This window comes from Secundilactobacillus silagincola (assembly GCF_002583405.1).
Taxonomy (GTDB): domain Bacteria; phylum Bacillota; class Bacilli; order Lactobacillales; family Lactobacillaceae; genus Secundilactobacillus; species Secundilactobacillus silagincola.
In genome coordinates, this window is sequence record NZ_BCMJ01000013.1 from 1 (window position 1) to 51,938 (window position 51,938).

Below are 51,938 nucleotides of genomic sequence, written 5' to 3' on the forward strand. Positions count from 1 at the left end.
ACTCGCCTCAAGATGAGATTTCCCATTCCTATATGGAAGTAAGACCCCTGAGAGATGATCAGGTAGATAGGCTAGAAGTGGAAGTGCAGCGATGTACGGAGCGGACTAGTACTAATCGGTCGAGGACTTAACCACGAGTAGTGGTGTTCATCGGTAAAAGAAAATGATATTGTCTAGTTTTGAGAGCATCAGTTCTCAATAGTGTGGTGGCGATAGCCTGAAGGATACACCTGTTCCCATGCCGAACACAGAAGTTAAGCTTCAGCACGCCGAGAGTAGTTGGGGGATCGCCCCCTGCAAGGGTAGGACGTTGCCACGCGATATATCCGGCAAACTTTGTTGTTGGGATAACTCTTGAATTATAAGTTTGTTCACGACAAGTTTGCCGGGAATTAATTGGAGAGTTGTCCGAGTTGGCCGAAGGAGCACCACTGGAAATGGTGTAAACGAGTAAAAGCTTGTTTCGAGGGTTCGAATCCCTCACTCTCCGTCAACAACTTTTTGTATGACCCGTTGGTCAAGTGGTTAAGACACCGCCCTTTCACGGCGGTAACATGGGTTCGAATCCCGTACGGGTCATTGATCAATTTTAAGTTGATTAAGTAAGTTTAAAAAGAACATCTTGGAGGATTAGCTCAGTTGGGAGAGCGTCTGCCTTACAAGCAGAGGGTCACAGGTTCGAGCCCTGTATCCTCCATAAAAGATGGTCCGTTGGTCTAGCTGGTTAGGACGCCTGCCTGTCACGCAGGAGATCACGAGTTCGAGTCTCGTACGGACCGTTGTTAATATTGATTAACAAGTGAATATGTATTACATGGCTCGGTAGCTCAGTTGGTAGAGCAACGGATTGAAGCTCCGTGTGTCGGCGGTTCGATTCCGTCCCGCGCCATATATGGATGGGTAGCGAAGTCTGGCTAAACGCGGCGGACTGTAAATCCGCTCCTTCGGGTTCGGTGGTTCGAATCCACTCCCATCCACCATAGGGATATAGTATAACGGTAGTACATCGGTCTCCAAAACCGCTAGTGCGGGTTCGATTCCTGCTATCCCTGTTTTTGGTATAATGGCGGTATTGGTGAAGTTTGGTTAACACACCGGATTGTGGTTCCGGCACGCGTGGGTTCGAGTCCCACATACCGCCCTTGATGATTGGGTTATAGCCAAGTGGTAAGGCAACGGACTTTGACTTCGTCATGCGCTGGTTCGAATCCAGCTAACCCAGTTGGGGAGCCCATTGAATCATGATTATGGCGGTATAGCCAAGTGGTAAGGCAAAGGTCTGCAAAACCTCCATCGTCGGTTCGAATCCGATTACCGCCTTTCCCAAGTCAATGGGATGGCTAAGCAATTTTCTATTAGCATTAACTTAATATGCCGGAGTGGCGGAACTGGCAGACGCGCTGGACTCAAAATCCAGTGTCCGTTGAGGACGTGTGGGTTCGAACCCCACCTCCGGTATCATTCTTTGAATCAAGCATTTATTGCTTGGTTCTTTTTTTCATCATATTTTAATTGTCTATACCAATAAAATATGATATACTCCGCGTGCAATCAAATTGTACACTTGATAAAAACAAAAACTTACAGACAGATATCCTTAGGAGGCTACCCGTAATGCTCTTCGGTGAAACAACACTGAAAGAACTGATAAGCTCATACCTTAACTTGTTACACAACAGTCGGCAGTTTTTAAAAGCTAATTGTCAGATGGAAATTATTTTGCACTTGGAAGATAACACAAATGATCATGAATTTAATGTTCGTAACGAACAGCTCAAAAAAGCCGAGCAGTTACTTATTTGTGAGGGAATTGCAGCGATTGAAGTCATTTATCGTGGTACTCAATTAAAGGCTTATCATGCTTTTGAAATCTCAAATCGACGATACCGACCAAAGTATTTCATCGGTTGGATGGGAAATCATAAAGTTGATAAGGATTATTTTATCAGTCACATTGAACCAGAAATAAGGCAAATTGCCAAGCCTTATGTTAACAGCGTTATTTTCCCCGGACTTTTCGTATAATTAAATCATAAAAGGTTAGGTACAAAACAGAAGATGTTTTGACCTAACCTTTTATGATTGTTGCAATTTTAAGTTCATTTTCAGCCGTTCTAAAATTGACTGGTAGCTACTGCTTGGATCGCCATGGAGCAAGTCCAAATGCTTAATTGGTAGAAAATTAACCTTACTTAACATGTCTTCAGAAAGTGCGTTCGCAATGCCTGAATCGATTAAGTAAAGGGTATCGTTACCAGTTGCGTTTGGTAAGCTAAAATCATGTTCAATTTTAACGTTTACCTGTATATTTTGCTGTGAAAACCAGGACATTAATTTAGTACAAAATTGCGTCAGCAGTGCAGTATCAACAATCCGGTTACCTGTTAATGCAGGCTGATATTTACCGCTCCAAATATCCCCTACAAGTTTAATTTGAATCAATCAAAAGCCCCCAAACATAATGGTTATTGCATAATCATCATATGACAAATTACAGATAACTATAATGGTTGAGGGGAAGCTTTAGAAAGTTTTAATTATCGACTGCAAATAAAAATAATTGCCTGTAAGACCGCTGCAATGAGTAAACCTCGGGAAGGGGACGGCCGCCACATAGTTTGGATGAGAAACCAAACCAGCAATACGACTAACGAAAAGACGATGATGATCACACTCAAATGGAGAAAAAGTAGCCACACAAGCGTTAAGAATCCGAGTCCTACTGGCAAGAGAATAAAATTAAAGGTTTTTTGTGGCAGGAAAAAATAGTTATATAGTAGTAACGGAAGAAAAATTGTCGTTAAATAACTCGTTGATAAATAATCGTGCGATAACAGAAAATTACCAGCCGCCAAACTGGCAAGCATAAGTGCCAGAAGCACGATGCCCAATTCATTATCAAACCATCGAGGTAAGTAGCGAATCAACAGCAACACAGTGATTGCTAAGCCGTTAATGATGTTAACCAACAGTGGGAGTTTGGTTATGCTGAAAACGATAAAAGCAATGGTTATCAGCAAAACAATCGGTGCAGTTTTACTACGTGCAGAGGTTGTTCTAATCACGTACAGACACGTAAAAATAAGGATGGTCGTCAGTGACAGTAATAATAGCGGTAGCTGTTGTGGTTGGGTATACGATTGGAATGAATTTGCGTTGGCATATAATAACAAACCGCTCATTTCAATAACGCCAAAGAATAAGCCTTGAAGCAAGCGGCGATGATGAACGATAAACGTTTCAATATTTTCTAACATATTCAATAATTCCTTTTGTTTGATATAAATAGCTTACCATTTTCAAAGTACGGGTCAACTCTCAATAATTTTCAGTCAGTTGCAAGCCAACTTTCTATGCTGAAAAAATTGTGTTAAAATAATAAAGTTATGAGTCTTCATTCCCGATAGGATTCACTAGCTTGACTTAGTGAAGATGCCTTGTAACCGAAAAATGATATAGGGGGAATTTTTACAATGCAAGAAAGACATTTATTTACTTCAGAATCAGTTTCTGAAGGTCACCCAGATAAGATTGCTGATCAAATTAGTGACGCTATTCTGGATGCAATGCTAGCACAAGATCCAGACGCTCGTGTGGCCTGTGAAACATCAGTTACTACCGGATTAGTATTAGTCTTTGGTGAAATTTCTACAAGTGCTTATGTCGATATTCAGCATATCGTTCGTGAAACCATCAAAGGAATCGGTTATACCGGTGGTAAGTATGGTTTTGATGGTGATAATTGCGCGGTCTTAGTTGCAATCGATGAACAGTCGCCTGATATTGCCCAAGGTGTTGACGATGCTTTGGAAAAGCGTGACGGTGAGACTGATCCGTTGGACCAAATTGGTGCCGGCGATCAAGGCTTGATGTTTGGGTATGCCATTGACGAAACACCCGAACTCATGCCATTGGCAATTTCATTAGCACATCAATTGATGCAGCGAATTGCTAAAGTTCGCAAAGAAAACATTTTGGACTATCTTGGTCCAGATGCCAAGTCAGAAGTGACGGTTGAGTACGACGATGATGGTAAGCCTTTCCGAGTCGATACGGTTGTCTTAAGTACACAGCATGCCGAATCAGCAACGCTTGACCAAATTCGCAAGGATGTTATCGAAAAAGTCATCAAGCCAGTGATTCCAGCTGAGCTATTGGATGATAACACCCGTTACCTGATCAACCCAACTGGTCGATTCGTTATCGGCGGTCCTCAAGGGGATGCTGGCTTAACGGGTCGGAAAGTTATCGTTGATACCTATGGTGGTTATGCTCATCATGGTGGCGGTGCTTTCTCTGGTAAGGACGCAACTAAGGTTGACCGTTCAGCTAGTTATGCAGCTCGCTACATCGCAAAGAACATTGTGGCTGCCGGTTTAGCACATCAGGTAGAAGTTCAATTAGCTTATGCGATTGGTGTAGCACAACCCGTTTCGGTTTCCTTGAACACGTTTGGTACTGGCACCGTTTCTGAAGTTGAACTGACTAAGGCGGTTCGTCAAATCTTTGATTTACGTCCAGCTGGTATTATCCAAATGCTCGACTTGAAGCGGCCAATTTACAAGCAAACGGCTGCTTATGGTCACTTTGGTCGAACTGACATTGATTTACCTTGGGAACACACTGATAAGGTTGACGAATTAAAACAAGTACTAAAGCAGATTGAATCAGTAAGCAAATAAATTCAATTGAGTTTTATAAATAACGACTAACTCTCGGGCTGGTCGTTATTTTTATGGCGGGAGTTTTAGACTCTCAAACTGCGTTGGGGGTGCGGGCCAGCGCTAAGTGAGGAAAAATTATGAGTTCAAGTAAAACCAATGTCCCGTTAGTGACGGGCGCTATCTTCATTGCGACGTTTATGAGTGCGATTGAGGGAACCATTGTGTCTACTGCCATGCCAACAATTGTTGGTGATCTAAGTGGTGTTGCACTGATGAACTGGGTTTTTTCAATCTTTTTACTGACAAATGCCATGGCGACACCCATTTACGGGAAGTTGTCAGATATGTTTGGTCGCAAGCGGTTATTTTTATTTGGGTTGGCTATTTTTATCGTTGGGTCCACACTATCTGGCATGTCGAACAGTATGACTGAGCTGATTATCTGGCGGGCAGTTCAAGGAATTGGTGCCGGTTCAATAATGCCGATTTCGTTCACTATCATTGCTGACATTTACCCCTTTGAAAAACGGGCAAAGGTGATGGGTTTTAATGGGTCAGCTTGGGGGATTGCATCCATCGTGGCGCCACTTTTAGGCGGTTTCATCGTTGATCAGATGTCTTGGCACTGGATATTCTTCATTAATATCCCGGTAGGTTTGCTAGCAATGGCAGGCATTTGGATTTTCTTAAAGGAAAAGCCCCGAAAGAGTACCCAAACATTAGATGTTCTCGGGAGTGTTTGGCTCTCAGTGGCACTTTTAGCTCTCATGTTTGGTTTTCAAGTGCTGGGCGATACTCATATTAATTGGGGAATTTTATTGCTCAGCTTACTGGTTTCGGTACTCAGTTTCTTAGGTTTCATTCGTCAAGAAGGACGAGTCGCTAACCCAATTATTCCGCTCAAATTATTTAAAATTCGAACGTTTGTGACCCAAAATTTGGTAGCAGCGCTGATTAGTGGTTTTTTGATGGGCTTTGAAGTTTATCTACCGACTTGGACCCAAGGATTACTGGGATTACCGGCATCACTGGCAGGTTTTGCAATCACTCCTAGTTCGTTAATGTGGATTGTTGGATCGTTTATTGCTGGTAAACTGCTGTTGAACCGCTCACCCAAACAAATTATCAACTTCAGCCTGACCTTCATTCTAGTAGGGGGATTAGCGATGGCTCTAGCACCACAGGCAACACCGTTTTGGAGTTTCTTCGTGATTGCGGCCATCTGCGGAACTGGTTTTGGGATCACGATTACCACGACTACGGTAACGGTACAAAATCAGGTACCAAAGGAGGATGTCGGTGTAGCAACGTCGCTGAATACGCTGTCCCGAACGTTAGGTCAAACACTGATGATCTCCGTTTTTGGAATTATTATGAACGTTAAAATGGCAAGTGGTGTCGCGGCACATCAGGGCACCAACCTTGCGATGATGAATCGGCTGATTAATCCGCAAACGGCTAGGACGTTAAGTAGCACACTACTTAAACCTTTACGTCAGATACTTTATAGCGGGTTACACTGGATTTTCATCGTGGCACTTGGCCTTGTGGTTTTAAGCTATCTGATCAATCAGTTGGACCATCTCAACAAGCCTGAAGCCTGATATTTTTAGCTAAATGAAGTATACTTGATGCTAGATATAAACAGAAAGTGAGACGATCTCCGTGTTTGAAAACAATCGTCCTAGATACGCTAGTTTTGGAATTGTGAATTCCTTACCTGGCGAAATTATTGATCAAGTTTGGTACATCATTGATAATAATTTACAAGGCATGTTTCAGTTGAGTGAAATTATCAGCTTCAACTTAACGAATCACAATAACCACCTTACCTTTGACTTTTTACAGCAAGAGGCTGTGGTTGCCAGCTTTGATACGCCATTTCCGTATGCGGAAAGCTTTCCGGATTCATTGTGGGTGTACGATGACGGTGGTAGCCAAATTGTGATGTTGCCTAAGGAAGAAGTGTAAACTAAAAGGGCTTTGAAGATGTAATGATCTTCGAAGCTCTTTGTGTTTTTTTACCGTTTTTGAATGGCGAGCAGAAAGGGTGGTTGGTGAATCTGGTTGATAAACCCGTACTGCAGGACAGAATATTCTTGCTGACTCAGTTTTTTGACGTGATTGAGCACCATTTCTTTTTCTATCTCACCACCAGGATGGCCATAATAAACCACTAGTGCAACGATTCCGCCACGTCGCAAGTGATTTAAACAAGTAGTCAATGCCTTTAGAGTGGTAGCACCATGAGTAATGATACTTTTATTACTGCCAGGCAAATAGCCTAGATTGAAGATGGCAGCACTGATTTGCTGTTCTGGTTCTAAATATTGATTCAGGTGCTCGTGACCATCGTGAATCAGCTGAACCTGGTGTGTCATTCCTGTTAGTGTTAACTGGGTGGCTGTTTTGTCTAGTGCTTGTTGCTGAACATCAAAGCCTAATACAAGGCCGCTTTTGCCGACTAGACTGGCTAGAAAAATCGTATCGTTGCCGTTGCCCACGGTGGCATCAACAACGGTATCACCTTTAATGATAATTGGTTTTAAAAGGGTATGGCTGTAATTAACAGCGGGTTCAAGATTCATATTAGATATTCCTTTCAAAGTTTGGATAATTCTATTATAATCGTTTAATCTAAATGATTCATGTATGCACGGATGACTGATTTTGACTAACCGATAAATGCGCAGTTTTCAGTCTTCTTCCCGAATGCACTTGCTTCTCCTGGTTAAATTTGGTACTATGAAATCACTGAACAAAAATTAAAGACTGATGAGGACTATTAGGTGTGTGACGCTGTTCAGAAAGCGGATGGTTGTTGCGAATTCGTCGGCTGCACACCGAACTCGTCTCTGAGTTTTTCAACTGAACTGAAGTAAGTTGAGACGTGATTTTCGCGTTACGAAATAATGAGAGCCCGTGTTTGCGGGAATGTTAGGTGGTACCGCGGAAATTCCGTCCTACAAGAAACGTTGTTTTCTTGTAGGCTTTTTTAGTTTTCAGCTTGTCCGACATGAGAAAGGGAGCGTATTTGTTTGGCTTACAATCACAGTATTATTGAACGAAAATGGCAGCATTATTGGAAAGAACATAAAACTTTTAAAACTTATGATGAACAATCAAAGCCGAAGTTTTACGCGCTTGATATGTTTCCGTATCCATCAGGTCAGGGACTCCATGTGGGTCACCCTGAAGGTTACACAGCAACTGATATTATTTCCCGAATGAAACGGATGCAGGGTTACAATGTTTTGCATCCAATGGGTTGGGATGCTTTCGGTTTACCTGCAGAACAATATGCTTTGAAGACGGGTCACAATCCCAAAGACTTCACTGCGCAAAACATCAAGACCTTTAAGCGTCAGATTCGGTCATTAGGCTTTTCATATGACTGGGATCGCGAGATTAATACGACTGATCCTGCTTACTACAAGTGGACACAGTGGATTTTTGAACAATTGTACAAGCACGGACTGGCTTATGAAGATAAGATCATGGTTAACTGGGCACCTGATTTCATGGGTGGTACCGTGGTTGCCAACGAAGAAGTGATCGATGGTAAGACTGAACGTGGTGGTTACCCGGTTTATCGGGTACCAATGACTCAGTGGGTATTGCGGATTACCAAGTACGCTGATCGTTTACTAGAAGATCTCAATGACATCGATTGGCCAGAAAGTATTAAGGAACAACAACGTAACTGGATCGGTCGTTCTGAAGGTGCCAGCATCTTCTTTAAAGTTGCCGGTCATGAAGACAAGTCGGTTGAAGTTTACACGACTCGTCCCGATACGTTATTCGGTGCCTCATACATGGTCTTAGCACCAGAACACGAGATTGTTGATCAAATTACGACACCTGAACAAGCTGCGGATGTAGCAGCCTATAAAAAAGAAATTGAAAGTCGTTCTGATTTGGAACGGACTGACTTAAACAAGAATAAGACCGGTGTCTTTACCGGTGCTTACGGCATCAACCCAATCAACGGTGAAAAATTGCCAATCTGGATTGGTGATTATGTATTGGCTTCATACGGAACTGGTGCAATTATGGCCGTTCCTGCACATGATGACCGTGACTACGAATTTGCTCATAAATTCCATTTGCCAATCAAACCCGTTATTGAAGGCGGCAACGTTGATGAAGCTGCTTATACCGGTGACGGTAAGCATATCAATTCAGGCTTTTTGAATGGCATGGATAAGAAGACGGCTATCAAGGCCGCTATTGACTGGTTGGAAGAACATGATGCCGGCAAGAAGAAGGTCAATTACCGTTTGCGTGACTGGATCTTCTCTCGGCAACGTTACTGGGGCGAACCCATTCCCGTTATTCACTGGGAAGATGGCGAAACGACTTTGGTTCCAGAAGACGAACTACCATTGCGTCTACCTGCAACTAAGCAGCTAGAACCTTCTGGAACTGGTGAAAGTCCATTGGCAAACCTGGATGACTGGGTTAACGTAGTGGACAAGAATGGCCGTAAGGGGAAGCGTGAAACGAATACCATGCCGCAATGGGCTGGGAGTTCGTGGTACTTCTTGCGTTATATCGATCCGCATAACGATAAGATGATTGCTGATCCTGAAAAGCTGAAGTATTGGTTGCCTGTAGACCTCTACATTGGCGGTGCGGAACATGCTGTTTTGCATTTGCTGTATGCCCGGTTCTGGCACAAGTTCCTGTATGATATCGGTGTTGTTCCAACCAAGGAACCCTTCTTGAAGTTGGTTAACCAAGGGATGATCCTTGGGACAAACCACGAAAAGATGTCTAAGTCGAAGGGGAACGTTATCAACCCTGACGAAATCGTGGACAAGTACGGTGCTGATACGCTGCGGGTCTACGAAATGTTCATGGGGCCGCTGGAAGGTTCTAAGCCTTGGAGTACTGAGGGTATTGCCGGTGCTTATCGTTGGCTTGACCGTGTATGGCGGTTGATTATTGACGACAATAATCATTTGCGTGATCGGGTCACTACTATCAACGACGGTAAACTTGATCTGATTTACAACCAGACTGTTAAGACAGTTACAGAAGATATGTCTGAACTTCGGTTTAACGTGGCCATTTCTCAAATGATGGTTTTCGTTAATGAAGCATATAAAGCTGATAGTTTGCCACTAGTTTACATGGAGGGCTTAGTGAAGATGCTGGCGCCAATCGCACCACATATTACTGAAGAACTCTGGTCATTGATGGGTCACGATAAGACCATCGCCTATGCAAAATGGCCAACTTATGACGAATCTAAGCTAGTTGTTGACAGCGTTGAATTAGCTGTTCAAGTAAACGGCAAAGTTCGGGGCCACGTCACTGTTGCAACTGATGCTGATAATGACACGGTTAAGAATGCTGCTTTAGCTGAGGATTCTGTTAAGAGTTTTACAGATGGTCATGATATTAAAAAAGTGATCGTTGTACCAAAGAAAATCGTTAATATCGTGGTTGGAAAGTAATCACGATTTGATTTGTTAAAATTGAATGACTAAGGGACCTGATTAATTGTCAGTAATTGGCGGTTAATCGGGTCCTTTTTTTGTTACAGTTTTTTACCAAAAATTAAGCAAATAAAAGTTCATAAAACGGTTTAAAAACGAACATTAAATATACAAGTGATGTTATAGTTCGATTTTTGTGTTGACAGTTATCCAAACTGTTGTTACTCTATGAGTATCAAAGGCAAAGGAGATTTTGATAATGCAAGTTGCACTTGTAATGGGATCTATTTCCGATTGGCCACAAGTTAAGACTACGGCTGATCTGCTCAGCGAGTTACACATTAGTTTTGACAGTCACGTGATATCTGCACACCGGATGCCTCGTGAGCTGCAACATTTTGGAGAAACAGCAAAAGACGAACATTACCAAGTAATCATTGCTGCCGCTGGCGGTGCAGCGCATTTACCCGGTATGCTGGCAGCTAATACCACGTTACCGGTAATTGGGATTCCGATTCAATCTAAAGCACTGAACGGTATGGATTCCTTACTTTCAATCGTTCAGATGCCTTCTGGCGTACCGGTTGCGACAGTTGCGATTGGCAGCGCTGGTGCTAAAAATGCAGCCTTGTTAGCAGCTGAGATCATTGCCTTGCAAGATTCAGACGTTGAGGCTCAATTACAAGCCTTTCGAACTCGTCAAACAAAGGAGGCTACTGAAAGTAATGACCAATTACAGTAGTCCAATTTTACCGCCGTCGACAATTGGCATTATTGGCGGTGGACAGTTAGGCCAGATGATGGCGTTGTCAGCTAAGGCAATGGGGTATAAAGTTGGCGTCCTCGACCCAACTGATCATGCTCCCGCAGGTCAGGTAGCTGACTTCCAAATTGTTGCTGAATATGATGATTTAAAGGCGTTAACGCAACTTGCACAGCAAAGTGATGTCCTAACCTATGAATTCGAAAACGTGGACCAGACCGCGTTAAAACAAGTTGAAAACCTAACCCGAATTCCTCAAGGGGTTGAGTTATTAACCATCACGAGTCACCGTTTACGAGAAAAAACGTTTTGCCGGCAGCATGGATTACCGGTAACACCCTTTGCTTCAGTGAAATCGATGGCAGATTTGCAAGCCGCGATTCAAAAAATTGGTCAGCCTGGGCTATTGAAAACGGTTGAAGGCGGCTACGATGGTCACGGCCAGTTTGATATTAACGAACAGACCGATTGGCACCTGATTGAAAGTGAAATTGAACAAACCGAATGGATCTATGAATTGAAACAAGACTTTGTCCGTGAATTATCAGTCATGGTAACTAGGGATGGGCAAGATCAAGTGATTACTTTTCCGGTAAGTGAAAACCGGCATCAGCACCATATTTTGCACACCAGTATCATTCCAGCTCAAACGACTGATGCAGTGAAGAGCAAAGCGCAGCATATTGCTATTCAAACAGCGGAAGCGCTAAACCTACGAGGCGTACTAGGTATCGAATTGTTTGAATTATCTTCGGGCGAGTTAATGATCAACGAATTGGCACCGCGACCACATAACTCCGGTCATTATTCGATTGAAGCCTGCAATATTTCTCAATTTGATGCTCATATCAGAAGTATTTGCGGGTTGGCGATTCCACCAATTCGGCAGTTTGAACCCGCGGTCATGGTTAACTTGTTAGGTAAAAATTTACTGACAGCCCGTACTGACTGGCCCACACATCCTGAATGGCATCTTCATGACTATGGCAAAGCCGAAGTCCGGGACCGCCGTAAGATGGGACATATCACGGTGACGGGACCGTCAATTGAGTCATTGTTAGCATCTGTGAGTCAGTTTAGATAATCAGAAAGGATCTGGAAAGATTGGCAACATTGATTAATGAAGGTAAAGCAAAACAGTTATTTACGACGGATGACCCTAATGTGATCCAAGTCCACTACATGAACCAAGCAACGGCTTTAAACGGCAAACGAAAAGAGCATATCGATGATAAGGGTGAAGTTAACAACCAAATCGATAGCTTGATTTTTGAATATTTGAATCATCTTGGCATTGCTACGCATTTCATCAAGCGGCTATCTGCTAGTGATCAACTGGTTAAAAAAATGAAAATGATTCCACTAGAAGTCGTTGTCAGAAATTACGCTTCTGGTAGTTTTCAAAGAAAATTTGATACTGAGTACCTGCAGGCATTTGAACAACCAGTTCAGGAGTTTTATTACAAGAGCGACCGCTTAGACGATCCTTTCATCAACGATTCACAAATTCACGCATTAAAGATTGCTACGCCAGAACAGTTAAGCATCATGCGTGACCAAGTCTTTAAAATCAATCAGGCCTTAATTAAGTTGTTTGCCGCATCAGGTATCACCTTAGTTGACTTTAAAGTTGAATTTGGTTTTGACGCTGATAACAACTTGATCCTGGGAGACGAAATTTCACCAGATTCATGCCGATTGGTTGATGCAACTACCCATGAATCATTGGATAAAGACGTCTTTAGAAAACATACCGGTGATGTAATGGATGGCTACCGTACCGTTCTTTCACGCCTGGAAGCTACAGCTAAATAGGAGGCTCTTACAACATGTTCTTAGCCCAAGTTCACGTGACCTACAAACCCTCAATCTTAGATCCTCAAGCCGTTGCAATTAAAGATGCCATGCACCGTTTAGCATTTGACCAGGTAACGGCGGTTCGGCAAGGTAAGTACTTTGAAATTACTTTGGATGTTTCCACAGCGGATGAAGCCGAAAAACAAATTGAAGCAATCTGCGACCAACTGTTAGCTAATCCGAATATGGAAACCTACCGTTATGATATAAAGGAGCTGGCTAATCAATGATGAAATTTGCAGTGGTGAGTTTTCCCGGTTCTAATTGTGATGAAGACCTGTATTATGCCATTACGGATGATTTGCATGAAGCCGCAACTATCGTCCCACATACGACCATTGATTTATCAGGCTTTGATGTCGTTTTGATTCCTGGTGGTTTTTCTTATGGTGACTATCTACGTGGCGGTGCCATTGCAAAGTTTGCGCCGGTGATGCCAGCCGTTAAGGCGTTTGCACAAACTGGTAAACCCGTCTTAGGCATCTGCAATGGTTTCCAGATTTTAACCGAAGCTGGGTTGTTACCCGGAACCTTACAGCATAATCGACAAATGCAGTTTATCTGTGAACCCGAACCATTACGGGTTGAAAACAATCGGACAATGTTTACATCGGCTTTTCAAGATCAGCAGCAGATCACATTGCCGATTGCGCATGGTGAAGGTAACTACTACTGTGATGACGCAACTTTAGCTAAACTACGTGAAAATCATCAAATTGCGTTCACGTATCAGAACAATCCCAACGGCAGTGTATCAGACATTGCTGGTATTACTAACGAAGCCGGTAACGTATTAGGCATGATGCCTCACCCAGAAAGGGCAGTTGAGGATATTCAGGGTGGCACGGATGGCCTATTAGTATTTAAATCACTAGTACAAGCTCATTTAAGGACGGTGTAAGAGGGTATGCAGCAACTAAAAACGGAACTAACACCAGAAGAAATTCGTGAACAAAAACCCTATGAAGCTTGGGGACTCTCAGAGCAGGAATATGATTACATTGCCCAAAAGTTAATTGGTCGTTTACCAAATTATACTGAGACCGGTTTATTCGCGGTTATGTGGAGTGAACATTGTTCATACAAGAATTCTAAGCCCATTCTGCGGAAGTTTTGGAATGATGGTTCTCGAGTTATCCAAGGTCCCGGCGAAGGTGCTGGTGTTTTGGATATCGGTGATGGTCAAGCAGTGGTGTTCAAGGCAGAAAGTCATAACCATCCCAGTTTTGTGGAACCCTTTGAAGGTGCTGCAACCGGTGTCGGCGGTATCATCCGCGACATTTTCTCCATGGGTGCCAAGCCCATTGCTTCATTAGATAGTCTCCGATTTGGTGAGTTGGATAATCCCAAGAATCGTTACTTAGTAAACGAAATCGTTGCTGGAATCGCTGCTTATGGTAACTGTATTGGGATTCCAACTGTCGGTGGTGAAATCGGGTTCGACGCGGTTTATGATGGCAATCCGCTAGTTAACGTTATGTGTGTTGGCTTAATGGATCAAGCTGATTTGAAACAAGGTCGTGCTAAGGGAACTGGTAACAGCATCATTTACGTTGGTGCTAAAACTGGTCGTGATGGGATTCATGGCGCTACGTTTGCATCAAACGAATTCAGTGAAGAAAAAGAGGCGGACCGTTCAGCCGTCCAAGTTGGTGATCCGTTCATGGAAAAACTACTGACGGATGCCTGCCTTGAAATTATTCATGATCACGCCGAAATTTTGATGGGTATTCAGGACATGGGTGCTGCGGGCCTAGTGTCATCCTCAGCTGAAATGGCATCAAAAGCTAAAAGCGGTGTCACCATGAACTTGGATTTAGTTCCCCAACGTGAACCGGGGATGAGTGCTTACGAAATCATGTTATCAGAATCACAAGAGCGGATGCTGCTGTGCGTCAAGAAGGGTGAAGAACAGACTGTTTTAGATATCTTTGCCCGGTATGATTTGGACGCTGTGGTAGTTGGTCACGTTACGGATGACCGACAGTACCGGCTTTATCAGCATGGCCAGTTAGTGACTGATGTTCCGGTAACCAGTTTGGTCGATGACGTTGTGGAACATGAGCAGCCAAGTCGTAAACCAGCACGTTTGGAAAACAGTCAGCCAGCTCAAACACCAACGATTAAAGATCCGGGGGAGACGTTGAAAGCCTTACTGGCTCAGCCAACCATTGCCTCTAAGGAATCCGTGTATAAACAGTACGATTCACAGGTTCAAGCGAACACGGCGGTAACACCTGGTAGTGATGCAGCGGTGGTTAGAGTGCGTCACACCAAGAAAGCCTTGGCCATGACGACTGACTGCAACGCGCGTTATATTTACCTTGATCCCTTTGTTGGCGGCCAAATTGCGGTTAGTGAAGCAGCACGTAATATCGTTGCTAGCGGCGGTGTTCCAATTGGAATTACAGACTGTTTGAACTTTGGCAGTCCGGATGATCCCGAGAGTTACTGGGAACTGGATCAATCAGTTCAAGGAATTGCTCAGGCGTGCGAAAGATTCGATACACCAGTTATTTCCGGAAATGTGTCTATGTATAACGAGACTGATGGGCATTCAATTTATCCAACGCCAATGATTGGCATGGTTGGACTCATTGAAGATATTAATTACATTACGACTCAATCGTTTAAGCATGCTGGCGACGCAGTGTATCTCATTGGTGATACTGGTGATGATTTTGCTGGCTCAGAACTCCAGAAGCTACAGGGCCAAGTACCGCCAACCGGTCAACTGAATTTTGATTTGGATGCCGAAACAGCTCATCAGCAACTGACTCAAAAAGCCATCCGAAAAAATCTGCTTGAGAGTGCTCATGATTTAAGCGAAGGTGGTCTAGGTGTTGCGCTGGCAGAGGCGTTATTCGGTTCTAGTCTGGGCTTTGAAGGTCGAACCAGTTTAACGAATGCACAATTGTTCAGCGAAACTCAGTCACGCTTTATTGTCAGCGTAGACGCAGAAAACAAAGCCAAGTTTGAAGCGTTGGCAGGTAACCAAGCAGTTTTACTGGGGCACACCACTGATCAAGATCAAGTGAGTCTCACGACTGCCGATGGCGAATTGAAAGCGAGTTGCGCTGATCTTAAAGCTACTTTCGGAGGTGCTCTAGGATGCCTAATGAAATAAAAGGACTTAACGAAGAATGCGGGCTGTTTGGTATCTGGGGGCATGACAATGCGGCCCAGTTGACCTACGATGGTCTGCACAGCCTTCAGCATCGTGGTCAAGAAGGTGCTGGCATCGTGAGTAATCAGGGTGGTCAGTTTCACCGTCAACGTGGCCTAGGCCTGTTAGGTGAAGTTTTCTCTGATCCTCAGAAAATGACTTCTTTACCTGGTCACGCTGCAATCGGTCACGTTCGTTATGCAACCGCAGGAAATCACGGGATTGCAAATATCCAGCCGATGTATTTTGATTATCCGGCTGAGGGACAGTTCGCGCTTGCCCACAACGGTAATTTAACCAATGCCACACACTTACGACATGAATTGAAAGAAAAAGGTGTCCAGTTTCAAGCCACTTCCGATAGTGAATTGCTGGGTGAATTAATTCAAACGAGCTCTCAAAAAGATTTTATTGAACAGCTCAAAGCATCTTTAAATCAGCTTCGTGGTGGGTTTGCTTACTTGTTAATGACCCCTAAAATGATGGTGGCTGCCCTTGATCCAAATGGTTTCCGGCCTTTAGTAATTGGTAAAATGAACGACGGTGCCATCGTCATTTGCAGTGAAACCTGTGCGTTAGACCAAGTTGGTGCCACATTCGTACGGGACGTGGAACCTGGTGAAGTTATTATTGTGACAGATGACGGCATGACTATTGATCATTTCACCACTGATACTCATTTATCGATTTGTTCAATGGAATATATCTATTTCGCCCGACCTGATTCAGTCATTCGGGGAATTAGTGTCCATGAAGCCCGTAAACGAATGGGAGCAGCCATCGCTAAAGAAGCACCAGTTAAGGCTGACGTTGTCATTGGTGTACCGAATTCATCTCTGTCAGCTGCAATCGGCTATGCGCAAGCCAGTGGCATTCATTACGACATGGGAATGATCAAGAACCAGTACGTTGCCCGGACCTTTATTGAACCGACGCAAGCTAAACGAGTTCGTGGGGTCAGCATGAAATTATCAGTTGTGAGATCAGTGGTGGCAGGCAAGGACATTGTGTTGGTCGATGATTCCATCGTTCGCGGCACAACTAGTGGCTACATTGTTGGTTTACTTAAACGAGCCGGGGCCAAGTCCGTTCACGTGCGAATTGCTTCCCCAGTTCTAAAGTTTCCTTGCTATTATGGTATTGACATTCAAACGACTAAGGAGCTGATTGGGGCTAATCATTCCGTACCAGAAATTTGCCAGATGATTGGGGCTGACTCTTTGGCATACTTGAGTGTTGATGGGTTAGTTAAATCCATTGGCGACTTGAATGATCAACCTAATCATGGTCTATGTACGGCATACTTTGATGGTAAATATCCAACCCCACTTTACGATTACCAGGCCGGCTTTGATTCTGAAGTTGCACGTCTAGGATTATATGAAGGAGCGAATAAACTTTGACCAGTCAATACGAACAAGCAGGAGTGAATATTCACGCTGGTGAGGAAGCAGTTCGTGATATTAAGACCATCGTTAGTCAAACGCACGATGCCAATGTCCTAGGTGGCTTAGGTGGTTTTGGCGCTGAATATGAATTGACTTCAGAGGTTAGTCAGCTTAAACAGCCAGTGCTGATCTCTGGTACGGATGGGGTTGGTACCAAGTTATTACTGGCAATCGAAGCCAATAAGCACGCTACGATTGGTATCGATCTCGTCGCAATGTGTGCTAATGATGTGTTGGCACAGGGAGCTAAGCCGTTATTCTTTCTGGACTATATCGGCTTGGGTGAACTAGAGCCTGACAAGGTGATGACGATTGTTAAGGGCATCGCTGAAGGTTGTCAACAAGCCGGCTTGTCATTGATTGGCGGCGAAATGGCTGAAATGCCAGGTATTTATCGCTCAGCGGATTACGATTTAAGCGGTTTTGCGGTTGGTATCGCTGATAAAACCCGCTTGCTTGGTTCGATGAACGTGCAAGAAGGCGATTTACTCATCGGCTTGGACTCCAGCGGTGTTCATTCCAACGGTTATTCACTGGTTCGTAAAATCATTCAAGATGCTGATTTGAATTTAAACCAGGTTTATTCTGGGTTGAAACATTCGCTGATTGATGAGTTGTTAACCCCCACAAAATTGTATTATAAACAAGTTTATCCCTTGATTCAGGCTGGTAGTCTGCATGCCATGGCGCATATTACTGGTGGCGGTCTGGCGGATAACCTTGGCCGCATGATTCCAGCAACATTAACTGCTTTGATTGATCCTAATAGCTGGCAGGTACCCGCGATTTTTAACGTTTTACAAACTGCTGGCGAAGTCACTACAGCAGAGATGCGACAGGTCTTCAATATGGGTATTGGGATGGTTTTGGTGGTCTCACCAGCGAAGGTCGATGAAGTCACAGTAGTTTTAGATAATCAAAAAACGGCATACCAAAAGATTGGTAAGGTGGTGAAGCGACGTGAACAACCAGTCCAATATCAAGAATGAGGCTCGGATTGCTATCTTTGCTTCCGGCAACGGGACTAATTTTGAAGCGTTAGTCAACGCTGATCTACCAGCTAAAATCTGTGTTTTAGTTTGTGATCAACCGGATGTACCGGTGATTCAGCGAGCAAAGAATCATCAGATTCCAGTGATCCTGTCATTGCCTAAAAAGGGCGTTAATAAAGCGTCAAGGGAACAAACTTTATTGCAAAATCTGGCACCTTACCACATTACCGGTTTAGTGTTGGCCGGTTACATGCGTATCGTCGGACCAACCTTACTCAAGGCGTTTCCGCGGCGAATCATTAACATTCATCCTGCGTTATTGCCGTCATTTCCGGGTCGTCACGGTATTGAAGATGCTTACGATGCCGGTGTTAAAGTAACTGGTGTGACGATTCATTATGTAGATGGCGGGGTCGATACAGGTGAGATTATTGCTCAGGAGGCGGTTTCACGAACGGATCAGGATACGCTAGCAACTTTAGAAGCTAAGATTCATTCTGTTGAACATCAGTTATACCCGAAAACAGTACGTCAATTAATTGAAAAAGGAGTGCTTTAATTTGGCTAAATTAGCATTATTGAGTGTGTCTGATAAAACTGGCATCGTGGAATTTGGTTCAGAACTGACCAAGCGCGGTTATGAAATTATTTCTACAGGCGGAACCCTAAAGACGTTGGTTGACGGTGGTGTCCAAGCGACCCCCGTTGAGGACGTGACGGGCTTTCCGGAAATGCTGGATGGGCGGGTAAAAACCTTGCATCCTCGGATTCACGCTGGTATTTTAGCGAAACGGGATAATCCTCAGCACATGGCTAAATTAAAGGAAAATGGTATTGAACCAATTGATCTCATTTGTGTCAACTTGTACCCCTTTAAAGAAACAATTCAAAAAGACGGTGTGACGGATGCCGAAGCAATCGAACAAATCGATATCGGTGGCCCTTCGATGCTCCGCGCTGCCGCCAAGAATTTTCAAGATGTTACGGTGATTACGGATCAAGCCGATTATTCAGAATTTTTGAAACGATTTGACGCGGATCAGTTAGATAAGGCTTATCGCCGGCATTTAGCAGCTAAGGTCTTTCGTCAGACGGCGGCTTATGATGCGCTGATTGCTAAGTATATGACCGAAGAACCATTCCCAGATAAACTGACGGTGACTTACGAAAAAGTTGAAGATATGCGTTATGGTGAAAATAGCCATCAAGCTGCTGCTTATTATAAGGAACCGATCCCAGATCATTATTCACTGGCTAATGCCAAACAACTTCATGGTAAGGCGCTCTCTTACAACAATACCCGGGATGCTGACGCTGCTTTACGAATCATTGCTGATTTTGACAAACCAGCCGTAGTTGCTTTAAAGCATATGAACCCGTGTGGAATTGGGGTAAGTGACAACCTGCTGACTTCTTGGAACTTAGCTTATGAGTCCGATCCAATTTCCATTTTTGGCGGCATTATTGCCTTGAACCGCAAAGTGGATTTGGCAACGGCCGAAAAGATGCACGCTTTATTCCTAGAAATTATTATTGCGCCGGCTTTCGATGACGATGCTTATGCGGTTTTGGCTAAGAAGAAAAACTTACGAATCATGACCCTGGACTTTGGTAAGATGAATCCTAATCAAAAAGATATGGTCACGGTTCTCGGTGGTGCTTTGTATCAAGATGCTGATACGGTTCATGAAACTGCTAGTGATTTCAAAGTTGTCTCTAAGGCTCAACCAACACAAGCTCAGTTAAAGGCGCTGGAATTTGGGCAAACAGTGGTTAAACACGTGAAGAGTAATGCTATTGTCGTTACTACTGCTAACCAAACCTTGGGCGTTGGTGCCGGTCAGATGAACCGGATCGACTCCTTGAAGATTGCGGTGGACAAAGCTGAAGAAAAGTCGGGCTACGATGAAGCAGTAGTGGCATCAGATGCGTTCTTCCCAATGGACGATTGTGTTGAATACGCTGCAAAACATGGCATTAAAGCCATTGTTGAACCCGGTGGCAGCATTAAAGATCAAGCATCCATCGATAAAGCTGACGAATACGGGATCGCATTAGTCTTTACTGGTGTACGTCACTTCAAGCACTAATATTGAATTGGGGGCAATGACATGGAAAATTGGTTAGTGGTTGGTGGCGGCGGTCGTGAATATGTCTTGGCTCAAACACTGGCTAAAGTGTCGGACCGTCAAGTTTACGTAGCACCCGGCAATGTCATGATGGCTAAGCTTCCCAGAGTGAAGACAGTTGCGATTGACGAAATGGCGTTCTCAGAGCTTGCTGAATTTGCTGAAAAACAGCATATTCAGTGTACCGTAGTCGGACCAGAGCAGCCTTTATCAGCAGGTATCGTTGACTATTTCGAGGCTAAAAATTTACCAATATTCGGACCAAATAAGCAAGCAGCTCAGTTAGAGTCATCCAAGACGTTTGCTAAGCAGATGATGGAAAATAGTGGGGTGCCAACGGCTAGTTATCAGGAGTTTACGGACTTGAAGTCGGCTTTGACGTACGTGCAGGCGCAGCAACCGCCGTTAGTGATTAAAGCGGATGGTCTGGCCGCGGGTAAGGGCGTTATCATTGCCAATTCTACACAGGAGGCGACTGATGCAGTCGAAAAATTATTGACTGCCGGGTCTAAAAAATTGCTGGTTGAAGACTATCTGCAAGGAGAAGAATTCTCACTCTTTGCTATGGTTAACGGCACTACTTTCATTACTATGCCGATTGCCCAGGATCATAAACGGTTAAGCGACGGTGATGAAGGCCCTAATACTGGTGGTATGGGTGCTTATAGCCCAGTTCCGCACGTCGACGCTAGTCTGAAACAGGCGGCAATCGACCAAATTATTAAACCTATTTTATCTGGTATGGCCGATGCTGGCACACCGTTTAGCGGTTTTCTGTACGCCGGATTGATCAATACGGCAGCGGGTATTAAAGTTATCGAATTTAACGTCAGAATGGGTGATCCCGAGACGCAAGTGGTTTTACCGCAACTAAAGAGTGATTTGGGAGCCCTGATTCTGCAATTAAAACAGGGGAAGCAACCCGTGGCCGAATGGCAAAATGGTGAATTCTATCTGGGTACGGTTGTGGCTTCTCGTGATTATCCACGCTCAGTTGTGAATGGCCGTCCGTTACCAGTTATTAAGGATTCAGCCGTAACTATTAGCTATGCTGGAGTCAGTCAAGATGGTGAGCAAATTGTCAGTCATGGTGGCCGAGTCCTCATGGTCACTACGAAAGCTAAAGATTTACAAACTGCTCAAGCCAAAGTTAACGCTGTGCTGGATGCTAACGTTGATAAAAGTGGCTATACGTTCCGGCATGACATTGGCTTTCATGCGATTGGACAGTAACAAGATTTGTTAACACGGCGGCATAAGAGTTAAACAAAAACACGCTGATTTTTCCTTGCCGAGAAATCAGCGTGTTTTTATTTTGCCATTAGCGATTAAATTATTAAATAAGTGTAAAAATTGGCGTGACCAGCTATAAAACTGTTATTATTAAAGCTTATGGTGTAGGAGATTGAACGACTTCAGTAGAAAGCATTGCTCAATACTCAAAAAAATATTAAAATAAAATGTAATTTGCAAAAAATGGACGAATGAAAGCAGGTATTTTTAATGACTGAGATGTCAAATCACAATGAAGACGGCAACACGGCGCCGGATTCAAAAGACCAGATGGTTACTGGGTCCGCTTGGATGACCGCTGGCAGTATTTTCTCCCGGATACTTGGTGCTGTCTACATCATTCCTTGGGGAATCTGGTTTGGCAGTTACTTTTTCCAAGGTAATGCACTCTATGGGAAGGGTTATAACATATATAGTTTCTTTCTAATTGCGGCTATTGCAGGGATTCCATCGGCAATTGCGAAACAAGTGGCCCATTATAACGCTATGAACGAGTATGGGGTTGGTTTTCGACTGTATAAGCATGGCTTTATTCTAGCTGCGCTGACAGGGCTGGTTTGTGCAGCGTTACTCTACTTTGGTGCACCAATGTTCGACGGTGGTGATGCACGGGTCGTACCCGTGCTGCACTCACTGGCTTGGGCAGTTTTGATTATTCCGGTGATGAGTCTTTCTCGTGGCTTTTTCCAAGGGTATCAGCAAATGGCGCCTTCTGCCATTTCGCAATTTGTAGAGCAGCTTGCTCGGGTAGCCTACATGTTAGGCTCCGCTTTTATCATTATGCGGGTGCTTCATGGTAGCTGGGTGACCGCTGTTTCCCAGTCAACTTTTGCCGCTTGTGTGGGTGCGATTGCGGGGACCTTGACGCTAGCTTGGTATTATCTTAAGAACCGACCGACGTTTAATTCGTTGGTGGCAAATAGTAAAAATGAAATTGTCGTTCCAGCGAAGCAGCTTTATCAAGAAATTTTACAGCAAGCCTTGCCATTTATCGTGCTTGGCGCTGGTATCACTATTTTTCAGTTGATCGATCAATACACCTTCTTTAATTTTATGCGCGGTACTGGAATTACTTCAACGGTGATGCTGAACAATCTGTTCGCCATGTTCAGTGTTAACGCCAACAAGTTGATCATGATCATTGTTTCGCTGTCTTCTGCGCTAGCGATTACCGTCGTTCCGCTATTGTCTGAAGCGTATACACGCAATGATCGTGAAGATATCAGTCATCAGCTGACGAACGCCATGCTGTTGTTTGCGTTCGTGATGATTCCTAGCGCTTTAGGGATGGCAGCTATTGCCCATCCTTTGAACATCATCTTTTATGGGACATCTCACAAAGATTTAGCCACTGCCGTTTTGGCCTTTTCAGCCTTTGTTTCAATCATGTTAGGTCTATTCAGCGTCACTTCCGCTATTATGCAAGGAGTTTCTCAGAATAAACGTGCGGTTCGTTACTTTGCGGTGGGCACCATCGTTAAGCTGGCATTGCAGTGGCCCTGCATTCATTACATGGGTGTCTTTGGTCCGTTGGTGGCGACCACGCTTGGCTTCTTAGTTGCTAATATTTTGATCCTAAACTGGCTGAATAAATCCTTTGGGGTTGACTTCCCAGCTATTTCCAAGAAGGTAAACGGCGTCCTGGCATTCTCACTGCTTATGTGCGGTGTGGCTTACTTGTTGGTTCAATTAGTGAGTCATTTACTGGCCACGTTTATGGTTGTTGACTCACGTGTTGGTAGTTTAATCGTGGTGGTTATTGCAGTTGGAATTGCAGGATACCTGTACGTTTACCTTGTTCTTCGCACACGGTTAGCTGATACGGTCTTAGGTGATCGGATGAGACGATTAAGAACGATGTTGCATATCAAATAAAGATTAAAATAAAAGCTTCACCAATCTCCCAAAACGGGAAATGGCGAAGCTTTTTAGTGTTGATGGTCATGCATAAACCGTGGTAATTCATGAATAATTTGCGTAGGTAAAACCACGTATTGTGTTTTGGCTAGTTCATCCGCAATCGCACTATGCGCGTAAACTGCTGCTAGAACGGCATTTGTTTGATTCTCAAACTGAGCTGTAAAACCGCCGATCATACCAGCCAATGTATCACCCATGCCACCGGTTGCTTGAGCCGGCGTACCAGCAGTGTTTAAATAACTGCCAGTTGGTGTGTAGATCTTGGTTTGATGTGATTTAAGGACGACAGTACCACCGAGTTGCTGCCGGACGGTTTCGTTGGCCGCATCGGTTTGATCAGCAATTTTAATGCCGGATAGTCGCTGCCATTCCATTTGGTGAGGTGTAAACACTAGGTTTGCCTGAGGTAGTTTAAGGGATTTTTCAGAAACTAGGGTAATCGCTGATCCGTCAATGATCAGTGTCTGAGTAGGGGTAACGGTGTCAAAAACAGTTTGAAGCACGCTTAAACTCTGGGATGTTGTTCCCAAGCCGGGACCAACTACAACTGTGTTGGCAGATGAGACCAAGTCAGTTAATTCGGCGTGATTAGTAAAATCAGCAACCATTGCTTCAGGCATTCTGGCGTGCAGGCTAACAAAGTTGCTGGAATCGGTTAGAGTAGTGTTTAGACCAGCCCCACTGTACACACTGGCTTCAGTTGCCATTAAGATAGCACCACCAAAGTGATCATTACCGCCAACCAAACATACCCGACCATAGGTGCCCTTATGACTTTCCTCTGGCCGAATCCGAATGGTTTGAGAAAGAATTTCGTTTGTGAGTGTTTCCACGATTATCGCCTTCCTATAATTAAATACTTAACTTGAGTATAGCATGATGATTTAAATCTGTGATTGATTTCGGTATTCAATTTCGATAGGTATACTTTCAGACAAACGCGTCTAAGTCTGGTGTAATTTAGCTGAAGCCCAGCAGTTTGCTCCTCACAAACCTCGTTATATGCTAGAATAGTACGTGAGAAACCAATATTGGAGGAACTCAAATGTCAATTGATTGGAAAGCAGCTGCTAAGCAACACCAAGCAGCTTACGTAGATGATTTAACGAAGCTGATCGCCATTGAAAGTGTGCGTGACGATTCAAAAAAAACGGCTGACGCGCCATTGGGACCAGGACCAGCAGAAGCACTTCAGGCCTTCTTGAAAATGGCTGAGCGTGATGGCTTCAAGACCACTAACCTGGATAATTTAGCCGGCTTTGTGGAATATGGTGAAGGGGATGAAACCATTGCTATCCTAGCCCACGTTGACGTGATGCCAGCTGGTGAGGGTTGGTCAACGGAACCGTTTACCCTGACTGAAAAGGATGGTAATTTATATGGGCGTGGGACCTCAGATGATAAGGGGCCGGCGCTGGCATGTTACTATGGCTTAAAGATTTTGAAGGAACAGGGCATTAAACTCAATAAGAAAGTTCGTTTCATTCTGGGCACTGACGAAGAGAGTGACTGGACTGGCATGAACCATTACTTTGAGACGCAGCCAGAACCAACCATGGGCTTTTCGCCAGATGCTGAATTTCCATTGATCAACGGTGAAAAGGGGAACGCCACCTTTACGTTGACGACGCAGGGCTCAAACGGCGGCGATTACCGATTGAACCAGTTTAGTGCGGGTTTACGCGAAAACATGGTGCCACGGGATGCTCATGCAGTTGTTGAAACGGATGATAATGAAGCATTGGTAAGTGCCTTTACTGCCTTTCTTGATGAAGCGCCAGTTACTGGTGATGTTCATATTGATACGGATGGCGTTCATTTCCATGTTATCGGGAAAGCAGCACATGGTATGGAGCCTAAAAACGGCATCAACGCCGGTACTTATTTGGCATCATTCTTGAAAACTTTAGCTTTCGGTGGTGATGCACGCTCGTTCCTAGAACTTGTTGGTGGTAATCTTCACGATGATTCTCGCGTGCATAAACTCGGTTTAGCGTTTACCGATGACATTATGGGAGATTTGACCATGAACGTCGGTGTTATGGACTTTGAGGCTGGCCAACCAGGGAAGATCGTATTGAATTTCCGTTATCCTAAAGGGATGACTGCCGATGATCTTCAAACGAAACTGACCCAAGTAGCTGATCAAAACCACTTTGAATTAAGTAAGGGCCGTGAGATGGTACCGCACTACGTTGACCCTAAGGATCCCATTGTGACAACTTTAATGGATGCTTATCGTGAAATGACTGGCAAGAAAGCCGCTGAACCAGAAGTTGTGGGTGGCGGTACGTACGGTCGGTTGATGAAACGGGGTGTGGCATTTGGCGCGTTATTCATGGATCATACGCCAGATACCATGCACCAAGTGGACGAGTTCCAACCAATTTCTGATTTAATGATGGCCATGGCGATTTACGGTCGTTCAATTGAGGCGCTGGCAAACGAATTACCAGACTAAGGAGTGGTGACATTGGCACAGCTTAGTAATTATCAAAACGTGATGGTGGGTGTAGACGGCTCAAAGCAGGCTAAGCGAGCCGTTCAAAAGGCGATTGCGATTGCTAAACGAAATCAGGCAACGCTTTATATTGTCAGTGTGCTGAATATTAGTAAACTGACTAGTATTGGCAAGTCTCAATTTGGTTTTGGTGCAGTGGACCCAGAAGTATTAGACGAGTTTAAACGTAAAATGGATCAGCTAGTTGCGGGCTACCGTGACCAAGCAATCGAGCATGGTGTTAAACAAGTTGAAATCCATGTCACGTTTGGTAATCCCAAACTAGAACTGGCTAAAAATCTGCCGCATCTGTTGGGAGTTGATCTAATCATCATTGGGGCCACTGGTGCTAACGTGGTTGAACGAATGATGATGGGGTCTAATGCAAGTTACGTTGTGGCCAATGCCCAAGCTGATGTTTTAATTGTTCGAACTGATTTGGATAATCAGCAACTAACTGTTTTTTAAAATAAATTAAACCGGCTCCGGTGCATAATCACATGCATCGGAGCCGGTTTTAGTTTAACAGGTTACATCGCGTTTGAGATGGAATCAGTGTTTCTAATCTTAGCGAGCGCTTCGTCGACTTGGTTTAAGACAACTTGTACGTTCTGAGGATCTTCAAGGTTGTATTTTTGCAGATCAATTTTGATCTTAGGACTAACATCAAAATCATCATACCATTTTTGATAAGCTGACCACATCTTGTAGTAGTAAGCTTCTCGTTCAGGATGACCATCGATTTGTTCGTAATCACGGCCACGTTTTTTGATCCGATAGAGAATCGTTTCAAAATCGCTGCTGGCATAAACGAGCAGATCTGGTGCTTTCTTTGGTAACGAGTTCAGTTCGTTCATCATGTTGTCTAATAACTTAAGATAAACGGACAGTTCGGTATCACTAATGTTACCTTCGGCGTTATTTTCCTTAGTAAATAAGGCATCTTCGTAAATAGAACGGTCCAAGATGTTGTTATCATCGGCCAGAGCCTGCTTGATCATGGAGAAACGCTTATTTAAGAAATAAATCTGGAGTAAAAACCCGTATTGCTTAGGATTTGAGTAATATAAAGGTAGTACTGGGTTTTCGCCCACTGGTTCAAAGAATGCCTTGGTTCCTAAGTGTTCCGCAAGCATTCCAGTTAAAGTTGTTTTTCCAACACCAATCATTCCGGCTGTAATAATCACCATAATAGCCCCTCTTTTAATAAAATATGCAACATATAGTGTACCATAGATTCTATGGATACTACATGTTCTTTTTATTTTTTTAAATAGTAACCGCTTTACCTCCCTAGAAACGTGGCTTTTGGAAGATTGATTTGTTGATAAGACGTCATAACCCTGAGTCAAAATCACTCGTAGTATAATGAATGTAACGGGATAAAGGAGGATGCATGAATGATGTATGATGCAATCGTATTTTTTGATTTGGATGGGACTTTATTTGATGACCAGAAGAACGTTCTGCCAAGTAGCATTGATGCTATTAAGCAGATGTCAAAGAATAATATTCTTTCCGTTATTTCCACTGGCCGTAATATTTTTGAAGTGCAATACGTCCTTGACGAAACTGGTCTTGATACCATCGTCAGTGCTAATGGCAGTTACGTCCAGTATCAAGGTAAAAAGCTTCACCAAGAAGTGATCCCAGAAAAAGTCCTCGATGAATTTACTGATTATGCTAACCAGCAAGGTGATCCAGTGGGGTACTTTAATAACCGCGGATTCCGGCTGAGCCAGGAAAATGATGCCACGAAGGAAAACTTCAAACTGTTACGCTTGGATGCTAAAGTGGACCCTGATTTCTACCATCATGAAAAAATCAACTTTATGAACGTCTTTAATGAAGATAAGGAAGAACAATATCAAGAACGCTTTAAAGGAGTACTTTCGTTAGTTCGGAATAACCCACGGGCTTTGGATACCATGAATGCTGGTGTTTCAAAGCGAACCGGGATTCAAATCTTACTAGAAGCAGCTCACTTGGAGAACGTTCATACTTATGCTTTCGGCGATCAGCTGAATGATTTACAGATGTTTGATATGGTGGATACCCCAATTGCCATGGCTAATGGTCACAAGTTGGCTAAAGAGAAAGCTGCTTACGTTACCACTTCCAATATGGATGACGGTATCGTTAACGGGTTGAAACACTTCAATTTAATTAAATAAGGGATATTCCTATTTTTACTTATAATCCTCGTTTTGGTGAACATTATCAAAACGGGGGTTATTTGTTTTGAATACGGAAATTTACGCTTCTACTAAACGTGCTCCAACAAGCAGAGACTTGCATCTAAGGGGACTTTGGCAAAAATCCCCAAGACCAGGATTTTCACCAAAGCCCCCTTAGACTCCAGTCTCTAAACACTTGTTTCCGCACTCTGTCTAAGAATAATATTCCAAGCATATTCCGGCAAAAAATTCCAACTTATTTATGTATAAAGTTAATAAATTAATATGCTATTGAAACCGGTGTCAATCATGGTTTACTCTAAGTGAGTAGTCACTTTACTTTATTGAGTAAAGCGAGGTTATTCGGTAGATAATGCAACTCATTAAGTCCAGACGTTGCGTTATCAGACAAGTAGAGGTGAGTGAAATGACAGAGACGAAATATTTTGGCGGTATTGATGTTGGTTCAACCACAGTCAAGCTCGTGGTCATGGATCAAGACAACCAAACCGTTTTCTCACGTTACGAACGACATTATTCTGACGTTAAAGCAGCCACTGAAAAAATCTTCCGCGAAGCAATTTCTGAATTAGGAGCGGATGTAAAAATTGCTTGCACGATCACGGGTTCAGGCGGTATTGGACTGGCTAATTTACTTCAATTAAAGTTTATTCAAGAAGTGATTGCCTGCACCAAAACAGTTGAAACCTTGATTCCTCAAACTGACGTGGCCATTGAACTTGGTGGTGAAGACGCCAAGATCACTTTCTTTGGTGATTCACTGGAACAACGGATGAACGGGAGCTGTGCCGGTGGTACTGGGGCCTTTATTGACCAAATGGCGACACTGCTTAAGACAGACGCTAATGGTTTAAATATTATGGCAAAGGATGCGGAGACTATCTATCCCATTGCCAGTCGTTGCGGTGTGTTTGCTAAAACTGATGTGCAACCATTGATCAACGATGGTGCTAAAAAAGCTGATATTGCAGCGTCAATTTTCCAAGCCGTGGTTAATCAGACCATTTCTGGTTTAGCTGCTGGTCACAAAATTCGGGGCAACGTCGCTTTCTTAGGCGGTCCATTATACTTCATGGATCAATTACGTTACCGGTTCATTGAAACCTTAAACTTAACACCAGAACAGGTCGTTTTCCCTGAAGATCCACAATTATTTGTGGCAAAGGGTGCTGCATTGTATGCCTTTGATCAACCAGAGACGACTTTAAACAATTTATTGGATCAGTTACTTAACGGTGATGATTCTGGTATGCATCCAAGTCATTCATTGGACCCATTATTCAAGGATGACAATGAATTGCAGGAATTCCGGAAACGTCACGCGCAAGCCAAGGTTGAAACTCGTGACTTAGCAAGTTATCAGGGTGTTGCCTTTCTTGGTATTGATGCTGGTTCAACCACGACAAAAGTTGCTTTAATGAGTGATGATAACAAGATTCTCTACACGTATTATGATAGCAACGATGGTGATCCGCTGGAGAAAACCAAGATGATCCTGCGGGACATGTACAGTAAAATTCCAGCAGGCGTTACCATTGGTAAAACGGCTGTCACCGGTTATGGTGAACATCTGATTAAAAACGCTTTGATGGTAGATATTGGTGAAGTGGAAACCGTTGCCCATTATCGTGCGGCACACTACTTCGATCCTGATGTTGATTTCATTTTAGACATTGGTGGTCAAGATATGAAAGCCATGACCATCAAGAACGATGCGTTATCCACAATCAAATTAAACGAAGCATGTTCTTCTGGTTGCGGTTCCTTCCTAGAGACCTTTGCGACCTCGTTACACTATAAGATCCAGGACTTTGCTCAAGCAGCTTTACTGGCTAAAAATCCTTCAGATTTAGGATCACGTTGTACCGTCTTTATGAACTCAAAGGTTAAGCAGGTACAAAAAGAAGGTGCCACAATTGGTGATATTGCGGCTGGACTGTCGGTTTCAATCATCAAGAACGCACTCTTCAAAGTGATCAAGATGCGTCGGGTAGAAGATATGGGTCACCATATCGTTTGCCAAGGCGGAACCTTTTATAATGAAGCGGTTCTTCGGGCCTTCGAAAAAATCGCGGGTACTGAAGTCGTTCGACCAAACATTGCTGGTTTAATGGGTGCGTACGGTGCCGCTTTGATTGCCAAAGAGGGTTACAAGGCTGGCGACGAGACCACGTTGCTTTCCGTTGACCAAATGGACAATTTGAGTTTTAAGAAGGAATACATGCATTGCGGCGCCTGTGAAAACAACTGTGCGTTGACCATCACCGTCTTTAACGATGGTCGTCGCTTCGTTACTGGTAACCGTTGCGAACGTGGTGAAGCCCGTGGGATGAAGCAACGTGTGCCAAAGGATAATGGCAAGGTGAACTTAGTTGCTGAAAAGTATAAGCTACTGTTTAGTTATCGGCCATTAAGAAAGAAGCTCGCTTATCGTGGGACCATTGGGATTCCTCGTGTATTAAACATGTACGAAAACTACCCACTATGGCAAACATTCTTCCGTCACTTAGGCATTCGGGCGCAACTATCACCAAAAGGAAATGCTAAACAATACGAAAAGGGTATGGAAACCATCCCTTCAGATACGGTTTGCTACCCAGCTAAGCAAGTTCATGGTCACATTCAGGCCTTGATCGACCGTGGCTATAAGACGATTTTCTACCCGGCCGTTGTTTATGAAGTAGCTGAGAACAAAGATGCAGATAATCACTTTAACTGCCCAATCGTTCAGTCATACCCCAACGTTATCCGTAACAACGTGGATGAAATCACTTCTGGACAAGTAGACTTGATTTCACCATACCTGAACTTAGCTGATAAAAAGGGAACTGTTAACAACTTGGTTGATGCTTTGAGCAAATTTGACATCAGTAAATCTGAAATTAAGGATGCCTTAGATGCTGGTTATAAAGCGTTAGAAGACTTCAAGCAGCAAATCCGTAACCGTGGTGAAGACACCATGCGGATGCTGATGACAACTGGTGAACACGGTATCGTGCTTGCTGGCCGGCCATATCACTTGGACCCACAAGTTAACCATGGTATTTCACAAATCATGACTGCCGAAGGGTTCCATGTGCTGACTGAAGATTCAATCGCACACCTTGGCGATGTTAAAGGTTTGCGGGTGGTTAACCAGTGGGTATACCATTCACGGCTTTACGCGGCCGCACGAGTAGCTGCTAAAACCCCTCAATTGGAATTTGTTCAATTAAACTCCTTTGGTTGCGGGATCGATGCCATTGATACTGACCAAGTTGAAGAAATTATGAGTCAGTATAACCGGCTGTACACGTCATTGAAGATCGATGAAGGAACTAACATGGGTGCCATCCGGATCAGACTGCGTTCACTGAAAGCAGCTGTTAAGGAACGTCAAAACCGGAAGATCATGCCGATGAAGCTGCATGAAAACGAAAAGCCAGTAGACTTTACGCCAGAAATGCATAAGAAGGGCTACACACTGCTGTTACCAATGATGTCACCCATTCACCAACATGGTTTGGTTGACGTGGCATTACAGGCTTCAGGCTATAACGTGGTTAACCTGCCGATGAATGACCGAAAATCAGTTGATGTGGGCCAGAAATTCGTGAATAACGATGCCTGCTACCCAGCAATCATCTCAATCGGTCAAATGGTAGAAGCTTTCCAAAGCGGTAAGTATGACGTGAACAATACCGCTGTCATGATGACGCAAACTGGTGGTGGTTGCCGGGCAACCAACTACATTCCTTTGATTCGTAAGGCTTTGAAGGATGCTGGCTTTGGCCAAGTGCCCGTTGTTTCATTATCACTAGGAAATCAGGGTGTTGAAGAGACATCTGGATTTAAGATGACCTTACCATTGCTTCGTCGAGTTGCCATTGCCTTCTTATACGGTGATTTGTTCGAAAAGGTGGTTTACCGGACTCGGCCATACGAAACCAAACCTGGTCAAATCGATAAGATGCATGAAGATTGGTTAAAATTGGTTCGTCCATCCATTGAAAAGGGCAGTTTCAAGGAATTCAAGCGTAACGTCAACGAAATCGTTCAGGATTTTGATACCGTTAAGCTTAATGAAGTTCGTAAACCTAAAGTCGGTCTAGTTGGTGAAATTTTGGTAAAGTACTCACCAATTGCTAACAATGATGTGGTACACTTACTTGAAAAAGAGGGTGCCGAAGCCGTTGTTCCTGACATTGTTGGGTTCATGAATTATTCACTTTACAACCAAATTTACAGGTATCAGCATTTAGGTGCGTCAGCTAAGGCTAAGTGGTTTGCTGAGTTTGCCATGCAAGTCATCAAATGGTGTGAGCAACCCATGCAAAAGGCTTTGAGTGCTTCGAAACGGTTTGAGCCAAGTGAAGCCATAAAAGAAGTCGCTGACGATGCCAGCAAGATCCTGTCACTGGGTAACCAGACTGGTGAAGGCTGGTTCCTAACGGGTGAAATGATTGAACTGCTGAAGAGCGGTGTGCCAAACATCATCTGTATGCAACCATTCGGCTGCCTGCCTAACCATATTGTAGGTAAAGGAATGGTCAAGGAACTCAGACGTCAGTTCAAGGGTGCCAACATTGCACCAATCGATTATGATCCTGGGACATCCGTTGTTAACCAGCTGAACCGGATTCGGTTAATGTTAGCAACCGCTAATAAGAATTTAGCAGCTGAAAAAACAAAAGTGTCTGAAAATCAGCATCCTGCTGAAGCACAATTGGCTCGAGTTGGCAGCACAGTCAATGGCAGGTAAAAATGACAGAATAAATTGGAGAAATTGCCATGAAACATACTGATGTGGAAACGCTGTTCGCGGATAATATCAAAACGACAGACCTATCTGAGAAGCAGCAAAAGGTTTTGCAAGCGAGTTTGACGCTGTTTGCGCAAAAGGGCTATGAGAATACCAGTACCTTGGATATTGCTCATTTGGCCGGTGTTTCTGAAGGTACTGTGTTTAAACATTTCAAGACCAAGGATGGGTTGCTCCAAGCAATTTTAAATCCGTTTATGCACGATATTTTTCCGCGAGTTGCAGGCGAATTTATCGATGCACTGCATGAAAGTATCTTTGATAGCTTTGAATCTTTTATCAGATACGTGGTTAAAGACCGGATGACTTACGCGATGGATAATCGCCAAGAGATGAAGATCTTTATTCAGGAAATGGTGAAGAATCCGGCCATCATGACCACGCTGACGAACCGGTTAAGCAAATTGATTCAGGGCGGTGTTGATACCCTGTTTCACGAGTATAAGGAAAAGGGCGAGTTGGTCGATTGGGACTCCATGCGGATTATTCGGATGGCTAGCGGTGTGATCGTGGGCTATCTGATTCCCAACGTCATCATGAGTGAGACACCGTTAGATATTGATAAGACAACGGATGAAGTTTGTGAATTTCTGTTGGATGGGTTGAAACCTAGAGATTAGAGTGTGGAAACAAGCGTTTAGAGACTGGAGTCTAAGGGGCTTCGGCAAAATCCTGGTTTTGGGGATTTTGCCGAAGCCCCTTAGATGCAAGTCTCTGCTTGGTGCAGCACGTTTAGAGTGTGATACAACTTAACGTAAAAAAGCCATTCCGATGTTCATTGTCGGAGTGGCTTTTTTTCGTTTAATTAGAAAAACTAACCCATTGCTTTTTCAATATTAGCTAGTGTCATCTGAGCAGTGTCGTCAAAACGGACGTCCGCAGCAGCTAGCGTCTTAGCGTCACCAATACCTACTGACGTTTCGTGAGCTGCATTGATGGCTTGAATACCAGCTTCAGCGTCTTCAACACCGATACATTCTTCTGGTGCTAAGTCTAGTAATTCAGCACCCTTGGTGTAGATTTCTGGATCTGGTTTACCCTTAGACAAGGTAGCGGGATCAACCACTTTAGGGAAGTAATCGGTGAGTTGCAGCTGCTTCAAAACGGTTGGACCGTTCTTGGAAGCAGAAGCTAACGAAATCAGGTAGCCCTTATCACGTAAATCGTCCAGGAAGTCTTTGATACCTGGCAAAATATTAGCTGGGGTCATTTTCTTGATTTCGTTGACGTAGTTCGTGTTCTTTTCGGTGGCTAAAGCAACCTTTTCATCGTGTGAATAGTCGTTTTCCTTCCCACCGGTCTTCAAAATCAGTTCGAGAGAGTCCATTCGGGAAATCCCCTTAAGTCCTTCCTCTAGATCTTTATTCCAAGCGACACCCAGCTTTTCGGCTAACTGACGCCATGCCTTAGTGTGGTAGAGTGACGTGTCGGTAATGACACCGTCTAAATCGAAAACGAAACCTTTGATTTGCTTAAAAGTTGCCATGAAAAACACTCCTTAAGTGAAATTAATAATCAATTACCTTTTCTTGATTGGCCTTCAATTCAACGGGTTTACCCTTGAACTGAACGGTTGAATCTGCGTCTGCGGTGACGTGAATCTGAGACTGAGTAATGACGAAATCATACCAGTGCCCACGGATGAGTTGTTTAAATGAAATTGAGTGCCACTCAGCCGGTAGGTTAGGGTGCAAGTTGATCTCACGACCCAAGCTGTCTACACCACCGTAGTTACGAGTTTCAATCATTAAAGTGGCTCCCATGACACCAAGGTGAATCCCTTCAGCGGTGGTTCCGCCTTGAATATCGTAGTAGTCAGAGAACAGTGCTTGACTAAACAGTGACCAAGATTGATCCATGTTGTCGTCCATTTCGGTCAGTACTGAATAAACGATCCGTGAAAGCGTTGACCCATGAGTTGTCCGATTCAAGTAGTACTGAATGTTTTTAGTCAGATACTCCTTTGGCATATGGTAACCAAGTTGATTCAGAATTTGGTCAACTTCCTTGATGTTAAGGACGTAATAAGCCATCAAAGTATCAGCTTGTTTGGCAACTTGATAAGCGTCAGGTGTTTTGTCTTCAGCCTTTAAAATGCGGTCCATTCGTGAAATGTCACCATACTTGCGACGGTAAGCATCGAAATCAAGAGTAGGTAGATCGAAGTAACCTTCGAACTGTGCCATTATACCATTCTTATTGATATCAAGCTTCAGCTTATGTGAAATATCAGTCATTTTATCGAACAGTGAATCATCGAATTCACTCTTCTTTTGAACACTCTTGAAAGTGCTCTTAGGGACTTCCGGCTGTAGTTCAACCAGATAGTTAAATAACCATGCCACCATGATGTTGGTATAAGTATTATTGGTCAGTCCTGGTTCATCAGCGTTAGGATAGTTTTCGTGGAATTCGTCGGGTCCCATGACATGGGCGATACTATAACGATCCTCTTTAGCCTTATAGGTTGTCGCGCTGATCCAGAATTTAGCGATTGACAGCAACATTTCTAGACCGTATTTATCCATGAATTCGTGATCGCCTGAAACTTGCGTGTAGTTGATCACGTTATAGGCAATTGCCAATGAAACGTGTCGTTGCAGGCGACTGTTGTCCGGATCCCACTGGTGGGTAATAGGGTTTAAGTGAACAAATTGCGATTGCTCGTCACCAGTCTGGCCGGATTGCCATGGATACATGGCGCCATCGTAATTTTCCTGTTTGGCATAAGCGCGGGCAGCATCCAAACGTCGATAGCGATACATGAGTAGTTGTTTCGTCAATTCTGGATAGTGTAACGTGTAAAACGGCAAGACGAACATTTCGTCCCAGAACACGTGACCACGATAAGCTTCACCGTGCAGACCGCGAGCGCCAACTGAAGCGTCCAGTTTACCTGAGCCAATGGCGGCTGCCGAAACCATACTGTGAAATAGGTTGACCCGGGTCAGCTTTTGACTGGTAATATCCGTGTCAATTTTAATGTCAAAGTTGTTCCAAGCCTGTTTCCAGTAGTCTTCGCTTTGCTTAGCAGTTTGGTCATATGAAGCGCTTGCAATATCTTGACTAGCCGTTTCATTTAACGAATCCGCAGCAGTCTCGCGGTCAGTGTAAATGGTAACGTTTTTTTCAAAGTTGTAGGTTTTACCAACACTGACGTCCGTGGAAAGAATCTGTTGCAGACGGTTTTCCTGATTATTAACTTCAATTGGTGGCTGCTTTTTAGCTTTAAGCAGACGCAAATTACTCCCAACAACGAAATGAATGTGGGAGTTTTTAGTTTCACCAGTCATGTACATCTCGTTATCGCGGGAGCTCATGCCAGTAATTTGTAGGTGGTGCTGGTCAAAGTCTTGGTACCGGTCCACGTTACCGTTAGTGACGGTACCATCGATCTCGGAATAAATCTGTAACGTCCCGCTAAAGTTTAACGGTGTGATGGCGTACTGGATGGCATAATCGTGCCAATTTTGCATGTTAGCCACTTTGGTAGTCACAATTGATAAATCATGGCCAGTAGATAACTGAACGTGCATAGCGGTCCTGAGAACGCCACGTTTAAGGTCCAAACTGCGGTAGATATCTTGAATGTCTTTTTGGTTAATCGTAAACGGTGGCTGACCATCCACACCAAAGGTTAGAAATTGCCCATTTGGCATGTTGACCAGATCTTCATTGGTCACATCTCGGTCACCGATTTTGGTGGTCAATTGATTATAGACTCCAGCAACGTACGTACCAGGATAGTTGTCGGCGTCAGCGTGGGCTTCCACGTAGGCGCCACGCAACCCAAAGTAGCCATTGCCGATAGTCAGCATGGCTTCTTGACCGTAGTTACGCTTCTTTTCATACTCACCGAAGTAGTCCAAGTGCCATTCGTTATAGCGTTCCTTGTGTTTAACGGCTTTAGCGAGGCCATTTTTGGCTACATCGCTTTGTGAAACTACCGGGATGTTCATCATGTTGGTGATGGCTAAGCCAATGTCGATACGGTTGTGATTAATACCGACGATGGTGTCGGAAAATTCATACTCTAAAGAGTTTAAAAGAATCGCAGCATCGATTTTTAAACCAGCCAATGCGACCTTGATCTTTTCCAGGTTATCGCCAATTGTCTGCTCAGTATTGTAAGTGATAATGAACTTTCTGAAGGGTTCTTGATTATCATTTTCAGAATACAGCAATTCTATCGAGTCTCGTTTGACTCGTAGTGCAATTGTTCTCATAATCAGTCCTCTTTCCTATGAGTGATTCTTAATGCCTCATAAGTCAATGATAAAGTGTTGCTACAAATATCGCAAATAACCGGCTCGTGAAAAATAGTGAATGCCGTATTCTTAAAGCTTTTGTAACCATTACGATTATCATTAACCAATAGTAAATTAATGTAAAAAGGAGGACTAACTGTTATGAGTCGCGGATTGACGACGTGGTCTTACTTTAAAAATTGATTAACAAGGCGTCCCTTTGTTAGCTGAAAGGTTTTATGTTTCAAGTAAAATTGTAAGGGTTCACCTGATAATAATTTGACGGTGACAGCAGATTGGGTAATGGTGATTTCGATTTGCCGGCCGTGAAACCAAATCCGAAAGCGTAAACTGTCCCAGGCTTCTGGCAGTTCTGGAGATAGGTTAAAGCTTTCTTTTTCTAAGCCCAGTCCCGCAAAACCATAAATTAAACTGAGCCAAGTACTGCCCATATTCGCTGCGTGAATGCCGTCGCCAGTGTTGCCCTGAGAGTTCGTCAAATCCATCATGACGGTTTGCATGAAGTAGTGATAGGCATCGTCAGCATGGTGCAGCCGGTGTGCTAAAATCCCAAAAATGGCCCGTGATAGCGAAGAGTCGTGAACGGTGATGGTTTCGTAATAGTCGAAGTCCCGTTTAAGCTGAGCGGCATCCTGGTCCTTTGGAAACAGAAAATCGGTCATCACGGTATCCGCCTGCTTATTCACTTGGTAGTGATAAATGGTCATGGGGTGATAGTGCAGCAGGAGTGGAAACTGATCTCGTGGGGTCTCTTTGATGGGCCAAACGGGTTTGCTGGTGGACAGATCATCTTGCTTTTTAATTTTTAACTCGTGATCATACGGTAAATACATACCATCGGCTGCCCGATTAAACTGGTCGATTTCCTTATCCGTCACGTTTAAGGTGACTAATTTTTCCGGGTGACTGTGTTTAAGCTGATTAGAATACTTAACTGCGATACTCAAATTATTTTGTGCCATCCGGTTAGTAAAGTAGTTGTTGCTGACCATGGCGGTGTATTCGTCTGGGCCAGTAACGTCATCAATCACAAATTTACCTTGATGAGCGTCATCGGTTGCCCAGTGCCCATATGCTAACCAAAAACGAGCGGTTTTGACGATAATTTCATACCCGTAGTCAGTCAGAAAATCGTCGTCACCGGTGACCCGAACGTAAGTATCGACAGCGTAAGCAATATCGGCATTAATGTGAACTTGAGCGGTGCCAGCTGGATAGTAACTGCTGGCTTCTTCACCGTTGATCGTCCGCCAGGGAAACATCACGCCGTTGTCTACCGCCATCTCCCGTGCCCGGTGCTGTGCCTGTGGCAGAGTATGGTAACGGTAGAGCAGCAGTTGCCTTGCGATGGCGGGTTCGGTATAGATAAAGTAGGGCAGCATAAACATTTCCGCGTCCCAGAAATAATGGCCTTCATAACCGGGCCCCGTTAGGCCCTTAGCGGGAATGCTGGTCAGACCGTCACTCCCTGCGGCTTGGTACAGATGAAAGAGATTAAATCGGATTCCCTTTGCTAAGGTAGCATCCCCTGACAGTTCGACATCGCTGTTCTCCCAAAATTGGTCGATTTTAGCTGCAGATTCATCCAATAATTGCTTAAATGATTTATCTGCCAGTCGTTTCTCTGATGCAGCTGCAAAGGAGGACTGGGTTAAAGTGGTTTTCAAAAGCGGATGAGGGAAACTGATGGCGTAGACGAAACTAAAACTTTGTGACATTCCTTGAGTTAAATCGAAAGTTTTGCTGAAGCTTGGCAGGTCGTCAATGATATTGACTTGCATGGGATTATCATTTAACGCCTGTTGGGCAATAATCAGCGCTAATTGACTTTTTCGGGTACTGATGAGCATGATAGGCAGCTTGCTACGGATAAAGGTTCGGTCCAGCATGGTTTCGGGTTGAGAAGCGCGCATGTCATCGGTGTGGAACTTAATTTGTTGATCAATGTAGGGGTGCTGTTTGATGACCGTTAACGCACCGGTGAAGTTAAGTGCCGACACGCTATATTTAATCACAAATAAGTGTTTGTCCGCGTGAGAGGCGAAAGATTGCAGGGTCAGACGAAACTGCTTATTAGTTGGGCTTTTTACGTCAAAGATTTCCATTAACACCCCAGTACGCATATCCAGGTTTTTGTCCACTAATTTAACGTCGTAGGGTGTTTCATCAGAACGAATACCGTCAACTTCAAAAATAATGAATCGCGGATCGGGCAGTTGACAAATCGTTTGCGAATTTTGGGCATAACCCGAATAATTTTCGCCATACGACAGTTCAGTCAAATCGTAAAAGCCATTCACAAACATGCCTGGTTGACCGTTAAAGTGACTGCTGTTTCCCTGCAGTGGATTAGAAGCACGAATACCAAAGTGTCCGTTACCCAACGTATAAATTGTTTCAAACGTTTTTTCATCTTGCGGCGGTAATTTTTGCAAGTGAATTTGAAAAGCATCGTTTGCGTCCATTTAAGTTGCCCCCAATAGTTGATAATTTACGCCCATTATAAGGCAAAATTTTTCGGCGGTAAGCTTAAAATAGAAATTGTTATTTTAGTGTGATATGAGGCTAAAAACAGCTATTGTATTAAATAAGCGTTATCCCGTAAATACTGCGGAATAGCGCTTATAAGTGTGAACCGCTTGGGTAGATGGCCGTTCAAAGTGGCTTATCTTTTAACAGATCACGGATTTCTTTCAAATATGCTTCTGAAGCTGACGGTTTAGCTTCCTTTTCACTGGTTTTAGGCATCAACCGGCTAATAACTTTTACTAGCAGAAAGACCACAAACGCGATGATCAAGAAGTTGATGATGGAATCGATAAACTGGCCGTAACGAAAGTGAGCATTACCGACACTGAAAACCAGACCGGAGAGATCGATTTTACCGATGAACAGACCAATCAGTGGATTAATCAAGTTCTTCGTCAGTGAAGTCACGATTGACGTGAACGCGGCACCAATAATAACGCCGACAGCCAAATCGACCACGTTGCCACGAGCAATAAACGCTTTAAAATCTTTTAGCATATTTTCACCTCATATTGATTGATTAATGCCATCATATCTAAATTTAAGCTAGAGTTGCAATAAAAATGCAGATTGGTAACAATATACTTGAACTATTCACTTAATCTTGCTACCTTTAAATCACAGAAGAAATGGCAACTGGTGAATACGGACCTGATCGATGTCTTACACGGAGGATCAAAAGATATGGAAACAATTCAAGAACAGTTGGCAGCTGCCCAAAAGAAGGGCCGTTTGGTGGCAATTTTCCGTTATGGTGATGAGCATCATTTTTTAGCGGGAAATATCGTTGCAGTGGATAACAAGTTTGTGTTATTGAAGCGGGTTAATCAAAACGGGGCAACGGATGGTGCCGTGGTTGTTAGGATCAATACCATTTCAAAATTGGTGGCACAATCCGATTATCTCAAGTCGTTGGTCGCAGTGATGGCGTTAGCACGTGAGCGGCATTACGTTGATATTTGGCACGTGGATAAATTATTAGGTGAACTGGATTTTAGTCACCGCTCCATTTTAAAAGCCACGTTAAAGTGGGCGTTTAAAGCAGACCAGGTTGTTAGTTTAGGTATCCATCCGGGTCGTACCGAAAAAACTTATACGGGGTTCATTGCATCGGTTAAACACAAGAAGTTGCGCTTGAACGATGTGGACCCCTCGGATTTAAAGGCACGTTGGCAGGTCAAATTAGCGTATGCGGATATTAATTACGTTGAAATTGGCAGTTTTAAGACGTATGGCATGACAGCTATCCTGGAACGTTATATGCCAAAGGATTATCATTAATTTAGAAAAAGAGGTTATCGCTTGAAGGGCTTGGCTTATTTTTTAATCGTGTTATTTCCAGCACTGATCATAGGGACCACCGTGTACTTGACGCGTAACTGGGTACCAACCGGCATACTGACAATTGTTACTTGGACCGCCGCTTGGCTGGTTTCCATGCTCATCGTGACGGGGCTGTATTTATTGTTGATTTATTTACCAAATGCTGCACAGAAAAAAGAGTCAAAACAAACGGAACAAAATCATGAGGAAAGCCAACAACGTTAATTTTGCTGACTTCCGTACATACAAACAGGGGTGGCTACATGCAACAACTTAAACTTCCAAACGATCCGGCAAAGCCATCGATATTCACACGGCTGTTACTATTTGCGACGTTCTTTGTCGCGATTGAAGCGGTGCCAGTGGTGTTGATTTGGATTCGAAACGCAGCGCAATCGCAAATTTTATTACGGAGTGTTTTAGCGATACTCTATATTGGTGCCTTCATTGTCATCATTATTGGTTTAATTTTCAGTCTGAAACGCGTGTCTGACCGGTCGTTTTGGCATTGGCCCACGTTGTCAGATCTTCGACTGATTTTGATTGCGTTTGTGGGTGCAATCGCCATTGAGATGGTCTTGAATCTAGTCAATCAAAGCGTCTTTCATCAGTCTCAGACTGCGAATAATGCCACCATTAAAGTGTTACTTTCCAGTGATCACTGGATCTTTTATTTACTGATGTTTTCGGGTATTTTTCTGTCTCCCTTCGCTGAAGAATTACTGTTTCGAGGTTATTTAATGAATGGGTTCTTTAGCTCAGACAGTTTTTGGCTGCCAATCATAGTGAGCGGTGTGTTTTTCTCATTGGCCCACGCAAGTACCACCATTGTGAGTTATCTGATTTACATGACGCTGGGATGCTTCTTGGCATATACGTATCGGCGAACCAATAACTTAGGTGCCTCGATTGGCTTACACATGCTGAATAACTTGATTGCGATGATTGGTATGGCGGCGATGATTCATTAGTTTTTTGAGTTGGATATAAATAGGCGTTACCCCAGTGTTTGATTGGGATAACGCCTATTTAAATTAATCTGATTTTATGCTTCGTGAATTAAATCTTTAGTACTGATATCATCTAATTCGCCCATCACCTGATGGATTTGAGTGATCAGTTGCTGATAATCGACACCGTCAAACGACATTAAATCGATGCAGTCGTTGACCCGTGCATAGACTTCATCGCGCTTATCCAGCGCATAATCAGTAACGGACACGTTGACTTGCCGTTCGTCTTGTTCACTGCGTTTGCGAGAAATCCAACCCTGTTTTTCTAATCGTTTCAGCAGGGGAGTTAGCGTCCCGCTGTCGAGATTTAAATGACTGCCAAGTTCTCGTACAGTCATCGGAGAGGTTTCCCAAAGTGCTAACAAGGTAATGTATTGCGGATAAGTTAAATGAAATGGTTTTAAAGCATCCTGATAAAAATGATTGAATTTTTTGCTGGCGCTATAGAAGGCGAAACAAAGTTGATCGTCTAATCGACGCGGCGTGGTATTTGACATGAATGAACCTTCTTTCCGATTGCTGCACGGATGGATTAATCGTGTGCAACTAAATTGCTTCGTTGTTGCCATTTTATCGTGTTGGACCTAATTTGTCTATAAAGTCGAGATGATTATTATCATATTTATGGTATTAATTGACGTCATTTCCTAAAGGTAAGTTAACGCGTTGCTGAATCAGTTGAACGATGGCGACCACCATGATGATTTTGATGACGGCTGGAATTAAAAATGGCAGGAAGCCGGTCAAAAACGCGTTGGTCAAACTTAACTGATTACTGATAGTGAGCCAGAGACTGCCCATGATCAGCTGTACGATAGATCCAAATAGATTGGCGATGAACAATGTTGTGACAGTTTTTTGACGACTTTGTAACCACCAAGCGGTGAGGCTAACATAAGCGAAGAAGCCCCATAAATACCCGGCAGTTGGGCCAAACAGTGCAGCTAAACTAGTTGTGCTACCAGCAAAGACTGGCAATCCGATCAAACCAAGTAATAAATATAAAAAGATGGCTTTTTGTCCTGTTCGACTAGCCAGCAATGAAGCAATAATACCTACTGCCAGAGTTTGACCAGTTAACGGAATGGGACCAAGGGGAATCGTCAGTTTCGAACAGACGACTAGAATCGCCGCAAACTGACTGGCTAGGATCCAACTAAGTAAAGAACGATTCGAACTCATAATTGACCTCCAACTAGGTTAAGTTATGTTAAAAATTATAACATGAGCTGGATATAGTCAAGCATTTGAATTCGTTTTTACCTGAAATGATGCCAATGTCTGCTATCTTCGGTATAATGAGGCAGTGAGGGGGCGGTAAGATGTTTATGTCGACTGGTGGGTTTAATCAAGCCCATATTATTAAAGGCGTTGTTGCAGTGACGGTTTCCACCATGCTCAGTTCGGAAAAGCCAGATGAATTTTCCAAGTTTGATGGTCTGTTTGATCAGGCCAAGCAAAAATTATTTGAACAAGCTCAGAAGAAACAAGGAGATGGCATCGTGGATGTTTCTTTTAACACGGAAGTTGTGCGGATGAGTGTTGCGCCTAAGTTTTTAGTGGTGCATGGCTATGGTACGGTTATTTCATTGCCAAAGAAAAAGGCTAGTGCTGAAAAAACAGATCAAGAAAAATAAAAATGACATTTTAAGCAGCTAATGGTGATTCCAGTTCAATGGGATAGCGATTAGCTTTTTGTTTCAAAAAAAGATGCTGATTATTCATCAACATCAGTAATCTTTGAGGTGATTAAATTAGCGACGTAAGCACCAAACGCACTGGTACTCAACACGGTCGCTTGATTATCCGTGGCAAAGTCCGCAGTCACGTGCTGACTGGCAATGGCTGCTTTAATGGCATTTCGAATCAACGTTGCCACTTCAGACCAGCCAAGATAGTCAAACATCATTGCACCGGACAAGATGAGCGAAGTAGGGTTCATTTTATTTTGACCCGCGAATTGCGGAGCGGTTCCGTGGGTAGCTTCGAACAATGCATGCCCAGTTTGGTAGTTCAAATTGCCACCGGGTGCGATACCGATACCGCCAACTTGAGCGGCTAGGGCATCAGAAATGTAATCGCCGTTTAAATTCATAGTTGCTACAACTTCAAAATTCTCCGGATGCAGTAAGGTCTGCTGGAAGAAGTTATCGGTAATCACATCATTGATAATCAATTTCTGCTCTGCTTTAGCCTTTTCTAAGGCAGAATCTGCCGCTGCTTTTCCTTGGGCATCTCTTAACCGGTCATATTCTGCCATGGTGAAGACCTGCTGACCGTACTTAGTCTCAGCGAAATCATAACCCCATTTTTTGAAACTGCCTTCAGTTTTTTTCATAATATTACCTTTATGGACGAGGGTCAGTGTGTGACGGTCATGGTTGAGGGCGTATTCAATGGCCGCGCAAATTAGACGCGTAGAGCCTTCCTGAGAAACCGGCTTGATGCCAAAGGCTGCCGTATCCGGGAAACGCACCTTGGCCAATTGATCATAATGGCCTAAAAGTGCCTTCAGGTCGGTAGCTTCTGCAGTGTCAACATCAGCTTCAATGCCGGCGTAAATATCTTCGGTATTTTCCCGAAAAACATCGATGTTGACGCGTTCTGGATGTAAAACTGGCGAAGGTGTTCCCGGATAATACGTCACAGGACGAAAACAAGCGTACAAATCCAATTTTTGACGTAGGGTTACGTTGATTGAGCGGTGACCTTGACCAATGGGGGTTGTTAAAGGACCCTTAATACCCACTAAGTAGTGGTCTAAGGCGCTCAGTGTTTCGTCTGGAAGCCACTGCCCCGTTTTCTTATAGGCAGTTTCACCGGCTAGAAGTGGCAGCCAGTTGATCTGACGATTGCCAGCATAGGCGCTATGAACAGCAGCATCGAAAACCTCCTGTGCCGCTTGCCAAATTTCAGGACCAATGCCGTCACCTTTGATGAACGGAATAGTGGGATGATCAGGTGTGACTAACTGACCATTTTTTACTGTAATAGATGTTTCTGACATGCAACTGATCCTCCTTTTGACTAACTAAGTGCGACTAAGAATACTGCTAGGGTAACGAATGAACAAACGGTACTCCAGAATTGGGTTGAAGCCAGCTCAGCTTCGTTAACTTTAAATTGAATGGCAAGACTGGTTGGCATGGTAGCTGTTGGGATAGCTAACGTCAGTACGACGATTCGCTGCAATTCTGAAGGTGCGTTGACTAACAGCATCAAGCCCCAGATAACGATTGGAAATAGAATGTTCTTCGAAAAAACGGTGGCAACGATGGTGCGGTTAACCAAGATCTTACGGGTAAACAGAATAATCCCAGTTGCGAAGATAGCCAAACCACCGGCACCTTTACCTAGCAGTTCAAATGAACCAGCGAGTTCTTCGGGCATTTGCCAGCCCAATAACGCTAAAATAAAGCCGAGTAAAGCGGCAGCTACTAGTGGTTTACGCAAAGTGCTGACAACCCGAGATCCTAGTGATTCTCCTTGACTGAGGGCACCGAAGACCACTGGTAGCAGGATAATGTTAATAATTAAGGTACATACACCAATGGTGATGGCGCTTAAAGAGTTACCGAAAATCAAGGGTAAAATGGCCGATCCAATAAACGGAACAGAAGGGTCTGCCACTGACATCGCTCTAAGTGATGCAATATGTAGATCAGTGTGCAGTAAGTATCGGTTGATGACTAAAAAAATCAGGTAACAGCAAACAATGCTGACTAACAGCCAAGAGGCTAACGGAATATCTTTAATGATAATTTTTCGTGGGGTACTCCAAATGCCAGAAAAAACGCTAAGTGGCAACATAAAGTTCATGACCAGACGAACCAGCATACTGCTGTCTTTGTCATTAAAATAGTGACGAGCAGCTGCGAAGTAGCCTAAAGCCATGGTGACGATGATGGGGAGTAAGGCAAATAGAAGTGTCTGTAGCAAATGATCATCTCCTTGAGTTATTAAAATTAAATTATAAAACTTTCTAATTTAATTACAAGATGATGATTAAATATACAATATCCTAATTAAATTTTAATTAAGCGAATAAAACGCAATTTGTGCTGATATGACAAGGTTAAGTGAGAATTGAAATATTTTTAATTCATCAGAAAAAAAGTTTAGATTTTTTTGGATTAGGCAAGGTTCCACGAACGTTTACAATGCAACGTTTGTAGCACTTTTACGTTAAAAGTATTGGTTCATCTTTAGTTTTAATATACATGAAAATGCATTCACAAAGTATAAGTAAAAATCGGTCTGGCCATGTGAGTTCGAATAATTGATTTGTCGTATTCAAGTTTGAAACATTAGAATTGAATTAATTTACATCATGGCGAGAGACTACAAAAAGGAGTAGTCCAAGTTGATGTCGGACTACCCCTACTGAGTCGGTTACACTGAGAGTAAAATACGATAATGGTGTGATGCCAAATATCTGGAAGAAAAAGCAGAGATGTCTGCTTAGTTTTGATTCATAGTTTTCACTAGAAATCGATATAATCTCGATAATGCCAGAGGAGTGCGAATATGCCAGCCGTTATTAGTGTTGATCGGAGTATACGATGTGTTATTGGAATGAAGAAGCAGCAGGATTCGTACACGTGGAATATGATGAGTGGCATGAAAAATGGAAGCATATAGAGCTTGTCTTTGATTTTCTTGAACATAATGCACCTCGACAGGTTATATTTGGTTATTTAATTTTACCATTATTGGTTAGAAACACCTATATGTAGGTGTTAATAGGCACAAAACAGTAGAAATGTAGCGAAAATGTCAGGGGTGATTAAAAGCCCCAAAATGTAGTTTTGAAAACTAGATTTAAAATCAAACGGCTACTTTTGCTATTCATTTATGCAAATATGCAAAATAAAAACGCCTATTTCTAGACGTTTTCACTAGTTATATTATGCCCCGAGCAGGATTCGAACCTGTACTTGGTTACCCAAACAGCGACCTGAACGCTGCGCGTCTGCCAGTTCCGCCACCGGGGCATCACAACAGGAATAATCATACACTATTATGAGTTGTTTTGTAAAGTCATTTTATGCGTACTTTTCACATTTTCTTGCAAACGGTTCAAGTTGATGTGGAGTAAATCTTGAGGCAGAACAAAGCCATTTTGTGCAAGTAATTGCTTTTCCATGCATGATTTTGGGATAATCAAGCCTAAAAAGTTCGTTTTACTGCCAGATACTAACTAAGAATAACCTTAGCGGCTAGTGTCAAAAGACATCCGCAAAATGGGTTAACTGTCAAGTTAAGTAATTCTTAATCTATTGAAATCACGTTGGTGGTTGCGCTTACATGGCTGATACAATTAAGTTCTTAATTTTTGTCCAACATGTTCTAATGATACCTACCTTGACGGAGTTGTTTTGCGTAAGTACAATGTGAAAGTTGTTGTTTGAGCAAACATAATGGGACATGTTATGCAGATATGACGAAATAATCAGCGATTTGTCAGAAATCGACGAAAAGATCGTCAAGGGAGCTTTTAAATGAATATACTTAGTGGATTTGTAGTCTTGTACCCAATGATCGTATCACTTGTTTGGATCATGGGTGCAATCTTTTTTAGTGTTCAGCAGCGTCAAATTCCTTTGAAAAAGCCTGGAAAAGGGGAGCCGGAACAACTGGTGTCGGTGTTAATCCCAGCACATAATGAGGAAGAAACGTTACATGAAGTTGTTGAATCGGTGGCACGATTAACATATCAAAAAATTGAACTGATTTTGATCGATGATGGCAGTGTTGATCAAACGTTAAACGTGATGTATGAGTTACAGAAACAGTATCAGTCTCAGTTTCCAATTAAAGTGGTGCCAATTATTAAAAACGGTGGTAAGGCCCATGCGTTGAATGTTGGCTTAGATAGTGCCACGGGTGAATACCTACTTTGTTTGGATTCCGATTCTTACATTGACCAGGATGCATTAAAGCACATGATGCTGGAATTCTATAACGACTCAAACGTCGGTGCGGTTGCCGGACGTCCAGTGGTTCGTAACCGAACAACGTTATTGGGCCGCCTGCAGTTGCTGGAATATATTGGAATCATCGATATTATCAAGCGAGGACAGTCTTTTATTACCGGTCATATCACCACAGTTTCGGGTGTGATCGTGGTTTATCGTAAGAAAGCCATTAAAGAAGTTCACCGCTGGACCGTTGAAGCGTTAACCGAAGATATCGACATGACGTGGAAACTTTACTCGCACAATTGGCGGGTGGCTTATTGTCCCCAAGCTGTATCATGGATTCTGGTTCCAGAGCATATGAACGCCTTGATCCGGCAACGACGGCGCTGGGCCCGTGGCGGCTTGGAAGTTTTAATTCGCAACCGACAGTTGATCTTTACGGGTAAACTCGCTGAGCAGTGGTTATTGATCGATATGGTGATCAGTAATCTATGGGCGTTGAGCTGCTTTTTCATGATCGTGTTGTATTTGTTGACCATGATTTTCTCTCACGCTTTAATTTTAGACGGCGGTATCTTATTTGTGCTGACGCTGATCAGTATCGTCCAGTTCATCATTGGTTTTACAAGTTCCCAGCGTCAAGGCTACATTGACTGGCAAGATTTACTGTTACTGCCGATGTATTTTGTCTTCTACTGGGTCGTTAACTTGATCAGCTGTATTACCGCGCTTGGTTCCTTCTTCCTTGATCCAAAACGAAAAGGAACCTGGGCCAGTCCAGATCGGGGGGTCTAACATGGATAAAGATAAATTGGTGATTCGTAAAAAGACTTCCATTTGGTCACGGCTTCGGCGGATGATTTTGCTCATTGTTTTGTGGGTCTTCGCCATTTATGTCTTAGCTATTAATCTCTGCTTTATTTTTGGGGTGTATTCAGATGGCTTAGTTGTGAATTATTCGCTGTTCAATTTGTCATTTCACCTCTATAAACTATTAGGCAATCTCATTTTGATTATTGGCGGTCTGAGCGTTGTGTACGGTGTGATCCACATTCGGAATCTTAAACGAAAGGCGGCAGCAAATGACAAAGACAACGCGTAAATGGATATTAGGATTGATTATTGTTGTTTTCATTGGCCTGGTTGCCGTCAACGTTCGTAAGAGTACCAAGTTTGAACTGGGAACCCGGGAAAACTATGCGCTGGCAAGCAGTGATACCAAAATCAAAAATGGCATTATGGTTTTTTGCTATCATCGGATTCTGAACGATAATGACACGATGGTTAAAAGTGTGGAATCTTTAACGCCAAATAATCAACTCCACGTTTATAACGTGAACGTATCCGAATTTAAAAAACAAATGCAGTTTTTGCATCAGCACCATATTAAAGTGATTTCTACCGCACAAATGATCAGTATGCTGAAAAATAATCAGCCAGTTCATGGTAAATACGTTGTCTTGACCTTCGACGACATTGACCGGACGCTGGCCGAAAATGCAGCGCCTATCATGAAACATTATGGCTATCCGTTCACCGCTTCAATCATTACGGGCTCAACCGGTCAGTATATCGGTGGCGAACAACTTGCTACTTGGTCTCAGATTATGAAATTGTACCGGTCTGAGGGCACCAAAATGACGTTGGGCGTTCATACTAATAACATGCATTATCTTGTTAAAGGGACGCCGGCGTTTAACTTAAAGCGTAATTACCCGAAATTTGTCCGGGATTATGCCACCAGTCAAAAGGTGATGAAGCAGAAAACTGGCCAAACGACGCCCATCTTCACTTATCCGTATGGTAGCGGAACACCGTTGGTTCAAAACTTCCTGGTTCATCAACCGAGATTACAGGTGATTTACACGTTAAATAATGGGATTGTGACCAACGAAAACGATCTTAAATTAGCGCCACGGATGATTATCACTAAGAATAGCTGGCCAAGTATTGCGCGTTGGCTGGAGCGATAACACCGTTGAAATTAAGAAACTGCTTTTGAGCGGTTCCTTTTTTAATTTGAACCAAGATAAGTACTTGCATTAATCAACTAATTATGACATGATAAGTTTACAAGCTAGGGGTGCTCTAATAGAGCTGAGATGGCAAACGCCAGACCCTTTGAACCTGAGAGTTAGCACTCACGTAGGAAAGCTGATTGAACGTGTGTAAAACTCCCGGAGTCTAGCTTCGGGAGTTTTTTAGTTGGTTTCACCCAGGTTCATGGCTGAGTCGAACCATGAAGGGATATGAAGCAATGACGGTATTACAGCAACAATTACGACAGGCAATTGATGAGCAACAGTCAAGTTTACTCGATATTTTAAGTCAGTTAGTTGCCTTTCAAACGGTATCACCACCGGCTAGAAATACGTTGGAAATTCAAAATTACGTGAAACAGCAACTCATAGAGGCCGGTTTTACTGTTAAGCAACAGTCATTCTATGATCAAGATTCACTGGTTTCGGGACAGCTAAGCGGTGACGCATCCAGTGACCATCACAGTCTCCTATTAAACGGGCATGTGGATGTGGCTGCACTGACGGATCTTGACCACTGGCAGACAGATCCGTTCCAACTTGTACAGCATGGTGATGAATTATATGGTCGTGGTGTTAGTGATATGAAGGGCGCGGTCGCTTGTTTTCTATACCTCTTTCAGTTGTTAAAACAGTTGGACGTTCATTTACCGGGTGATTTACGATTCCAGTCAGTGGTTGGTGAAGAAGCCGGTGAAGCGGGTACGAAAAACTTGCTGGAACAGGGCGAGAAAGCTGACTTCGCAGTGGTTGGCGACACCAGTAATATGGCATTTCAAGGACAAGGTGGTGTGGTAACTGGCTGGATCACACTTAAAAGCCCGCATACGTATCATGACGGCAACCGGGTGAACATGCTACGAGCCGGTGGCGGTTTGAAGGCTGCCAGTATGGTTGAGAAAATGCCGGTAGTCATTGAAGCCCTTCAGAAGCTGGAGCATTATTGGGCGGTCACTAAGACCTACGAAGGTTTCCCTGCAGGAACCAACACCATTAATCCAGCCTATATTGAAGGCGGCGTTCACCCTGCGTTTGTCGCCAACGAGTGTAAATTATGGATCACGGTTCATTTTTACCCCGACGAAACGATTGACCAGGTCACTCAAGAAATCGAGGCTGCTGTGATTGCTGCTGCTAAAGCCGATCCTTGGTTAAAAGAAACATTACCGACCTTTAGCTGGGGTGGCGATTCAATGCTGGTAGATAAAGGGGAAGTTTTTCCGCCATTAGCGATTGACGCCACGCAGCCAGCGGTACAGTTACTGAAGCAAAGTCATGAGCAACAGCTGGGAGCAGCGCCTGATATTAATATGTCAACGTCAGTTTCGGATGGTGGCTGGTTTGATTTTTATCATATTCCCGCGGTGACGTATGGGCCAGGACAAATGGCACAAGCTCACAGCGACAATGAAATGGTGCAACTATCGCAATTGCTTGATTACACTAAAGTGATGGCTGATTTTATCGTTACGTGGTGTTCACAGCTTAAAGCATGAAAGGATAATGACAATGAAAAAACAATTTCACCTTCAAGATATTATTTTAATCACCATGATTGCTCTGATTTTCGGTGCTATTTTCTACCAAAAGTCAAGCGCTTCAAGCTTTTTCATTGCTTATTGAATGGTAGGTTGTTAAATATTGGATACACTTAAATAAGCCTATCCTCT

Annotated in this window: 43 protein-coding genes, 12 tRNA genes, 2 rRNA genes, 2 riboswitches and 1 other annotated feature; of the genes, 43 read left to right on the forward strand and 14 right to left on the reverse strand. The window is 43.5% G+C overall.

Features of this window, described 5'->3' with window-relative positions; genetic code table 11:
- The 14 genes from CES82_RS10870 to CES82_RS10935 all read left to right on the forward strand — a co-directional run.
- Positions 1-135: ribosomal RNA gene (locus CES82_RS10870) — 23S ribosomal RNA — on the forward strand; the annotation flags it as partial.
- Between the two features lie 67 nt (positions 136-202).
- A 5S ribosomal RNA gene (gene rrf, locus CES82_RS10875) occupies positions 203-319 on the forward strand.
- Between the two features lie 79 nt (positions 320-398).
- Positions 399-490 (forward strand) — tRNA-Ser (locus tag CES82_RS10880).
- A 17-nt stretch (positions 491-507) separates the two neighbouring features.
- Positions 508-579: transfer RNA gene (locus CES82_RS10885), tRNA-Glu, on the forward strand.
- A 45-nt stretch (positions 580-624) separates the two neighbouring features.
- A tRNA-Val gene (locus tag CES82_RS10890) sits at positions 625-697 on the forward strand.
- 8 nt (positions 698-705) lie between these two features.
- Positions 706-779 (forward strand) — tRNA-Asp (locus tag CES82_RS10895).
- A 37-nt stretch (positions 780-816) separates the two neighbouring features.
- A tRNA-Phe gene (locus CES82_RS10900) sits at positions 817-889 on the forward strand.
- Between the two features lie 5 nt (positions 890-894).
- Positions 895-980: transfer RNA gene (locus tag CES82_RS10905), tRNA-Tyr, on the forward strand.
- Position 981: 1 nt separating this feature from the next.
- Positions 982-1,052, forward strand: a tRNA-Trp gene (locus CES82_RS10910).
- 14 nt (positions 1,053-1,066) lie between these two features.
- A tRNA-His gene (locus CES82_RS10915) sits at positions 1,067-1,141 on the forward strand.
- A gap of 9 nt (positions 1,142-1,150) precedes the next feature.
- Positions 1,151-1,222, forward strand: a tRNA-Gln gene (locus CES82_RS10920).
- Between the two features lie 27 nt (positions 1,223-1,249).
- A tRNA-Cys gene (locus CES82_RS10925) sits at positions 1,250-1,320 on the forward strand.
- Positions 1,321-1,373: 53 nt separating this feature from the next.
- Positions 1,374-1,458: transfer RNA gene (locus CES82_RS10930), tRNA-Leu, on the forward strand.
- Between the two features lie 249 nt (positions 1,459-1,707).
- Positions 1,708-2,025, forward strand: coding sequence for a hypothetical protein (locus tag CES82_RS10935; protein WP_143466308.1), 318 nt, complete (start codon positions 1,708-1,710; stop codon positions 2,023-2,025).
- Between the two features lie 51 nt (positions 2,026-2,076).
- Here CES82_RS10935 and CES82_RS10940 read toward each other — a convergent pair whose 3' ends face one another.
- Entirely contained in the window at positions 2,077-2,442 is a 366-nt protein-coding gene (locus CES82_RS10940) for a hypothetical protein (RefSeq protein WP_098826238.1), read from the reverse strand.
- 95 nt (positions 2,443-2,537) lie between these two features.
- A complete protein-coding gene (locus tag CES82_RS10945; protein WP_098826240.1) occupies positions 2,538-3,257 on the reverse strand; it encodes a hypothetical protein in 720 nt (239 codons plus the stop codon).
- A 122-nt stretch (positions 3,258-3,379) separates the two neighbouring features.
- Positions 3,380-3,476, forward strand: a riboswitch (SMK box riboswitch).
- Between CES82_RS10945 and metK the strand changes: the two genes are divergently transcribed.
- The 3 genes from metK to CES82_RS10960 all read left to right on the forward strand — a co-directional run bounded on the left by metK (position 3,474) and on the right by CES82_RS10960 (position 6,635).
- Positions 3,474-4,682 carry a methionine adenosyltransferase gene (metK, locus tag CES82_RS10950; RefSeq protein WP_098826242.1) on the forward strand — a complete coding sequence of 403 codons (1,209 nt, stop codon included), beginning with the start codon at positions 3,474-3,476 and terminating at the stop codon, positions 4,680-4,682. Its footprint overlaps the riboswitch before it by 3 nt.
- A gap of 119 nt (positions 4,683-4,801) precedes the next feature.
- Positions 4,802-6,268 (forward strand): MDR family MFS transporter, encoded by a 1,467-nt coding sequence (locus CES82_RS10955; RefSeq protein ID WP_098826244.1) that lies wholly within the window; start codon positions 4,802-4,804, stop codon positions 6,266-6,268.
- A 61-nt stretch (positions 6,269-6,329) separates the two neighbouring features.
- Positions 6,330-6,635: a DUF960 domain-containing protein gene (locus CES82_RS10960; RefSeq protein ID WP_098826245.1), complete on the forward strand. Its 306-nt coding sequence runs from the start codon at positions 6,330-6,332 to the stop codon at positions 6,633-6,635.
- Between the two features lie 50 nt (positions 6,636-6,685).
- Here CES82_RS10960 and mnmM read toward each other — a convergent pair whose 3' ends face one another.
- Positions 6,686-7,252 (reverse strand): tRNA 5-(aminomethyl)-2-thiouridylate-methyltransferase MnmM, encoded by a 567-nt coding sequence (gene mnmM / locus CES82_RS10965; protein ID WP_098826247.1) that lies wholly within the window; start codon positions 7,250-7,252, stop codon positions 6,686-6,688.
- 177 nt (positions 7,253-7,429) lie between these two features.
- Positions 7,430-7,633 (forward strand) — a binding site (T-box leader).
- Between the two features lie 69 nt (positions 7,634-7,702).
- Here mnmM and leuS point away from each other — a divergent pair.
- The 13 genes from leuS (at position 7,703) to CES82_RS11030 (ending at position 23,631) form a co-directional block, all read left to right on the forward strand.
- A complete protein-coding gene (gene leuS, locus CES82_RS10970) occupies positions 7,703-10,126 on the forward strand; it encodes a leucine--tRNA ligase (protein ID WP_098826249.1) in 2,424 nt (807 codons plus the stop codon).
- A gap of 238 nt (positions 10,127-10,364) precedes the next feature.
- Positions 10,365-10,850 (forward strand): 5-(carboxyamino)imidazole ribonucleotide mutase, encoded by a 486-nt coding sequence (purE, locus tag CES82_RS10975; protein WP_098826303.1) that lies wholly within the window; start codon positions 10,365-10,367, stop codon positions 10,848-10,850.
- A complete protein-coding gene (gene purK / locus CES82_RS10980; RefSeq protein ID WP_098826251.1) occupies positions 10,834-11,955 on the forward strand; it encodes a 5-(carboxyamino)imidazole ribonucleotide synthase in 1,122 nt (373 codons plus the stop codon). The genes purE and purK overlap by 17 nt, the downstream gene beginning before the upstream one ends.
- Before the next feature lie 20 nt (positions 11,956-11,975).
- Positions 11,976-12,686, forward strand: a complete 711-nt coding sequence (gene purC, locus CES82_RS10985) for a phosphoribosylaminoimidazolesuccinocarboxamide synthase (protein WP_439959064.1) — start codon at positions 11,976-11,978, stop codon at positions 12,684-12,686.
- Between the two features lie 14 nt (positions 12,687-12,700).
- A complete protein-coding gene (gene purS, locus CES82_RS10990) occupies positions 12,701-12,958 on the forward strand; it encodes a phosphoribosylformylglycinamidine synthase subunit PurS (RefSeq protein ID WP_098826255.1) in 258 nt (85 codons plus the stop codon).
- The gene (purQ, locus tag CES82_RS10995; protein WP_305792670.1) at positions 12,955-13,629 is read left to right on the forward strand and encodes a phosphoribosylformylglycinamidine synthase subunit PurQ; all 675 of its coding nucleotides are present in this window, start codon (positions 12,955-12,957) and stop codon (positions 13,627-13,629) included. The genes purS and purQ overlap by 4 nt, the downstream gene beginning before the upstream one ends.
- Before the next feature lie 6 nt (positions 13,630-13,635).
- Positions 13,636-15,855 (forward strand): phosphoribosylformylglycinamidine synthase subunit PurL, encoded by a 2,220-nt coding sequence (purL, locus tag CES82_RS11000; protein ID WP_098826256.1) that lies wholly within the window; start codon positions 13,636-13,638, stop codon positions 15,853-15,855.
- Complete coding sequence (purF, locus tag CES82_RS11005; protein WP_098826258.1) at positions 15,840-17,297, forward strand: amidophosphoribosyltransferase; 1,458 nt, start codon at positions 15,840-15,842, stop codon at positions 17,295-17,297. Before purL ends, purF begins: the two co-directional genes overlap by 16 nt.
- Positions 17,294-18,331 carry a phosphoribosylformylglycinamidine cyclo-ligase gene (purM, locus tag CES82_RS11010; protein WP_098826259.1) on the forward strand — a complete coding sequence of 346 codons (1,038 nt, stop codon included), beginning with the start codon at positions 17,294-17,296 and terminating at the stop codon, positions 18,329-18,331. Before purF ends, purM begins: the two co-directional genes overlap by 4 nt.
- The gene (gene purN / locus CES82_RS11015; protein WP_225364901.1) at positions 18,303-18,893 is read left to right on the forward strand and encodes a phosphoribosylglycinamide formyltransferase; all 591 of its coding nucleotides are present in this window, start codon (positions 18,303-18,305) and stop codon (positions 18,891-18,893) included. Before purM ends, purN begins: the two co-directional genes overlap by 29 nt.
- A 1-nt stretch (position 18,894) precedes the next feature.
- A complete protein-coding gene (gene purH / locus CES82_RS11020) occupies positions 18,895-20,424 on the forward strand; it encodes a bifunctional phosphoribosylaminoimidazolecarboxamide formyltransferase/IMP cyclohydrolase (protein WP_098826261.1) in 1,530 nt (509 codons plus the stop codon).
- Between the two features lie 21 nt (positions 20,425-20,445).
- Positions 20,446-21,696 carry a phosphoribosylamine--glycine ligase gene (purD, locus tag CES82_RS11025; RefSeq protein ID WP_098826263.1) on the forward strand — a complete coding sequence of 417 codons (1,251 nt, stop codon included), beginning with the start codon at positions 20,446-20,448 and terminating at the stop codon, positions 21,694-21,696.
- A 270-nt stretch (positions 21,697-21,966) separates the two neighbouring features.
- Entirely contained in the window at positions 21,967-23,631 is a 1,665-nt protein-coding gene (locus CES82_RS11030) for a putative polysaccharide biosynthesis protein (protein ID WP_439959065.1), read from the forward strand.
- Between the two features lie 53 nt (positions 23,632-23,684).
- Here CES82_RS11030 and CES82_RS11035 read toward each other — a convergent pair whose 3' ends face one another.
- Positions 23,685-24,509, reverse strand: coding sequence for an NAD(P)H-hydrate dehydratase (locus CES82_RS11035; RefSeq protein WP_098826265.1), 825 nt, complete (start codon positions 24,507-24,509; stop codon positions 23,685-23,687).
- A 212-nt stretch (positions 24,510-24,721) separates the two neighbouring features.
- Here CES82_RS11035 and pepV point away from each other — a divergent pair, with 212 nt between their 5' ends.
- Both pepV and CES82_RS11045 read left to right on the forward strand, forming a co-directional pair.
- Complete coding sequence (gene pepV, locus CES82_RS11040; RefSeq protein ID WP_098826267.1) at positions 24,722-26,137, forward strand: dipeptidase PepV; 1,416 nt, start codon at positions 24,722-24,724, stop codon at positions 26,135-26,137.
- A gap of 12 nt (positions 26,138-26,149) precedes the next feature.
- Positions 26,150-26,644 (forward strand): universal stress protein, encoded by a 495-nt coding sequence (locus tag CES82_RS11045; protein ID WP_225364902.1) that lies wholly within the window; start codon positions 26,150-26,152, stop codon positions 26,642-26,644.
- A gap of 62 nt (positions 26,645-26,706) precedes the next feature.
- Here the strand turns inward: CES82_RS11045 and CES82_RS11050 are convergent, their stop codons facing one another.
- Positions 26,707-27,366 (reverse strand): deoxynucleoside kinase, encoded by a 660-nt coding sequence (locus CES82_RS11050; RefSeq protein WP_098826268.1) that lies wholly within the window; start codon positions 27,364-27,366, stop codon positions 26,707-26,709.
- Positions 27,367-27,579: 213 nt separating this feature from the next.
- Here CES82_RS11050 and CES82_RS11055 point away from each other — a divergent pair, with 213 nt between their 5' ends.
- The 3 genes from CES82_RS11055 to CES82_RS11065 all read left to right on the forward strand — a co-directional run bounded on the left by CES82_RS11055 (position 27,580) and on the right by CES82_RS11065 (position 33,795).
- Positions 27,580-28,350 carry a Cof-type HAD-IIB family hydrolase gene (locus CES82_RS11055; protein ID WP_098826312.1) on the forward strand — a complete coding sequence of 257 codons (771 nt, stop codon included), beginning with the start codon at positions 27,580-27,582 and terminating at the stop codon, positions 28,348-28,350.
- Positions 28,351-28,780: 430 nt separating this feature from the next.
- Positions 28,781-33,115 carry a 2-hydroxyacyl-CoA dehydratase gene (locus tag CES82_RS11060; protein ID WP_098826270.1) on the forward strand — a complete coding sequence of 1,445 codons (4,335 nt, stop codon included), beginning with the start codon at positions 28,781-28,783 and terminating at the stop codon, positions 33,113-33,115.
- Between the two features lie 29 nt (positions 33,116-33,144).
- Positions 33,145-33,795 (forward strand): TetR/AcrR family transcriptional regulator, encoded by a 651-nt coding sequence (locus CES82_RS11065; RefSeq protein ID WP_098826272.1) that lies wholly within the window; start codon positions 33,145-33,147, stop codon positions 33,793-33,795.
- 194 nt (positions 33,796-33,989) lie between these two features.
- Here CES82_RS11065 and pgmB read toward each other — a convergent pair whose 3' ends face one another.
- From pgmB to mscL, 4 genes are all read right to left on the reverse strand, one after another.
- The gene (gene pgmB, locus CES82_RS11070) at positions 33,990-34,661 is read right to left on the reverse strand and encodes a beta-phosphoglucomutase (RefSeq protein WP_098826274.1); all 672 of its coding nucleotides are present in this window, start codon (positions 34,659-34,661) and stop codon (positions 33,990-33,992) included.
- Positions 34,662-34,683: 22 nt separating this feature from the next.
- Entirely contained in the window at positions 34,684-37,401 is a 2,718-nt protein-coding gene (locus CES82_RS11075; RefSeq protein ID WP_098826275.1) for a glycoside hydrolase family 65 protein, read from the reverse strand.
- 209 nt (positions 37,402-37,610) lie between these two features.
- On the reverse strand, positions 37,611-39,908 hold the full coding sequence (locus CES82_RS11080; protein ID WP_098826277.1) for a glycoside hydrolase family 65 protein: 2,298 nt from the start codon (positions 39,906-39,908) through the stop codon (positions 37,611-37,613).
- 190 nt (positions 39,909-40,098) lie between these two features.
- Complete coding sequence (gene mscL / locus CES82_RS11085) at positions 40,099-40,470, reverse strand: large-conductance mechanosensitive channel protein MscL (protein ID WP_098826279.1); 372 nt, start codon at positions 40,468-40,470, stop codon at positions 40,099-40,101.
- A 186-nt stretch (positions 40,471-40,656) separates the two neighbouring features.
- Between mscL and CES82_RS11090 the strand changes: the two genes are divergently transcribed.
- Genes CES82_RS11090 through CES82_RS11100 form a run of 3 tightly spaced genes read left to right on the forward strand, consistent with a single transcriptional unit; the run spans position 40,657 to position 42,266 of the window.
- Positions 40,657-41,253 (forward strand): hypothetical protein, encoded by a 597-nt coding sequence (locus tag CES82_RS11090; RefSeq protein WP_098826281.1) that lies wholly within the window; start codon positions 40,657-40,659, stop codon positions 41,251-41,253.
- Positions 41,254-41,283: 30 nt separating this feature from the next.
- Positions 41,284-41,520, forward strand: coding sequence for a hypothetical protein (locus CES82_RS11095; RefSeq protein WP_143466309.1), 237 nt, complete (start codon positions 41,284-41,286; stop codon positions 41,518-41,520).
- A 38-nt stretch (positions 41,521-41,558) separates the two neighbouring features.
- A complete protein-coding gene (locus tag CES82_RS11100; protein ID WP_098826285.1) occupies positions 41,559-42,266 on the forward strand; it encodes a CPBP family intramembrane glutamic endopeptidase in 708 nt (235 codons plus the stop codon).
- A 74-nt stretch (positions 42,267-42,340) separates the two neighbouring features.
- On the opposite strand, the gene CES82_RS11105 is transcribed toward CES82_RS11100, so the two are convergent.
- Both CES82_RS11105 and CES82_RS11110 read right to left on the reverse strand, forming a co-directional pair.
- On the reverse strand, positions 42,341-42,805 hold the full coding sequence (locus CES82_RS11105; RefSeq protein WP_098826287.1) for a MarR family winged helix-turn-helix transcriptional regulator: 465 nt from the start codon (positions 42,803-42,805) through the stop codon (positions 42,341-42,343).
- 133 nt (positions 42,806-42,938) lie between these two features.
- Positions 42,939-43,490 (reverse strand): biotin transporter BioY, encoded by a 552-nt coding sequence (locus CES82_RS11110; protein WP_098826289.1) that lies wholly within the window; start codon positions 43,488-43,490, stop codon positions 42,939-42,941.
- Between the two features lie 140 nt (positions 43,491-43,630).
- Here CES82_RS11110 and CES82_RS11115 point away from each other — a divergent pair, with 140 nt between their 5' ends.
- On the forward strand, positions 43,631-43,945 hold the full coding sequence (locus CES82_RS11115; RefSeq protein ID WP_098826290.1) for a hypothetical protein: 315 nt from the start codon (positions 43,631-43,633) through the stop codon (positions 43,943-43,945).
- Positions 43,946-44,025: 80 nt separating this feature from the next.
- On the opposite strand, the gene icd is transcribed toward CES82_RS11115, so the two are convergent.
- The 3 genes from icd to CES82_RS11130 all read right to left on the reverse strand — a co-directional run bounded on the left by icd (position 44,026) and on the right by CES82_RS11130 (position 47,302).
- Entirely contained in the window at positions 44,026-45,315 is a 1,290-nt protein-coding gene (gene icd, locus CES82_RS11120) for an NADP-dependent isocitrate dehydrogenase (RefSeq protein WP_098826292.1), read from the reverse strand.
- Positions 45,316-45,335: 20 nt separating this feature from the next.
- Entirely contained in the window at positions 45,336-46,247 is a 912-nt protein-coding gene (locus tag CES82_RS11125; protein WP_098826294.1) for an AEC family transporter, read from the reverse strand.
- Positions 46,248-47,218: 971 nt separating this feature from the next.
- Positions 47,219-47,302: transfer RNA gene (locus CES82_RS11130), tRNA-Leu, on the reverse strand.
- 507 nt (positions 47,303-47,809) lie between these two features.
- On the opposite strand from CES82_RS11130, the gene CES82_RS11135 reads away from it, so the two are divergent.
- From CES82_RS11135 to CES82_RS11150, 4 genes are all read left to right on the forward strand, one after another.
- Positions 47,810-49,024 (forward strand): glycosyltransferase, encoded by a 1,215-nt coding sequence (locus tag CES82_RS11135; protein WP_098826296.1) that lies wholly within the window; start codon positions 47,810-47,812, stop codon positions 49,022-49,024.
- 1 nt (position 49,025) lies between these two features.
- Positions 49,026-49,331: a hypothetical protein gene (locus CES82_RS11140; protein WP_098826297.1), complete on the forward strand. Its 306-nt coding sequence runs from the start codon at positions 49,026-49,028 to the stop codon at positions 49,329-49,331.
- Positions 49,312-50,202, forward strand: a complete 891-nt coding sequence (locus CES82_RS11145; RefSeq protein ID WP_098826299.1) for a polysaccharide deacetylase family protein — start codon at positions 49,312-49,314, stop codon at positions 50,200-50,202. The genes CES82_RS11140 and CES82_RS11145 overlap by 20 nt, the downstream gene beginning before the upstream one ends.
- Before the next feature lie 96 nt (positions 50,203-50,298).
- Positions 50,299-50,398, forward strand: a riboswitch (TPP riboswitch).
- Between the two features lie 70 nt (positions 50,399-50,468).
- Positions 50,469-51,764, forward strand: a complete 1,296-nt coding sequence (locus CES82_RS11150) for an acetylornithine deacetylase (RefSeq protein ID WP_225364903.1) — start codon at positions 50,469-50,471, stop codon at positions 51,762-51,764.
- Positions 51,765-51,938 lie beyond the last annotated feature (174 nt).

Excerpts from the sequence above, each read along its gene's own strand:
- CES82_RS10935 (WP_143466308.1), top strand. The coding sequence starts at position 1,708 with ATGGAAATTATTTTGCACTTGGAAGATAACACAAATGATCATGAATTT.
- CES82_RS10945 (WP_098826240.1), bottom strand. The coding sequence starts at position 3,257 with ATGTTAGAAAATATTGAAACGTTTATCGTTCATCATCGCCGCTTGCTT.
- metK (WP_098826242.1), top strand. The coding sequence starts at position 3,474 with ATGCAAGAAAGACATTTATTTACTTCAGAATCAGTTTCTGAAGGTCAC.
- CES82_RS10955 (WP_098826244.1), top strand. The coding sequence starts at position 4,802 with ATGAGTTCAAGTAAAACCAATGTCCCGTTAGTGACGGGCGCTATCTTC.
- mnmM (WP_098826247.1), bottom strand. The coding sequence starts at position 7,252 with ATGAATCTTGAACCCGCTGTTAATTACAGCCATACCCTTTTAAAACCA.
- purK (WP_098826251.1), top strand. The coding sequence starts at position 10,834 with ATGACCAATTACAGTAGTCCAATTTTACCGCCGTCGACAATTGGCATT.
- purS (WP_098826255.1), top strand. The coding sequence starts at position 12,701 with ATGTTCTTAGCCCAAGTTCACGTGACCTACAAACCCTCAATCTTAGAT.
- purQ (WP_305792670.1), top strand. The coding sequence starts at position 12,955 with ATGATGAAATTTGCAGTGGTGAGTTTTCCCGGTTCTAATTGTGATGAA.
- purL (WP_098826256.1), top strand. The coding sequence starts at position 13,636 with ATGCAGCAACTAAAAACGGAACTAACACCAGAAGAAATTCGTGAACAA.
- purF (WP_098826258.1), top strand. The coding sequence starts at position 15,840 with ATGCCTAATGAAATAAAAGGACTTAACGAAGAATGCGGGCTGTTTGGT.
- purD (WP_098826263.1), top strand. The coding sequence starts at position 20,446 with ATGGAAAATTGGTTAGTGGTTGGTGGCGGCGGTCGTGAATATGTCTTG.
- CES82_RS11030 (WP_439959065.1), top strand. The coding sequence starts at position 21,967 with ATGACTGAGATGTCAAATCACAATGAAGACGGCAACACGGCGCCGGAT.
- pepV (WP_098826267.1), top strand. The coding sequence starts at position 24,722 with ATGTCAATTGATTGGAAAGCAGCTGCTAAGCAACACCAAGCAGCTTAC.
- CES82_RS11050 (WP_098826268.1), bottom strand. The coding sequence starts at position 27,366 with ATGGTGATTATTACAGCCGGAATGATTGGTGTTGGAAAAACAACTTTA.
- CES82_RS11055 (WP_098826312.1), top strand. The coding sequence starts at position 27,580 with ATGTATGATGCAATCGTATTTTTTGATTTGGATGGGACTTTATTTGAT.
- CES82_RS11060 (WP_098826270.1), top strand. The coding sequence starts at position 28,781 with ATGACAGAGACGAAATATTTTGGCGGTATTGATGTTGGTTCAACCACA.
- CES82_RS11065 (WP_098826272.1), top strand. The coding sequence starts at position 33,145 with ATGAAACATACTGATGTGGAAACGCTGTTCGCGGATAATATCAAAACG.
- pgmB (WP_098826274.1), bottom strand. The coding sequence starts at position 34,661 with ATGGCAACTTTTAAGCAAATCAAAGGTTTCGTTTTCGATTTAGACGGT.
- CES82_RS11075 (WP_098826275.1), bottom strand. The coding sequence starts at position 37,401 with ATGAGAACAATTGCACTACGAGTCAAACGAGACTCGATAGAATTGCTG.
- CES82_RS11080 (WP_098826277.1), bottom strand. The coding sequence starts at position 39,908 with ATGGACGCAAACGATGCTTTTCAAATTCACTTGCAAAAATTACCGCCG.
- mscL (WP_098826279.1), bottom strand. The coding sequence starts at position 40,470 with ATGCTAAAAGATTTTAAAGCGTTTATTGCTCGTGGCAACGTGGTCGAT.
- CES82_RS11090 (WP_098826281.1), top strand. The coding sequence starts at position 40,657 with ATGGAAACAATTCAAGAACAGTTGGCAGCTGCCCAAAAGAAGGGCCGT.
- CES82_RS11100 (WP_098826285.1), top strand. The coding sequence starts at position 41,559 with ATGCAACAACTTAAACTTCCAAACGATCCGGCAAAGCCATCGATATTC.
- CES82_RS11105 (WP_098826287.1), bottom strand. The coding sequence starts at position 42,805 with ATGTCAAATACCACGCCGCGTCGATTAGACGATCAACTTTGTTTCGCC.
- CES82_RS11110 (WP_098826289.1), bottom strand. The coding sequence starts at position 43,490 with ATGAGTTCGAATCGTTCTTTACTTAGTTGGATCCTAGCCAGTCAGTTT.
- CES82_RS11115 (WP_098826290.1), top strand. The coding sequence starts at position 43,631 with ATGTTTATGTCGACTGGTGGGTTTAATCAAGCCCATATTATTAAAGGC.
- icd (WP_098826292.1), bottom strand. The coding sequence starts at position 45,315 with ATGTCAGAAACATCTATTACAGTAAAAAATGGTCAGTTAGTCACACCT.
- CES82_RS11135 (WP_098826296.1), top strand. The coding sequence starts at position 47,810 with ATGAATATACTTAGTGGATTTGTAGTCTTGTACCCAATGATCGTATCA.
- CES82_RS11140 (WP_098826297.1), top strand. The coding sequence starts at position 49,026 with ATGGATAAAGATAAATTGGTGATTCGTAAAAAGACTTCCATTTGGTCA.
- CES82_RS11145 (WP_098826299.1), top strand. The coding sequence starts at position 49,312 with ATGACAAAGACAACGCGTAAATGGATATTAGGATTGATTATTGTTGTT.
- CES82_RS11150 (WP_225364903.1), top strand. The coding sequence starts at position 50,469 with ATGAAGGGATATGAAGCAATGACGGTATTACAGCAACAATTACGACAG.